The sequence below is a fragment of the Campylobacter concisus genome (genome assembly GCF_002913765.1).
In the GTDB taxonomy this organism is placed as follows: domain Bacteria; phylum Campylobacterota; class Campylobacteria; order Campylobacterales; family Campylobacteraceae; genus Campylobacter_A; species Campylobacter_A concisus_BB.
Genome location: NZ_PPCH01000007.1, coordinates 1 through 57671, shown reverse-complemented (window position 1 = coordinate 57671; position 57671 = coordinate 1). Strand labels below are relative to the sequence as shown.

At 39.6% G+C, this 57671-nt stretch carries 58 protein-coding genes, 1 tRNA gene and 1 pseudogene (1 of these 60 running past the window's edge); 37 read left to right on the top strand and 23 right to left on the bottom strand.

Features of this window, described 5'->3' with window-relative positions:
* From CYO89_RS00930 to aspS, 9 genes are all read right to left on the bottom strand, one after another.
* Positions 1-662, bottom strand: the 5' portion of a protein-coding gene (locus tag CYO89_RS00930; protein ID WP_103594650.1) for a type IV secretion system protein. It extends 133 nt beyond the left edge of the window; 662 of the gene's 795 nt are visible here — the first part of the coding sequence; it begins with the start codon at positions 660-662; the stop codon falls past the left edge of the window.
* Between the two features lie 11 nt (positions 663-673).
* Complete coding sequence (locus tag CYO89_RS00925) at positions 674-3463, bottom strand: VirB3 family type IV secretion system protein (protein ID WP_103596804.1); 2790 nt, start codon at positions 3461-3463, stop codon at positions 674-676.
* 12 nt (positions 3464-3475) lie between these two features.
* Positions 3476-3754 (bottom strand): TrbC/VirB2 family protein, encoded by a 279-nt coding sequence (locus CYO89_RS00920; RefSeq protein WP_103596803.1) that lies wholly within the window; start codon positions 3752-3754, stop codon positions 3476-3478.
* Between the two features lie 745 nt (positions 3755-4499).
* Complete coding sequence (locus tag CYO89_RS00915; RefSeq protein WP_103596802.1) at positions 4500-5753, bottom strand: tyrosine-type recombinase/integrase; 1254 nt, start codon at positions 5751-5753, stop codon at positions 4500-4502.
* 193 nt (positions 5754-5946) lie between these two features.
* Positions 5947-6023, bottom strand: a tRNA-Ile gene (locus tag CYO89_RS00910).
* Positions 6024-6147: 124 nt separating this feature from the next.
* Positions 6148-6666, bottom strand: coding sequence for an inorganic diphosphatase (gene ppa / locus CYO89_RS00905; RefSeq protein ID WP_103596801.1), 519 nt, complete (start codon positions 6664-6666; stop codon positions 6148-6150).
* Between the two features lie 68 nt (positions 6667-6734).
* Positions 6735-7049: a NirD/YgiW/YdeI family stress tolerance protein gene (locus tag CYO89_RS00900; protein WP_275052070.1), complete on the bottom strand. Its 315-nt coding sequence runs from the start codon at positions 7047-7049 to the stop codon at positions 6735-6737.
* 127 nt (positions 7050-7176) lie between these two features.
* Positions 7177-7746 (bottom strand): adenylate kinase, encoded by a 570-nt coding sequence (locus tag CYO89_RS00895; RefSeq protein WP_004317610.1) that lies wholly within the window; start codon positions 7744-7746, stop codon positions 7177-7179.
* Between the two features lie 254 nt (positions 7747-8000).
* Positions 8001-9758 (bottom strand): aspartate--tRNA ligase, encoded by a 1758-nt coding sequence (aspS, locus tag CYO89_RS00890; protein ID WP_103596799.1) that lies wholly within the window; start codon positions 9756-9758, stop codon positions 8001-8003.
* 92 nt (positions 9759-9850) lie between these two features.
* Here aspS and CYO89_RS00885 point away from each other — a divergent pair, with 92 nt between their 5' ends.
* The 13 genes from CYO89_RS00885 (at position 9851) to mrdA (ending at position 21454) form a co-directional block, all read left to right on the top strand.
* On the top strand, positions 9851-10726 hold the full coding sequence (locus CYO89_RS00885) for an NAD(+) kinase (protein ID WP_103596992.1): 876 nt from the start codon (positions 9851-9853) through the stop codon (positions 10724-10726).
* A complete protein-coding gene (locus tag CYO89_RS00880) occupies positions 10719-12239 on the top strand; it encodes an AAA family ATPase (RefSeq protein WP_181001863.1) in 1521 nt (506 codons plus the stop codon). Before CYO89_RS00885 ends, CYO89_RS00880 begins: the two co-directional genes overlap by 8 nt.
* Positions 12240-12327: 88 nt before the next feature.
* Entirely contained in the window at positions 12328-13584 is a 1257-nt protein-coding gene (locus tag CYO89_RS00875; RefSeq protein ID WP_103568011.1) for a diguanylate cyclase, read from the top strand.
* The gene (locus CYO89_RS00870) at positions 13581-14366 is read left to right on the top strand and encodes a TatD family hydrolase (protein WP_103596798.1); all 786 of its coding nucleotides are present in this window, start codon (positions 13581-13583) and stop codon (positions 14364-14366) included. The genes CYO89_RS00875 and CYO89_RS00870 overlap by 4 nt, the downstream gene beginning before the upstream one ends.
* A gap of 65 nt (positions 14367-14431) precedes the next feature.
* Positions 14432-15643, top strand: a complete 1212-nt coding sequence (locus CYO89_RS00865) for a lytic transglycosylase domain-containing protein (protein ID WP_012140081.1) — start codon at positions 14432-14434, stop codon at positions 15641-15643.
* On the top strand, positions 15630-16490 hold the full coding sequence (locus tag CYO89_RS00860) for a septal ring lytic transglycosylase RlpA family protein (protein WP_103596797.1): 861 nt from the start codon (positions 15630-15632) through the stop codon (positions 16488-16490). Before CYO89_RS00865 ends, CYO89_RS00860 begins: the two co-directional genes overlap by 14 nt.
* Positions 16491-16505: 15 nt before the next feature.
* Entirely contained in the window at positions 16506-17081 is a 576-nt protein-coding gene (gene hisB, locus CYO89_RS00855) for an imidazoleglycerol-phosphate dehydratase HisB (RefSeq protein ID WP_035142991.1), read from the top strand.
* Positions 17078-17566 (top strand): KdsC family phosphatase, encoded by a 489-nt coding sequence (locus tag CYO89_RS00850; RefSeq protein ID WP_004317467.1) that lies wholly within the window; start codon positions 17078-17080, stop codon positions 17564-17566. Before hisB ends, CYO89_RS00850 begins: the two co-directional genes overlap by 4 nt.
* The gene (gene lptC, locus CYO89_RS00845; protein WP_021086384.1) at positions 17557-18084 is read left to right on the top strand and encodes an LPS export ABC transporter periplasmic protein LptC; all 528 of its coding nucleotides are present in this window, start codon (positions 17557-17559) and stop codon (positions 18082-18084) included. Before CYO89_RS00850 ends, lptC begins: the two co-directional genes overlap by 10 nt.
* Entirely contained in the window at positions 18057-18533 is a 477-nt protein-coding gene (gene lptA, locus CYO89_RS00840; protein ID WP_021086410.1) for a lipopolysaccharide transport periplasmic protein LptA, read from the top strand. The genes lptC and lptA overlap by 28 nt, the downstream gene beginning before the upstream one ends.
* Positions 18530-19141: a ribosome biogenesis GTP-binding protein YihA/YsxC gene (gene yihA, locus CYO89_RS00835; RefSeq protein WP_021086403.1), complete on the top strand. Its 612-nt coding sequence runs from the start codon at positions 18530-18532 to the stop codon at positions 19139-19141. Before lptA ends, yihA begins: the two co-directional genes overlap by 4 nt.
* A gap of 1 nt (position 19142) precedes the next feature.
* Positions 19143-19634 (top strand): hypothetical protein, encoded by a 492-nt coding sequence (locus CYO89_RS00830; RefSeq protein ID WP_009294180.1) that lies wholly within the window; start codon positions 19143-19145, stop codon positions 19632-19634.
* On the top strand, positions 19631-21454 hold the full coding sequence (gene mrdA, locus CYO89_RS00825) for a penicillin-binding protein 2 (protein WP_087580959.1): 1824 nt from the start codon (positions 19631-19633) through the stop codon (positions 21452-21454). The genes CYO89_RS00830 and mrdA overlap by 4 nt, the downstream gene beginning before the upstream one ends.
* 224 nt (positions 21455-21678) lie before the next feature.
* Here mrdA and rpsR read toward each other — a convergent pair whose 3' ends face one another.
* The 6 genes from rpsR to CYO89_RS00795 form a co-directional block, all read right to left on the bottom strand.
* The gene (gene rpsR / locus CYO89_RS00820) at positions 21679-21939 is read right to left on the bottom strand and encodes a 30S ribosomal protein S18 (RefSeq protein WP_087582546.1); all 261 of its coding nucleotides are present in this window, start codon (positions 21937-21939) and stop codon (positions 21679-21681) included.
* 16 nt (positions 21940-21955) lie between these two features.
* On the bottom strand, positions 21956-22483 hold the full coding sequence (locus CYO89_RS00815) for a single-stranded DNA-binding protein (RefSeq protein WP_012140073.1): 528 nt from the start codon (positions 22481-22483) through the stop codon (positions 21956-21958).
* A gap of 13 nt (positions 22484-22496) precedes the next feature.
* Positions 22497-22916, bottom strand: a complete 420-nt coding sequence (rpsF, locus tag CYO89_RS00810; protein WP_004317779.1) for a 30S ribosomal protein S6 — start codon at positions 22914-22916, stop codon at positions 22497-22499.
* 77 nt (positions 22917-22993) lie between these two features.
* The gene (gene holA, locus CYO89_RS00805) at positions 22994-23992 is read right to left on the bottom strand and encodes a DNA polymerase III subunit delta (RefSeq protein WP_103596796.1); all 999 of its coding nucleotides are present in this window, start codon (positions 23990-23992) and stop codon (positions 22994-22996) included.
* Positions 23985-25904, bottom strand: coding sequence for an RNB domain-containing ribonuclease (locus CYO89_RS00800; protein ID WP_103596795.1), 1920 nt, complete (start codon positions 25902-25904; stop codon positions 23985-23987). Before CYO89_RS00800 ends, holA begins: the two co-directional genes overlap by 8 nt.
* Positions 25901-26719 (bottom strand): HDOD domain-containing protein, encoded by an 819-nt coding sequence (locus tag CYO89_RS00795; protein ID WP_012140069.1) that lies wholly within the window; start codon positions 26717-26719, stop codon positions 25901-25903. The genes CYO89_RS00800 and CYO89_RS00795 overlap by 4 nt, the downstream gene beginning before the upstream one ends.
* Positions 26720-26866: 147 nt before the next feature.
* On the opposite strand from CYO89_RS00795, the gene ilvC reads away from it, so the two are divergent.
* From ilvC to ruvX, 4 genes are read left to right on the top strand one after another with little or no spacing between them, the layout of a single operon-like run.
* Positions 26867-27889, top strand: coding sequence for a ketol-acid reductoisomerase (ilvC, locus tag CYO89_RS00790; RefSeq protein ID WP_103596794.1), 1023 nt, complete (start codon positions 26867-26869; stop codon positions 27887-27889).
* 3 nt (positions 27890-27892) lie between these two features.
* Positions 27893-29329, top strand: a complete 1437-nt coding sequence (locus tag CYO89_RS00785) for a divergent polysaccharide deacetylase family protein (protein ID WP_103596793.1) — start codon at positions 27893-27895, stop codon at positions 29327-29329.
* A complete protein-coding gene (gene dprA / locus CYO89_RS00780) occupies positions 29326-30096 on the top strand; it encodes a DNA-processing protein DprA (protein WP_103596792.1) in 771 nt (256 codons plus the stop codon). The genes CYO89_RS00785 and dprA overlap by 4 nt, the downstream gene beginning before the upstream one ends.
* Positions 30093-30476 (top strand): Holliday junction resolvase RuvX, encoded by a 384-nt coding sequence (gene ruvX / locus CYO89_RS00775; RefSeq protein WP_103596791.1) that lies wholly within the window; start codon positions 30093-30095, stop codon positions 30474-30476. Before dprA ends, ruvX begins: the two co-directional genes overlap by 4 nt.
* Here ruvX and CYO89_RS00770 read toward each other — a convergent pair.
* The 6 genes from CYO89_RS00770 to CYO89_RS00740 all read right to left on the bottom strand — a co-directional run bounded on the left by CYO89_RS00770 (position 30471) and on the right by CYO89_RS00740 (position 35487).
* Positions 30471-31265, bottom strand: coding sequence for a hypothetical protein (locus tag CYO89_RS00770; RefSeq protein WP_103596790.1), 795 nt, complete (start codon positions 31263-31265; stop codon positions 30471-30473). The genes ruvX and CYO89_RS00770 overlap by 6 nt on opposite strands.
* Positions 31262-32284, bottom strand: a complete 1023-nt coding sequence (queA, locus tag CYO89_RS00765; RefSeq protein WP_103596990.1) for a tRNA preQ1(34) S-adenosylmethionine ribosyltransferase-isomerase QueA — start codon at positions 32282-32284, stop codon at positions 31262-31264. The genes CYO89_RS00770 and queA overlap by 4 nt, the downstream gene beginning before the upstream one ends.
* Positions 32277-33035 (bottom strand): twin-arginine translocase subunit TatC, encoded by a 759-nt coding sequence (gene tatC / locus CYO89_RS00760; protein ID WP_103596789.1) that lies wholly within the window; start codon positions 33033-33035, stop codon positions 32277-32279. Before tatC ends, queA begins: the two co-directional genes overlap by 8 nt.
* Positions 33035-33433, bottom strand: coding sequence for a Sec-independent protein translocase protein TatB (gene tatB, locus CYO89_RS00755; protein ID WP_103596788.1), 399 nt, complete (start codon positions 33431-33433; stop codon positions 33035-33037). The genes tatC and tatB overlap by 1 nt, the downstream gene beginning before the upstream one ends.
* Before the next feature lie 67 nt (positions 33434-33500).
* Positions 33501-34547, bottom strand: coding sequence for a radical SAM family heme chaperone HemW (gene hemW / locus CYO89_RS00745; protein ID WP_103596787.1), 1047 nt, complete (start codon positions 34545-34547; stop codon positions 33501-33503).
* Between the two features lie 55 nt (positions 34548-34602).
* A complete protein-coding gene (locus CYO89_RS00740) occupies positions 34603-35487 on the bottom strand; it encodes a helix-turn-helix domain-containing protein (protein ID WP_103596786.1) in 885 nt (294 codons plus the stop codon).
* A 107-nt stretch (positions 35488-35594) separates the two neighbouring features.
* Between CYO89_RS00740 and CYO89_RS00735 the strand changes: the two genes are divergently transcribed.
* From CYO89_RS00735 to cmoA, 13 genes and pseudogenes are all read left to right on the top strand, one after another.
* On the top strand, positions 35595-37379 hold the full coding sequence (locus CYO89_RS00735; protein WP_258032483.1) for a TonB-dependent receptor domain-containing protein: 1785 nt from the start codon (positions 35595-35597) through the stop codon (positions 37377-37379).
* Positions 37376-37540, top strand: coding sequence for a TonB-dependent receptor (locus tag CYO89_RS10495; RefSeq protein WP_258032482.1), 165 nt, complete (start codon positions 37376-37378; stop codon positions 37538-37540). Before CYO89_RS00735 ends, CYO89_RS10495 begins: the two co-directional genes overlap by 4 nt.
* Position 37541: 1 nt before the next feature.
* Positions 37542-38632: pseudogene (locus CYO89_RS10685) on the top strand (PepSY-associated TM helix domain-containing protein).
* Between the two features lie 64 nt (positions 38633-38696).
* Positions 38697-39161: an RNA pyrophosphohydrolase gene (locus tag CYO89_RS00725; protein ID WP_009294160.1), complete on the top strand. Its 465-nt coding sequence runs from the start codon at positions 38697-38699 to the stop codon at positions 39159-39161.
* Positions 39161-40360 (top strand): aspartate kinase, encoded by a 1200-nt coding sequence (locus tag CYO89_RS00720; protein WP_103596785.1) that lies wholly within the window; start codon positions 39161-39163, stop codon positions 40358-40360. Before CYO89_RS00725 ends, CYO89_RS00720 begins: the two co-directional genes overlap by 1 nt.
* A complete protein-coding gene (locus tag CYO89_RS00715) occupies positions 40360-40899 on the top strand; it encodes a HobA family DNA replication regulator (RefSeq protein ID WP_009294158.1) in 540 nt (179 codons plus the stop codon). Before CYO89_RS00720 ends, CYO89_RS00715 begins: the two co-directional genes overlap by 1 nt.
* Positions 40900-41520, top strand: coding sequence for a DNA polymerase III subunit delta' (locus CYO89_RS00710; RefSeq protein WP_021092289.1), 621 nt, complete (start codon positions 40900-40902; stop codon positions 41518-41520).
* On the top strand, positions 41517-42656 hold the full coding sequence (gene folP / locus CYO89_RS00705) for a dihydropteroate synthase (RefSeq protein WP_103596784.1): 1140 nt from the start codon (positions 41517-41519) through the stop codon (positions 42654-42656). The genes CYO89_RS00710 and folP overlap by 4 nt, the downstream gene beginning before the upstream one ends.
* 24 nt (positions 42657-42680) lie before the next feature.
* Positions 42681-43541 (top strand): NADAR family protein, encoded by an 861-nt coding sequence (locus CYO89_RS00700; RefSeq protein ID WP_103596783.1) that lies wholly within the window; start codon positions 42681-42683, stop codon positions 43539-43541.
* Between the two features lie 41 nt (positions 43542-43582).
* Positions 43583-45526: an NAD-dependent DNA ligase LigA gene (ligA, locus tag CYO89_RS00695; protein ID WP_103596782.1), complete on the top strand. Its 1944-nt coding sequence runs from the start codon at positions 43583-43585 to the stop codon at positions 45524-45526.
* Positions 45516-46229, top strand: a complete 714-nt coding sequence (tlyA, locus tag CYO89_RS00690; RefSeq protein ID WP_103596781.1) for a 23S rRNA (cytidine-2'-O)-methyltransferase TlyA — start codon at positions 45516-45518, stop codon at positions 46227-46229. Before ligA ends, tlyA begins: the two co-directional genes overlap by 11 nt.
* On the top strand, positions 46195-47088 hold the full coding sequence (locus tag CYO89_RS00685; protein WP_002939474.1) for a bifunctional riboflavin kinase/FAD synthetase: 894 nt from the start codon (positions 46195-46197) through the stop codon (positions 47086-47088). Before tlyA ends, CYO89_RS00685 begins: the two co-directional genes overlap by 35 nt.
* Positions 47085-47789 carry a carboxy-S-adenosyl-L-methionine synthase CmoA gene (cmoA, locus tag CYO89_RS00680; protein ID WP_103596780.1) on the top strand — a complete coding sequence of 235 codons (705 nt, stop codon included), beginning with the start codon at positions 47085-47087 and terminating at the stop codon, positions 47787-47789. The genes CYO89_RS00685 and cmoA overlap by 4 nt, the downstream gene beginning before the upstream one ends.
* Before the next feature lie 145 nt (positions 47790-47934).
* On the opposite strand, the gene fdhF is transcribed toward cmoA, so the two are convergent.
* Positions 47935-50211: a formate dehydrogenase subunit alpha gene (gene fdhF, locus CYO89_RS10650; RefSeq protein WP_080655749.1), complete on the bottom strand. Its 2277-nt coding sequence runs from the start codon at positions 50209-50211 to the stop codon at positions 47935-47937.
* Between the two features lie 357 nt (positions 50212-50568).
* Positions 50569-50841, bottom strand: coding sequence for a 30S ribosomal protein S15 (gene rpsO, locus CYO89_RS00665; protein ID WP_004317763.1), 273 nt, complete (start codon positions 50839-50841; stop codon positions 50569-50571).
* 146 nt (positions 50842-50987) lie between these two features.
* On the opposite strand from rpsO, the gene CYO89_RS00660 reads away from it, so the two are divergent.
* Genes CYO89_RS00660 through CYO89_RS00630 form a run of 7 tightly spaced genes read left to right on the top strand, consistent with a single transcriptional unit; the run spans position 50988 to position 57496 of the window.
* Positions 50988-51392: an Rrf2 family transcriptional regulator gene (locus tag CYO89_RS00660; protein WP_004317794.1), complete on the top strand. Its 405-nt coding sequence runs from the start codon at positions 50988-50990 to the stop codon at positions 51390-51392.
* Between the two features lie 2 nt (positions 51393-51394).
* Positions 51395-53590, top strand: coding sequence for a flagellar biosynthesis protein FlhA (flhA, locus tag CYO89_RS00655; protein ID WP_103596779.1), 2196 nt, complete (start codon positions 51395-51397; stop codon positions 53588-53590).
* Positions 53591-53599: 9 nt separating this feature from the next.
* Complete coding sequence (locus tag CYO89_RS00650; RefSeq protein ID WP_103596778.1) at positions 53600-54625, top strand: DHH family phosphoesterase; 1026 nt, start codon at positions 53600-53602, stop codon at positions 54623-54625.
* On the top strand, positions 54622-54849 hold the full coding sequence (locus CYO89_RS00645) for a hypothetical protein (RefSeq protein WP_002942640.1): 228 nt from the start codon (positions 54622-54624) through the stop codon (positions 54847-54849). The genes CYO89_RS00650 and CYO89_RS00645 overlap by 4 nt, the downstream gene beginning before the upstream one ends.
* 9 nt (positions 54850-54858) lie before the next feature.
* Positions 54859-55269: a tetratricopeptide repeat protein gene (locus CYO89_RS00640; protein WP_002942627.1), complete on the top strand. Its 411-nt coding sequence runs from the start codon at positions 54859-54861 to the stop codon at positions 55267-55269.
* Between the two features lie 17 nt (positions 55270-55286).
* Positions 55287-56216 (top strand): aspartate carbamoyltransferase catalytic subunit, encoded by a 930-nt coding sequence (locus CYO89_RS00635; protein ID WP_002942659.1) that lies wholly within the window; start codon positions 55287-55289, stop codon positions 56214-56216.
* 2 nt (positions 56217-56218) lie between these two features.
* Positions 56219-57496 (top strand): dihydroorotase, encoded by a 1278-nt coding sequence (locus tag CYO89_RS00630; protein ID WP_103596777.1) that lies wholly within the window; start codon positions 56219-56221, stop codon positions 57494-57496.
* Positions 57497-57671 lie beyond the last annotated feature (175 nt).

The window sequence follows — 57671 nt, the reverse complement described above, 5'->3', positions numbered from 1 at the left end:
CTGGCACGCAATAGGGCTATTTGATTTGAAGTATCTATAGAACCTTTTAGATCCTCTTGTTTACCTTTATTTCTAGCTACTTCTTTACTTATTTTGTCAAGATCGTTAATTTCGTGCTTAAGACGATCAAATTGTCTATTTACAACTTCAAATTCTTTAAAAGCACTTGTGGTATTCTTTTTGCAGATATTTCTATGCGTAATATCACTTATTGATGAACACTGGTCTGTTCCACCAAATTTTAAAAACAAATCCCATGCCCTTTCATCAAAGCTATCGAGACTAAAACCTGTTGCTTGTGTATATATTGAATAACCAGTATCGTAGACTTCATTATAAAGTTCGTTCATTTCTTTTGTAAAATTGACAATATCTCTAATGCCTGTTTTGGTATATAGGTCATTTGCCCATTGCACTCTTTCATCAGCCCATTTTTTAACTTCTTGGACTCTATGCGAAGCTTCTTCGCCCCATACTTTGACTTTTTCAGCGTAGTCCTTCAGCGTTTGCATCCATTCCATCGTAAATGTTGCTTGATTTTGGGCTATAGCAGCACCATCAACTACTGGAATACCAGAGGCTAATAGATTAGATGATAGAATTACTACAGAAGTAGCTATAACCGAAGCTTTCTTTGCTCTATAAACGAGACTATTTTTCATATGTCTTCTCCTTAAAATTTATATAATTTTTTGATGAGTTGGTATTTTTCTTCACGACTGATATCCAAGGCATTAATATTTGTTAATTCATCAACATAGACTTTGGCTGTTGATAAAACTTTAATCATGTTTCCTAGATGTGATAGATTGATCTTGGCAATCGCCCTATAATCAACGCCTTTTCGAACTAAAAATTCATATTTCTCTGGATCTGTTGTTTTAACGAATTGGTATTCTGCTTCACTCATGCCCAAGGAACCGCAAAAATCAGTTTCTTTTGCTTTTGGGTTACTTAGCAGCAATACTGTTTCGCTTTGTTCCATGATTGCTGTGCCAATGCTAGATTTTGCGATATCTTCGACACTTTGAGTGCCAAGAAACAAAAAGCCGTTTTCTTTTCTAATGGTCTTTTCCTTGTTGAAGACCTCTTTTGACACTACTGGATTTTTGAGCCAATCCCATGCTTCATCGACAAATAAGCCAAACCTGCGTCCATCAACCATATCGATAATTCGCCAAAGAATATAATATGCAACATATGGAGAAATTTCATCGTCTTTTAAGATCGTTGTGCCGTCTATACCATATACAAGAATACTCTCGTCGCTAAAATCTAAAGTATCCATTTCATTGTCGAATACCCATCCAAATTCATTACCGATAGTCCAAGCCATCAATCTAGATTTTAATGAATTTGACTCATTTTCGCCTTCTTGAAGCAATTGCCAAACCCTACTGATGCCATGAGTTCTTTCGCTTTTTTCCAGTCTCATGACGCTATCTACTGCTAGATTGAGTTGCTCTTCTTCTCTAGTTGTTAGCATTAAATTATTTTGATTGCCTTTGGTGGCTAACATTTTTAAGAGAACCTTCAAGCGACGTATATTTTCAGGTGTTGCATCACAACTAAAAGGATTAAATCCGGTCGGTTCTCCACTTGTAATGGTTAAATACTTTCCGCCAATGGCAATTATATTGCCGATAGCTCCTTTATCCTTGTCTAAATAGAAATAGGTAGCCTTACGTTTTTCTTTTGGAGTGTTTTCTGCAAAAGTATCTGGCTCATTAAATTTGCAGAGCATATTTAGCGTGAAATTCATTAAAACAGTTTTGCCTCCACCGCTTTGACCTAAAACGAAGGTATTTGCTAAAACATCGTTTTTACCAAATTCGTCTTTGTCAAAAATTGTTTGGTGTATGTTAAAAAAATATGGCTGCGCATTTGGCGTTTGCAATATTGCAATGGCATCTCCCCATGGATTGCCATATTGTTTTCCTCGTGGAAAGTTGTGAAGTGCTACAAAACTAGCAAAATTTTTACTTGAAATGGTGTGAAGCCTAGGGCGTAGCGTGAAATTTGCTGGAAGCTGCGCAAAATATGTAGCTTCTAGAGCTATATTGGCTTGTGTTGCTAAAAATCCTAGATCTTGCAATACGACCGCAATTTGGTTTGCAATGTGCTCGCACTCGTTTTGTGTATCAGCGTATATGACGATAGAAAAGTGATACTCGCCAAAGATTATGTCATTTTGTAGTTCATCTAAAGCGGTGCCAAGTTCTGCAATTTGACTCAATGCATCATCTTCTGCTGCTACTAATCTTTTTTGTTGCTTTGTAAGCTCATCTCTCGCCTCTTTTTTTGAAAGTGGCGTAAAGCTTTGAGTTATGGTATATTCGACATTAGCATACATTAGACTATCAAATATTCCACTAAAACTTACATTTGGATAGTCTTTTAATTCAATTGCTTTTACGAATTTCTTAGTTCCATCATTATAATTTAGCTGTAAAGTATGCTGTGAAGGAAAAATTTCATTTAAGTTACCATTAAGGTAAAAGTCTAGGGGTGCATTTGGAACACGAACTTTTGTAAATTTACCACCTATCAAATAGTTGTAAAATTCTAGTTGAGAGCTAAAAATTACACCATCTTGCTCATATATGCCAAGTCTATGTGGCTTAAAATGGTTTAAATTTTGTTCAATAGTTATGCATTTTTGGTGAAAACTTTTCAAATGAGCTTTGATCTGTTTCTTTTTCGTATCTATGTTTTGATTTCTAAAGTGTAGTTTCTCAGCCTTACTAAATGGTGAATATATCGCAGTTAGATAAAGTCTGTTTTCTTTTAAATTTTTAGAGCTAAAAATCTCATAATACTTTTTTGAGAAACTTTTTAAAAATTCATTTGAAAAATAATCGTTCAAGCCAACTTGTGTATTAATTCTAGCATTGTGAAAATAAAAACTAATATTTTCACCAGCGAATTGCCTAACAAGCATATTAAGCTTGTTTTTCGCAAGATCTATTAATTCGTCATCTTCTACTTCAAAAGCTATACCATCAACTCGCCATGTGGCTAAATAATCTCTATCTTTTGTGATGACAACATTATTTATATATGTTTGATACGGAATTAAATTCTCTAAATTTGCAAATTCACTTAGTCCAACAACGCTAAGTCTTGGATAAAAATTGTGCATAGATTGCTTGGTATATGTCGAATTCGCCATATAGCTTTTCCGACCATTATAAAATTTATTAATGGCAGGGGATCTAAAAAATCTAAGTTTCAACCCCCAAAGCCTAAACGCCATATCGTCTTTTTTAACTATAAATTGAAAAACAAAGGTAGTAGGAATAATCATAACTGCTAAAAGCAAATATTCGTTTCCAAATAGCACTTTAGCAAAAATTGCAAATAAAGCCCAACTAAGTGCCATAGCCATAAATGGCACCATAGGAACACCAAATACCATAGGAGGACGGGTCAAGGCTTTAAAGATAGGCTCAGGAGTTAACATTGGGAGTATCTTTTAAAGAAGCATGCCAGCGATCATCGCGGCGCCACCAATAAGAATACCACCAAGAATTATAGGTGTAACTTCTCTAATTGCTTGACCACCGAACATTACTTTGTATCCTGCAACCATGATTGCGCCAGTCATGATCAAAACACCAGCAGCAGCTAACCAACCATTCACAGTTGAAAAAAAGTTGTCGACTTTGGTCAGACCAGTCCCACCAGCAGCAAATAGAAAATTTGGGAAAAAAAATAAAAACAGAAAAGCAGAAAACTGCTTGAAATATGAGATTGAAGTAGAGCTAGATTTTAGAAAGCGATTTTTATTCTCTCTCTCTCTCTCTCGACGATTAGAGCGGAAATGTTGTTTGTCATTTTATGTCTCCTTTTAAATATTGACACGCAAGTGTAACATATTTTTGAATAAAATGATATAAAAATATGAAAACTCTAATCAATTTTTTATCAGTAACCTACAATTCATCATCCTAGAGCATAGCTAATTTTTTGAAATTTTGATTTTATGATTTGCAAAGCATTAAAAAACCGATAAAAAACCCATCAAGACGATATTTCAAAGTATTTTTTATCTTTTAGTAATATATTTTTTGCTTAAATGCTCTCTAAGCACCTAAAAATAGACTTTTTTAAATTAAAAAACCAGTAAAAAACCGAAAGAAATTTTTATATTCTTAAGAGAATTTAGATAAAAATACCTCTTTTTAAACAAAAAATGGTCTTAAAATAGGTTTTTTACCTTAAATAAAAATATGAATTTTTACTTTTTTAATGCTTTAAAATATCGTTATTACCGAGCTTATAAACGATTTAAGTTTTCTCATACACGCGCTGAAAAAGTTAAAAAACCGAAAAAAATTGCTATACAAATGGCGATTTAAAGGGCTTTATCGGTTTTTTAAGCTGTATTAAAAAACCAGTAAAAAACCGATGAAATAGCATTAAAAAAACGATATAAATTTTTAAAAAACCGAACCTTTTACTGATGTTTTATATCGTATGACTTTAAGATATTAACTTTAAATAAATTGAACTAGATTGTTTAGGTAATCTGCATACCATTGCATTAAAATTCTATTTTGATCAATAGTTGCTGTCTGTCTTTCGTAGGCATATTTAACTGCATTGCTTTCTGTGTGCGCTAGAGCATTTTCTATTGTTTTTTCGCTTATGCCCAATTGTGCCAGATCCGTAAGATGTAAAGAGCAAATTGTTTTAAACGTGGCTCTAAAACCATGAGCAGAAGCTTTAGAATTATATTTTTCTCTGCCGCCTATATTTCTTATGGCATTACTAATGCTGTCTCTGTTAATATGACCTGTTTTTGTAAGAGACGGAAATACAAAATTACTTTCTAATGGTGTATATTGTTTTTGTTCTAGTAAAACTGATAAAGCTTGCTTTGAGAGTGTTATTTGGTGTGCATGCCTCATTTTCATTTGGATAGGCGGAATAGTCCAAATTCCTTTTTTAAGATCTATATCTTTCCATTCAGCACTTACGGTGTTAATGGGACGATTAACGCATAAAATTTGGAGCATTACGGCTCTTTTGACTTGTAGATCTAATTTGCTGTCATTTCGTAAATCAGTCAAAAACTCTTTTAACTCATTTTCATCTGTAATAGCTGGGTATCTTGTGTCGATGCCATTTCTAAGGCTAAAGCTGTTGGAAGTTGGAAATTCATCGTGTAAAGCCTTGCAAGGGTTATAATCTATATATCTATCTTTAATGGCATTTTCATATAGCGAATTTAGCGTATTTATAATTCTGTGTATAGTCTCAAGTCTTGATTTCTTTGGATTATATGGATTAAATAATGGTGTTAATATGGTTTTTAGATCATTAAATTTTATATCTTTAATATCAACATTACCAAATTTAGGCAAGATATATTTTTTTATCCTAGATTTAATTTTGTCTATATAAACCTTATCTAGCTGGTCTATTTTCTCTTTTTTATCAATATATCTATCAAATAGCTCTGAAATTCGATATTTATCTTTGGATCTTACAAAACCACTTTCAAATTTTCTTATAATTTCTATCGCATCTCTTCTTGCTTCAGCAACTGAGTAAATCCCCTCCCTAAATTCTTTCAACTTAAAATGTGTAGTGTTTTTATATTGTATAAAAAATGTTTTCATACCACTTGGATACACTTTTATATAAAGTTCTTTTGGATTGCCCACAGCTTTTTTATATACTTTATTGGCTGGCAACATTGCCCTTATATCTTTATCAAACAAATTTGCGGTAGAAACTCTTGGCATCTTTTACTCCTTTTTTAAAAGTTACCTTTATGTAGTAAGAATTACCTTATATGTAACTAGAATTATCTGGAAGTAATTGTATATAAAAAAGAAGTAAAAAGAATTAGATAGCTACTTTTAGCCCATGAAATCGGAATTATAAAGAATTAAAAAGAATTAAAAAGAAGTATAAGGAATTATAAAAAACATAAAATGGTGGGTTCACCAGGACTCGAACCTGGGACCATCCGGTTATGAGCCGGATGCTCTAACCAACTGAGCTATGAACCCACAGTTGAAAGAAAATCGTATTATACAAGAAAAAGCTTATCTAAATATAAAAATAGCCTTTTTAATATGGCGTATAAAAACGAACAAATTTAAAAAGAAAAAGCCCTAAAATAGGGCTTATAAATTATTTATAATTTTTTATCGCAGCGTCTAAAATCTCTTTTGCAGCGTTTGCGTCTTTAAATTCTTTCACTTTAACCCATTTGTTTGGCTCAAGAATTTTATAAGTTTCAAAGAAATTTTTGATCTTATTTAGTGTCGCAGTTGGCAAGTCTTCGTAGCTTTTTATCGCCTCATATCTTGGATCGATCTTTGTAACTGGTACAGCCAAAAGCTTCTCATCCATACCTGCTTCATCCTCCATCACTAAAACGCCTATCAAACGGCAAGGGATGACGCTACCAGCTTGGAGTGGATACTCGTTTAGCACCAAAATATCAGCTGGATCGCCGTCGGCTGCAAGTGTGTTTGGCACAAAGCCGTAGTTTGCTGGGTAGAACATCGCTGAGTAAAGCACGCGATCAACTACGACTGCACCGCTATCTTTGTCGATCTCATATTTGATATTTGAGCCATAAGGTATTTCGATTACGGCATTGACTTTGTCTGGGTTTGAGCCAAATTTGATCTTTGAAACGTCCATATATTTGTCCTTTTATTAGAAATTTTCGTGATTTTAGTATTTTTTGCATTAAATACTCGTAAATTTAACTACCTTACAACCTCTACGCTATCTACGTCGATCTTTGTTTTTGTAAGGTCTTTATCCACCTCGCCTCTTATCCTTAAAGGTGTATCTTCGTTGGCTGTTATGCTGCCCCATTTTTTGTCGCCTATCTCAACAACGATGACATCGCCATTTTTATCGGCAAATTCATACTTATCTGATTTGATGTGTGACTTTATCTTGCCCTCAAGCACGACTTTTGCGTCATCATTTAGTTTTAAAGCCTCTTTTACGCTTATAGCATTTTCGCTTTTGTGATTTGAGACAAAGCCTCCAGCCATTGCGATGCTAGCAGCCAGTGAAGCGATGAAGATTTTTTCATTTTATCCTTTTTGGTTGATTGTTAAATTTAAAGGGTATTACATTTTTGGTGTTAATAAATGGTAAGTTTTAAAACCTTGCACCTTTTGATGCAAGGTCTGTGAATTATATAAGTTTAGCTAGTAAATTTTTGATGTCAGCTACGATCTCGTCGATGCCACGCTCGCCATTTACCACGTGAAGTAGCTCTTTTTCGCTGTAAAATTTGCGGATAGGTTTGATCGGATCAAGATAGACTTTCATGCGGTTGTTAAAGACTTCGTTATTGTCGTCAGCACCTCTTGCACGGCCAAGTACTCTAGCCCTTGCCACGTCCTCACTAACATCCACTTCGATGACACCTTTTAGAGAAATTTCATCTTGCTCGCTTAAGACTTTGTCAAGCTCGGTCATTTGCTCAACGCTTCTTGGGTAGCCGTCGATTATGATGTTTGATTTATTCGAGCTTTTGATGGCTGAGACGATCGCATTTACGACAACGTCAAGTGGGACCAAATTTCCTTTTGAGATAAAGCCGTCTATTAGTTTGCCAAGCTCGCTACCGCTAGCTACTTCAGCTCTTAAAAGATCGCCAGTTGAAAAGTGTGCAAATTTCTCATCATGCTGTGCGATGATAGATGCGTCTGTTGTTTTGCCGCTGCCTGGAGCGCCTATGATTAAAAATAAATTCTTCATTTTTTCCCTTTTATTGCCTTTGTTTTTTGAGCGCTTTTTGCGGAGCTAGTAAAATTTAGCTTGATGAACTAAGTGTTCTATCTGCGCAAAATTTTACGTCGCAACCACAAAAATCATCTCAAACTACTTAGGCAAGTTTTGATTTAATTAGCCGCCAAGTTGGAGGCATCTTTTTATAACTTTAAATTTAGGATGGAATTTTGTCTAAGAAAAATATCTAAAGACAAAATTCCATCTCTTTTTAAAGGCAAATTTTAAGCCTTTTGCTCTTTTTCTCTTATCCTTAGTCCTAGCTCCCTAAGCTGTTCGTTGCTGGCGTAGCTTGGTGCCTTTGTAAGTGGGCACTGAGCGCGCTGCGTTTTAGGGAAGGCTATGACATCACGGATCGAGCTTGCTTTATTTACAAGCATATTTAGTCTGTCAAAGCCGATCGCGATACCACCGTGTGGAGGCGCACCAAATGTCAAGGCATCAAGCAAGAAGCCAAATTTCTCACGCTGCTCGGCTTCATCTATGCCAAGAAGCTTAAAGACTTTTTGTTGGATGTCGTTTTTGTGAATTCTTATGCTTCCACCTCCAAGCTCAAAGCCGTTTAGGACGACGTCGTGAGCGATAGAGAGGATATCTTCAAGATCAGGCTCGTCTATATTTTTTGGCATTGTAAATGGGTGGTGCATCGCAGAGTAGCTGCCATCGTCATTTTGCTCAAACATTGGGAAGTCAAGCACCCATAAAAACTCAAGTCTATCTTGATCGATGATGCCCATTTGCTCTGCTAGGAAAATTCTAAATCGTCCCATATAATCAAGCACGATTTTTTTCTTGCCAGCACCAAAAAATACGACGTCGCCAACCTTTAGCTCACATCTTGAGACGATCTCGTCAAGATCGCTTTGCTCGAAAAATTTGCAAAGCGGGCCTTTTAAGCCATCTTCTTTCATCTGGAAGTAGCCAAGACCTTGTGCGCCAAATTTACGTACAAACTCCTCAAATCTATTCATCTCGCGCTTACTAAAGATGTTGTCACCATTTGGCACTTTTAGCGCTTTTATGCGGTTTTTCTTCTTATCTTTTGCGATAGAGCTAAAAATTTCATTGTTTGATCGCTCGAAAATATCAATCACATCGATCATTTTTAGATCATATCTAAGATCAGGCTTATCTGAGCCGTAAGTCTCAGTCGCCTCTTTGTAGCTCATACGTCTAAATGGCGTTTTGATGTCGTGCCCGCAGGCTTTAAAGATATCTTTTAGCATCGTCTCAGCCATATTTATGATATCTTCTTGCTCGACAAAGCTCATTTCGATATCTATTTGAGTAAATTCTGGTTGGCGATCAGCCCTTAAGTCCTCGTCGCGGAAGCATTTTGCTATCTGAAAATACTTATCAAAGCCAGAACACATCAAAAGTTGTTTAAATAGCTGCGGGCTTTGTGGGAGCGCGTAAAATTGGCCTGGATACACGCGGCTTGGCACTAGGTAGTCTCTCGCACCTTCTGGAGTTGCACGTGTTAAAACTGGAGTTTCAAACTCGATAAAGCCCATTTTATCTAGGCTGTTTCTAGCTGCGATTGCTGCGCGAGAACGCATTTTAAAGATATTTTGCAAGCGTTCGCTTCTAAGGTCTAAAAAGCGATATTTTAGCCTGATGTCCTCATTTACGCTCTCATCGCCTATCATAAATGGTAGTGGCTCGCTTGGATTTTCGATGATGAGCTCGCTTACTATCACCTCTATCTCGCCAGTTTTTAGCTTTGGATTGGTTAGTCCTTCGCCCCTAGCTCTTACTTTTCCTTTTGCTTTTAAGACATATTCATCTCTTACTTTTGCAGCCACGTCGTGTGCTTCTTTGCTGTCAGCAGGGTCACAAACTAGTTGTATAAGCCCGCTAACGTCTCTTAAGTCGATGAAAACGACGCCGCCGTGGTCTCTATATGTGTTTGCCCAGCCACAAAGTATTACTTCTTTGCCGATATCAGCTTTGCTAAGATCGGTGCAATAATGACTTCGCATAAAATGCTCCTTTGCAATGTTTTTTAGGCAATTATAATCGCTTTTTTCTTTTGAAAAGCTTTGTTAAAATAAAATATGTTACAATCATTTCTATGAAAAATGAACAAAAATTTAATACCACAAACGCCAAAAAAGTGGGACTTATCGCGAAAGATTATCCATTATTTAAGCAGGATTTAGCAAAGCTAGAAAAAATTTTAAAAAAGTATAACGCAGAAATTTTGCTTGAAAAAAGCTGTGCAAAGCAGGTAGAAAAAAGTGGCTTTGAGCTGATAAAACTAGCCAAAGAGTGCGAATTTCTTATCACGCTTGGCGGCGATGGCACGATCATCTCAACTTGCAGAAAGCTAGCTCACATCTCGCCACTAATCCTAGGCATACACGCTGGCAGGCTCGGCTTTTTGACAGATATCACAATAAATGAGAGTGAGAAGTTTTTTAAAGACTTTTTTGATGATAAATTTGAGGTAGAAACGCCTTTTATGCTTGATGTGACACTTCACAGAAATGATGGCAAAACTGAGAAAAAGATAGCATTTAACGACGCGGTCATCGTTAGTAAAAATGGCGGTTCGATGACGCATATCGAGGCACTTTTAAACGAAAAGTATTTTAACTCATATTTTGGAGACGGCGTCATAGTGGCGACACCTGCTGGCACAACGGCATATAATATGAGCGCAAATGGCCCTATCATCTATCCGCTAAGCGAGGTCTTTGCGCTAACTCCCATTTGCTCGCACTCGCTCACGCAGCGTCCAGTCGTGCTTACGAAAAACCACACGGTTAAATTTAGAACAAATAGCGACGCTATTTTGGTTATAGACGGACAAGACCGCTTTGATATGAGTAAAATTTCAGCCGTCAGCATGAGTCTGAGCGAGAAAAAAGCGAGGCTGATACGCCATATTGGCAGGGATTATTTTCAAATTTTAAAAGAGAAACTTCACTGGGGTTATAATGATTGATCGAATTTTGATTAAGGATTATCTAAATTTTAAAAATGTCGAGCTAAATTTCAAAGATGGTCTTAGCGTATTTACCGGTGTTAGCGGCGCTGGTAAGTCGGTGCTGATGAGCGCGATAATGGCTGTTTTTGGGCTAAAAGATAGCGAAGCAAGGCTGATAGAAGCTGACGTGGAGCATAAATTTGAGCTTGATGAGTTTGGCATAGAAAACGAAGAGGTCAATATTTTTAAGCTTTTAAAAGATAAGAGCACGAGGTATTTTATAAACCAACAAGCCATCTCAAAGAAAAATTTAGCCCAAGTGGCGCGCGAGCACATCAAATATCTCTCGGCAAAAGAGGCAAATGAATTTGAAAATGAGAAATTTCTAAATTTGCTTGACAGGCTTGAAATTTCAAAAAATGAGAAATTTAAAGAGATAAAGCAGGAATTTGAAGAGGCATTTTTGGAATTTTCTAAAATTTCAAAAGAGCTAGCCACTATAAAAGAGGAAGAGAAAAAGGTCGAGGAGCTAAAGGAGCTTGCTAGCTTCGAGATCGAGAAGATAAGAAGTGTCGGGCCTAAAAAAGGCGAGTTTGAAGAGCTTATGGAGACTAAAAAAAGGCTTAGTAAAAAAGATAAGATAAATGAGGCGTGGGCTAGAGCTGAGCGGATATTTGAGCTAGAGCACAGCGTAAATGAGGCGCTAAGTATCAGCGACCTTGACAACGGCTTTTTTGAAGATGCGATGAACGAGCTAAGGGTCGCAAGAGATAGCCTAAATATGGAGGAGCTTGACGATATCGACGTGGAGAGCGTGCTTGATAGGATAGAGGCTCTTAATGCCATCATCAGGCGCTACGGCAGCGAAGAAGAGGCGTTGGAAGCGCTTGATAAAAAGGAAAAAGAGCTTGCTAGATATGAAAATTTAAGCTTTGAAAAGAGCGAGCTAGAGAAGAAATTTGAAATTTTAAGCAAAAAGGCAAATGAGCTAGCTAGCACTTTAAGCAAGGCAAGGGGCGTAAATTTAAAAGAGCTTGAGTCGATGATAAATTTATACCTAAAAGAGCTTTATATGCCAGATATCACGCTGAGTATTGAGGCTAAAAAGCTTGATATCTTGGGTGTTGATGAAATTTGTCTAAATTTAAACGAGACCTCGCTTAAAAATTTAAGCTCAGGCGAGCTAAACCGCCTAAGGCTAGCTTTTATAGCTGCCTCTAGTGAGATCACAAAAACGGGCGGTGATGTCATAATTTTAGATGAAATAGATGCAAATTTAAGCGGAAAAGAGGCGATGAGTATCGCAAATGTCTTGCTTAAGCTTGCAAATTTTTATCAAATTTTTGCCATTTCGCACCAGCCGCAGCTTAGCTCAAAGGCAAATTCGCACTTTTTAGTAGAGCGTCACGGCGAGAGCTCAGTCGTAAGAGAGCTTGACAAAGAGGAGCGTGTAAATGAGCTTGCGCGTATGATAAGTGGCGAGCATATCAGCGAAGAGGCGATAAATTTCGCAAAAGGACTTTTAAAATAGCTTGAAATTTAAGTTTTAAATTTAAGCTTTGTGATTAGGTTTATTTGTTAAAATCCGAGCTAGTTTAATAAAAAATCGCAGGAATAATATGGAAAGAATTCTAGTAGTTGATGATAATAAGGCACTTGCTAAGCTAATCGTCATGCAGATGGAAAAGAGCATTGAGGATATGGCGATCGACGTTGCGTACGATTTTGCCGAAGCCCAGATGCTTATTAGCGAGCACGGCAAAGATTATTTTATGACTATCTTGGATCTAAATTTACCTGACGCACCAAATGGCGAGATCGTTGATTATGTCCTTGCTCAAGGGCTCTGTGCTATCGTTTTAACTGGTAGCATCGATGATAAGACGAAAGAATTTTTTATAAACAAAGACATAGTTGATTACGTCTATAAGGGCAACATGGATGATATCAACTACATCTTTCAAATGATAAACAGACTAAGCAAAAATAGACAATACAAAGTCCTAGTCGTTGAGGACTCACTACCTTTTAGAAATATGATAAAAAAAATCTTAACTAGCCTTCAGTTTAAGGTCCTAGCAGCGGCTCACGGCGAAGAGGCGATGAGCTATTTTGCAGATAATCCTGATATAAATTTAATCATAACTGACTATAGAATGCCTGTTAAAGATGGTTTAGAGGTCTTAAAAGAGGTTAGAAAAGAGAAAGATAAAAACCACCTTGGCGTGATCGTGATGACCTCGCCTAGCGAAAAGACTGATGCTTCGATATTTTTAAAAAATGGAGCTAGCGACTTTATAGCAAAGCCATTTTCAAAAGAAGAGCTCATTTGCCGTGTAAATAACACCATTGAGGCGATGGAAAATATAAACAAGATAGCAAATTTTGCCAACCGTGACTTTTTAACTGGCGCTTACAATAGAAGATTCTTTTACCAAGATATAGAAGAGTATGTCCAAGCAGCTGAAGAGCTTGATGAGCCTTATGCGTTTGCTATGCTTGATATCGATCACTTTAAAAAGATAAATGACACATACGGACATGATGGTGGCGACAAGATACTAAAATCACTCGCAAAGATACTAACTGACAACACAAAAGGAAGAGATGTGGTCGCTAGGTTTGGTGGCGAGGAATTTTGTGTCGTTCTTAAAAAGATAGCAAAAGAAGAGGCGATTAAATTTTTTGTAAATTTAAGAGCAAAAGTGGCTGAAAATGAGGTAATTATAAAAGATAAGATCGTAAGAGTGACCGTCTCTATCGGCATATCTTTTGGAAAAGGTCACTGCGAGATAGATGATATGCTTGAAGCTTGCGACTCAGCACTTTATGTCGCAAAAGAAAATGGTAGAAATAGGGTAGAAATAGCTTTATGATTATAGATACGCATTGTCATTTGGATAGCAAAGTTTATGATTTTGACCTAGGGCAAATTTTATCTGAAGCCAGAAATTTAGGGCTAAAAGGCTTTATTATCCCTGGAGCTGATATTAATGATTTACCAAAAGCGGCTAAAATAGCGCACGAAAAAAATGATATTTTCTTTGCCGTTGGAGTTCATCCATACGATAAAGAGAATTTTGATATTGAAACTTTGAGAGAATTTGCCAAAGATAAAAAGTGCGTGGCTATCGGCGAATGTGGGCTTGACTACTGCCGCTTGCCAAAAGATGAAGATGAAAAGCTAAGAGAAAAAGAAGATCAAAAACGTGTTTTTCTAGCTCAACTTGATTTGGCAGTTGAGTTAAAAAAACCCGTTATCCTCCATATTAGAGAGGCTAATGAGGACTCTTTTAACATCTTAAAAGAGTATGCGCCAAAGCTTGAATCTGGGGCAGTTTTGCATTGTTATAATGCTTCGCCACTTCTTTTGGAGCTTTGCAAATTTGGGAATTTTTACTTTGGCATAGGTGGCGTTTTGACATTTAAAAACGCTAAGAATTTAGTTGAAATTCTGCCAAAAATTCCTTTTGATAGGGTATTGATAGAGACTGACGCCCCTTATCTCACGCCAGAACCAAATCGTGGCAAGAGAAATGAGCCGGCGTTTACGACATTTGTTGCTAAAAAGATAGCTGAAATTTTAAACCTTGAATTTGAAGTAGTTTGTAAAACGACTTCAGATAATGCCAAAAGGTTATTTAAGTGCTTTGCCTAAATTTTGGGCATTGTGCTTGCTTAAGATGCTAGCATCATTAAGCTTTGACACGAAAAAGGATAGAAATGAAAGCAATGCTTAAGATATTTTTATTATTTGCATGTAGCACCTTGCTACTAGCAAACGCCCCTGAGAAGAGCTCTTATGACACTCAGGTTAAAATTTTAAAGGAGCTAGACATCGATGCTAGCTTTATGAAAACTTCTCACTATGCAAAGATGAGACAAGGCATACAAAACTCACAGGTAAGAACATTTACAGATGCCTTGAAAAATGGCTATATGTATATACCAATGATAAAAGAGCAGATCAAAAAATCAGGCGTGCCTGAGTCGTTTTTCTATCTAGCGATGATAGAGTCAGGCTTTTCAAATCACACTGTTTCAAACGCAAAAGCTACTGGTATGTGGCAGTTTATGGAGCAAACAGCAAAAATTCATGGCCTAAAAGTAGGGCAATACACCGATGAGAGAAAAGATCCGGTTGAATCAACTGTCGCAGCTACAAACTATCTAAGATCACTTAAAAATCAATTTGGCAAATGGTACTTGGCAGCAATGGCATATAACTGCGGCGACGGTGCGCTAAAAAAAGCTATACAAAAAGCCGGTACAGACGATCTTGTAACACTTCTTGATGCTGAGAAAAAATACCTCCCAGCTGAGACTAGAAATTTCATCATTAAAATTTTAAGAGCGGCATATATAGCAAAAGATGCGGACTTTTTGATATCTAAAGAGTCGTCTTTGCTAAACATAAATGGCGGATTAAGACTTACGAAAGTAAAAGTACCAGGCGGTACAAATTTAGCTCAGATAGGCGATAGCATCGGCCTTAGCACAAAAAAGATGAAAAGTAATAACCCGCATTTAAAATTTGTATTTACTCCTCCAACTTTAAAAGATTATTACGTTTATATCCCTGAAAATAAAAAGCAACTTTTCTCAGATAATTTCAAACCATTTAATGGCAAAAATAACTTCTACGCATACACTGTAAAAAAAGGTGAGACTTTGCTTTCTATCTCTAAAAAAACAGGCGTTAGCCACAGAGCGATCAAGGACTACAACGAGCTTAGCACAAACGCAGTAAGCTATAATCAAAAACTAATAATCCCTTTTTCTACTCAAAATAAATCTCACAACTACGTAGTTCAAACAGGCGATACGATCGCATCTTTATCAAAGAAATTTAATGTAAGCGAAAAAGATATAAAAGATGCAAATTCTTTGGCTAGTTCAAATTTAAATGTCGGAGCAAATATTGTCATACCGTAATAGCCTAAATTTCTACTTAGGACTAAGTTTTACACTTCTAATCACTGGTTGTTCTTGGAGCGGGGCTCCATTTACTCCAAGTGGCCCAACTAATGTAAGAGGCAACAACTCCGCCTCAGTTCAAAAAGCAACAATGAGACCATACACGATAAACGGCAAAACCTACTATCCAACCGTCGTAAGTGTCGGCGATAAAGCCAGCGGAACGGCAAGCTGGTATGGTCCAAATTTTCACGGTAAAACGACCTCAAATGGCGAAGTTTATAATATGTACAATATGACTGCGGCGCATAAGACTTTGCCGATGAATACAATACTTAAAGTAACAAATTTAAGAAATCAAAAAAGTGTTATCGTGCGCGTAAATGACAGAGGACCTTTTGTGGCTGACAGGGTGCTTGACCTTTCAAAAGCAGCGGCGATGAAGCTTGATGTCATAGGCACTGGCACAGCTCCAGTTAGTATGGAGGTTATCGGCTTTAATGAAGACATTAACGCTGTTACAACAGCTAGCGCACAACCAACAAAACCAACAAGCACTGGTATAAAAGTGCCAAATCCAGTCTCTCCAACGGCTCCAGTTGGTGGCATCGTGATCTCATCAGAGCAACGCGTTGTGGGTGGAGATTTTATGGTGCAAATTGGCTCGTTTAAAAACCTTGAAGGCGCAAACAGATACCAAAGAGAGCATAAAAGTATAGATGGTTATAGATCAGTCGTTAAGACATTTACGATAGATGGCTCAACCATTTATAGGGTATTTTTAAATGGCTTTAGAAGCGAGGACGAGGCTAGGGATTACGCAAGAAGCGGCAAATTCCAAGGTGCATTTATAGTAAGAGGTTAGGGCGTGAGAGAGGAAATTTTAGAACTAACTAGAAATACAAAAGAGACGCAAATCTCAATGAAGCTCAAAATTTACGGCTCTGGGGTTGCAAAGATAAGCACAGGCATTGGCTTTTTTGACCATATGCTTGAGGCATTTACAAAGCACTCTTTACTTGATCTTGAAATTTCATGTAAGGGCGATACGCATGTGGATTTTCATCACAGCGTCGAGGATGTAGGCATAGTTTTGGGACAGCTTTTAAAAGAGGCTTTATATCCATTAAGCGGTGTTGAGAGGTTTGGCGAGGCGAGTGTTGTTATGGATGAGGCGGCTGTTTTTTGCGCGCTAGATCTTAGCAACAGAGCTTATCTTGTGTATGAAAATTTTAATGAAAATGCCAAAGTTGGTGAGTTTGACACTGAGCTTGTGGAGGAGTTTTTTAGAGCAGTTGCTATAAATTCAGCCATAACTCTTCATCTAAATCAAATTCGTGGCAAAAATACTCATCACATCATCGAAGCAACGTTTAAATCATTTGCCGTAGCACTCCGCAGAGCGCTTGCCAAAAACGCAAGGATCGGCACTCCAAGTACAAAAGGCGTTTTATGATAGAAATTATATTTTTAGACGTTGATGGGTGTCTTACTGATGGCAAGATCATCTACAATGCAAACGGCGAAGAGCTTAAATTTTTTGATGTAAAAGATGGCTACGCGATAGAGAGCTGGCTAAAGCTTGGCAAAAAGGTGGCTATCATCACTGGCAGAAAGTCAGCTATCGTTGAGCGAAGGGCGGAGGATCTAAAGATAAATCACGTCTATCAAGGCGTTGGCGATAAATTTGAAGTAGCAAGCGAGATACTAAAATTTGAAGGGCTTAGCTTTAAAAACGCAGCGGCCATTGGCGATGACTATAATGACTATAAAATTTTAGACGCAGTTGCTTGGAGCTTTAAGCCAAAAGATGCCATTAAAGAGCTTGATGTAAAGACAAAGCTAAAGCACAAAGGTGGCAATGGCGCTGTTAGAGAGATGATCGAGATGATCATAAAATCAGAAAATTTATACGACGAGTGGTCTAAGCGTTGGTTGTAAAAATTTTCTACTTCGTCGTGGCTATTTTTAGTGCTGTGATGATATTTTTAGCGGCTCAAGACCCATACCTAGCAAACGTTCTAAAAGTTGATACCAAGATATCAAATATGCAGGTAAATGACGTGGTTGATTACGAGATAAACTCGACCAAGATAAGCGGAGTTTATGAAAGTGACGAGCTAAACAGATATAGTGACAGGGATGAATTTTTAGACTTTAAAGCGAGAATTTTAAGGGGAAATTTAAGACATTTTCTAAGCTCAGACAAGGCTATCTCGCAAAACGATGAGATAATCTTTCAAAAAAATGCAAACTATGAAAACAACGATAGTTTGAAATTTAAAAGCGATGAAGTTATATATAACACAAAGACAAAAATAGTAAGATCAGAGGCAAATTTCACCATCACTAGAAATGGCGACAAAGCACTGGGTGATAGTGGAAGCTACGATCTTGGTAAAAAACAAACGCAGATAAAAGGGTTAAGGGCATGGGTAGAAGAAAAGCAGCGATTTTAGCGATGATTTTAGGCTTTACATTTTTAAATGCAGAGCAAGTTGAGATCACTTCAAATGATTTTTTCGCAGATGAAAATAAGCAAATCAGCGAATTTGTAGGCAATGTAAATATCAAAAAAGGCTCATACGACGAGCTAAAAGCAAACAAAGTCGTTGTGCATTTTGATAAAAAACGCCAGCCAGTAAAATATGTAGCAACAGGCAATGCTAGAGCTAAAATTTTTATGAAAGATAAGCACTATGACGGCAAGGGCGACACACTCACATACGAGCCTGCAAAGCAGACATACACAGTAACTGGCAATGGCTACTTGCACGAGGTAGAGACTGATAAAAATGTCTATGGCGAAAAGATCGTGGTCAATCAAAAAGATGGCACATATAGCGTAAATAGCGATGAGAAAAAGCCGGTTAAATTTATCTTTCAGATCGAGGATAAAACCAAGTGATAAGAGCTTTGAGCGCTAAATTTATCACTTCAAGCCCAAGCATAAAGGAGGCTCCAAGCTTTGTGACAAGCGAAGTGGTCTTTTTGGGCAGGTCAAATGTGGGTAAAAGTAGCCTCATAAACGCACTTGTAAATCAAAAAAATTTAGCCAAAAGCTCATCAACTCCTGGCAAAACGCAGCTTATAAATTTCTTTGAGGCTGAGTTTTGTGAGGAAAAGGAAGAGAGTGAAAAAGAGAAATTTAAGCTCATCTTGGTCGATCTACCAGGCTTTGGCTACGCAAAAGTTGCAAAGTCAAAACATGACGAGTGGCGCAAAAATTTAGATGAGTTTTTGAAATTTAGAAGCGACATCAGACTTTTTATACATCTAATCGACGCTAGACATTTTGACTTAGACATCGACGTAAACGTGGATTCTTACCTAAAAAGCTTTTTAAGAGCTGATCAGAAAATCTTAAATTTATACACAAAAAGCGACAAGCTAAATCAAAGCCAAAAGAGTGCGATAATAAAATTTGACCCAAGTGGCATTTTGGTCTCGACACTCAGCAAAAGCGGCATAGACAAGGCACGGGAAGCTATCATAAACCACGCTCTTGGTAGGTAAAATGCAAACCATAAGCAGCTTAGATATTAAAATTTTTAAAGGCTTTTGGTGGGCCATTTTTTTACTCTCTTACGAGATCGCAACTACACAGTTTGGCTTCTTGCCGCCACTTATTGGCATCTTTTTTACATATATGATTTTGGAGTATTCAAGAAAGCAAAAGCAGTATGATGAGTTTAAGCCCTCATGGTATTTTTCACTCGTTTTCTTGGTCTTTGCCGAGCAAATTCATGGCTTTTATCTCTTCTCAACGATCATTGCATTTTTGCTATTTTACAACTTCGTGCTAGACTGGCTCTATACGACGATGAAGTGGCGAAACTGCCTGCTCATCATCTTTGTCGCCTCTGGCTATGTGCTAACTTTTCTTGTAAATAACCTTTTTGCCTACGTCTTAAACGAGCCAAATTTGACTTTTAGTGCAGAGTATCTCTTTTTTATAGCGCTTGAAAGTGTGCTTGCTATCGTGCTTTTTAGGGACAAAGTGCTATGAGGATGCGTATCGTTTTTGGCGTGATCGCTCTTTTTTGGATCATGCTTTTGGGTCGGATTTACCACCTAAGTGTCAATTCAAACACCTACTACAACGAGATCGCCGAGCAAAATGCGATAAAAACTATCTACATCCCGCCAGTTAGAGGCATCATCTTTGATGCACATGACAAGCCTATGGCGGTCAATCGCCTTGGCTTTTCTATCTATGTAAAGCCACACCTTAGCGCAAACAAAAAGGTAAAAATTTTAGACGATGAGCTAGCCTATATTGGCTCGCTATTTGGCGATCTAAATGTCACCAAGCTTAAAAATGAATATATAAAAAACGACTCAGCCTATAACCAAGACTTCATAAACGTGGTCGAATTTGTTGATTATGATAAATTTTTGCCATTTTTTGCGCCTCTTTCTCTGCGTGAAAATTTAGAGATAAGACCCGCATCAAAACGCCACTATCCATACAACGACCTAGCTTCTCACATCATCGGCTACGTCGGCAGGGCAAACCAAAAAGATATGGAAAACGACCCTTTGACAAAGCTTACAAACTATATCGGTAGAAGCGGTGTTGAGCGCTTTTATAACCCTATCTTGCAAGGAATTCAAGGTTTTAAAAAGATCAAGGTAAATGCGCTAAATGAGGAGATCGAGCAGGTGAGCTATCAAGCGCCACAAAGTCAAAACATAAAGCTTGCCGTCGATCTTGAGCTTCAGCAGTTTGTCGCTGACGTCTTTGGTAAGGATGCAGGAAGCGTCATAGTTATGAGCTTAAAAGATGGCGCCATCATCGCAGCAGGAAGCTTTCCTGAGTATGATCTAAATCCTTTTGTGCTTGGAATTTCTCAGGCTGAGTGGGAAGAACTTGTAAAAAACGTCGATCACCCATTTACAAATAAGCTGATAAACGGCCTCTATCCGCCAGGATCTGTCGTAAAAATGGGTATGGCGCTTGCTTTTTTGGACAATGGCATGAGCAAATATGATAGCTTTTTTTGCAGTGGCTCGTATGAGCTTGGAGGGCGTAAATTTCGCTGCTGGAACTCGCATGGTCATGGCACAGTTAATATGAACACGGCCATTAGAGAGAGTTGCGATGACTATTTTTACAAGGGTAGTCAAAAGATCGGCATAGACGCCATTGTGCCGATACTTGAGCGCATGGGCTTTGGTAGAAAAACAGAGGTTGATTTGCCAAATGAATTTGTGGGGACGCTGCCAAGCAGGGAGTGGAAGATGAGGAAGTATGGCAAGGCGTGGTTTCAAGGCGAAACGCTCATCACCTCTATCGGACAGGGAAATTTTCTAGTCACGCCTATGCAGGTGGCTAAATACACAGCAGGCCTTGCAACTGGGCTAAATGTGACGCCACATTTTTTAAAGAGCATCGATGGTAAGGATGTTGATTTTACGCCAACAGATGATGCTTTTACGCCGTTTGAGAAGTCACAGCTACCTGCCATAAGGCATGCGATGTATGAGGTGGCAAATCACCCAAGAGGCACGGCAAATAGGCACTTTGTGGGAAGCCTCGTAAAGGTTGCGGCAAAGACTGGAACAGCTCAGGTCGTTGGCATCTCGCAAACTGAAAAGAAACGTATGAAAGAGGAGGATATGGCGTATCTGCAAAGATCTCACGCGTGGATGACGACCTATGCGCCTTTTGAGGACCCACAATATGTCATAACGATGGTTGTCGAGCACGGCGGTCACGGCGGTAGCGCTGCTGGACCAAAAATCTCTCAAATTTATAACAAGCTAGTTGAAATGGGATATATAAAGCTAGATAAAGTCCAGACTGAGAAAGATAAAAAACAATAAATTCTATCACTAAAAAAATACTAAATATGTCTGTATGTATTTGTTTGCTCGCAAAACGTGAAATAGTTCTTGAAAGATAAAAAATATAATTAATGATTAGCTATCTTATGGGTGACATGTATTCTTAATTTTGATATTAATTAAAATGAATATTTAAATTTGTAATGAAGTAATTAAAAGCAGTTTTAGAAATTTTAGCCCAAAATAGGGCTAAAATTTATGGATTATAGACCTTCAAAAGGATTTGAAGCTACGTCTTTGCGATCAACTATGTAAGGTATGATAGCTGCGTGGCGAGCTCTCTTGATCGCTTTTTCTACCATCTCTTGGTATCTTTTTGATGTGCCAGTTAGGCGTCTTGGCATGATTTTAAATCTCTCTGACAAGCAATACTTCAAAAGTGAAGTATCTTTGTAGTCTATAAAATCAATCTTTGCTTCTGTAAATTTGCAATATTTGCGTGAATATTTTCTTTTTTCTGCCATTTTTTATCCTTTAAAATTAAAACGGTATTTCTTCATTGTTGAAGCTATCAGCATCAACGTCTATATCAGGAACTTCTGAATAACTCTCTTGCTTTCTTTGCGGTGCAGCTTGTGGTCTAGTTTCTTGTTGGCGGTTATATTGGTTATTTTGATATCCGCCTTGTTGTCCGTAACCACCGCTATTTTGGCTATTCATAGAGTATCCGCCTTGTTGCGTTTGGTTATTTGAGCCAAGCATCTCCATGCTCTCAACGGCGATAGAGTGTTTTGAGCGATTTTGTCCGTTATTGTCGGTCCACTGATCAAATTTGAGTCTTCCTTCGATAAGCAGCTTCGATCCCTTGTTGAGATATTGGTTTGCTATCTCTGCACTCTTGCCAAAAAATGATATATCAATAAAGCAAGTCTCATCTCTTCTTTCCCCATTTGAGGTGATTTTGCGTGTCACAGCTATACTAGAATTTCCTATGGCAACGCCGCTAGTAGTATATCTAAGCTCTATATCTCTGGTTAAATTTCCAACTAATACTACTTTATTGAACATTTTTTATCCTTGATTATTCTTCTGTAAATGTTTGCTCGTCTACTTTTTCAGCTCTTGGCTCGCGTGGTGCTCTTGGCTCGCGAGGTTCTTTTTTTATAGTTTGCTTGATACCTTTGCAAAGTCTTTCCCAAGCTGCGATTTCGCGTTTGTTTTCATATTTAACGCTTAAAAATCTTATGATATCTTCTGTGATCCTTACGTTTCTTGTAAGCTCTGCAAGAAGTGCTGGTGGAGCTTTGTAGTAGATAACAAAATATGTTCCACGCTCATATTTTTTGATGGTATAAGCTAGCTTTCTAGTGCCCATCTCAACGACAGTAGCGATCTCGCCGCCGTTTTTTGTTATGACTTCTTTTACGAAATCAACCTTAGCTTTAACTTCCTCTTCCGTCAATGTCGGCTTAAGAATAAATAAAAGCTCGTAATGTTTCATTTTTTCTCCTTATGGATATTTAGCTCACTTTGTGAGCAAGGATTTTGCATTAAGCAAGGGTGGATTTTAGCTTAAATTTACTTAATATTTGCTGTTGATATTAGGTGCTGCAGATTTAAAATGGTTGATAAAACGAAAATTTCTTTATCCATTTTTGTATTTGTTTTTAGCTCTAGCTCGGCTAAATTTAGCGTTTTAAAGATCTCTAAATAGGCATTTAAACTTAGCTTTAAGCTATTTGCTTTTAGTAAATTTGCCACATTTACAGGCGGCTGATAGCCGATCGCTTCATCTAAATTTAAGCGGCCATTTATCTTGATATAAGAGTAAATTTTAAACAGCCTAAAAAATGCCTTATAAAGTGAGTTTAGAAGTAAAATTTCATTAAAATTTGGATCTTCTAAGTAGGTAAAAAAGTCGTTTTTTATATCTTTTAGAGCCATAAATTTATTGAAAAAGTCATCAAAATTTATCCCGCCAAGTCCAAAAACAAGCCTTTTTACATCATCTTGTTCGATGTGAGTGTTTAGGCTCTTTAGTTTTGTTAGCTCGCTTGCTGCAAGGTATAAATTTTCATTATGCGTAAAGTAAAGCTCATAAAGTGCGTTTTTGGTTATGTTTAGGCCTATCTTAGCTGAGCTTTTGGCTAGTAAATTTATAGCTTCATCTGGGTTTGAGGGCTTAAAAAATCTAGCAAAATTTGTCCCAAATGCCTTTTGCGTATCAAAAACTAGCTTCATATCGGCCTCATAAAGCTCAAATAAAAAGTAGTTGTCCTGGCTCTTTGAACAAAGTGAGATGAGCTCTTTTAGCTCTTTTGCTGGGATCTTTTTGTCGCTTTTTATATAGAGGATATTTTTGCCGCCAAAAAGCGACTGCTCGCTTAGGTGAGAGCTAGCTTGCGCGTAGTTGTATTCGTCAAAATAAAGGCTTAATAAATTTGCATCTTCGCTTGCATAAAAGCTCAAAATTTCCTTGCCAAAAAGCTCGATCTGAAACTCGTCCGCGCCAAAAAGCAAGAAGTAGTTGCTTAAATTTGCATTTGCTAAATTTAGCTCCAAATCCTTTCTATACATCGATCTTTCTTGCCACTTTTGCAAAAATTTTAGCGCTCGCGATGTCAGCCTCTGTGATCTTTACGACAAGCTTTTGAAGTAAATTTGCGCTGTATCCAGTGATGAAAATCCTAGCTCCAACAAAGTAATCATCAAGCTTAGCGACCAAAACATTTTGGTTTTCGCTCACGTAGCAGCGCACATCTTTGCCGATATTTGCGGCTGCCCAGCGTGCAAATTTCCTATCCATAAAGTCGTAGGCCACCTTGTCGGCCTCTCTTTCAAGCTCGCTTAAGGTTGCACATGTGCTTTGGATGTTTAAAAGTAAGAAATTATAAAGCTTATCATCTTTTGAAATTTTAGCCTTTAAAAGTCTGTGTAAAATAAGATCAGAATAGCGTCTAATAGGGCTTGTAAAGTGCGTGTATCTATCAAATCCAAGCCCAAAGTGGCCCAAATTTTCGCTTGAGTATTCAGCCTTTTTTTGAGACTTGATGATGAGCTTGTCTATCTCCTCACGGTTGCCCATTTCATCGGCCTTTGCTTGGATCTTTCTTATCAAATTTGCAAGGTCACTCTCGTAGGTAAAGTCAAGCCCCAAAAGCTGCAAGTCCTCAAGCAAGGTATCTATCTTTTTAAAATCAGGCGATGCGTGGTTTCTAAAAACGCCCTTTGTGATGAGCTTTGCAGCAGCTTTGTTTGCTAAAAGCATGCAGTCCTCAACAAGTCTGTGCGAGTCGGAGTCGCTTTCAAACCTAGTTTGTGAAATTTGACCCTCTTCATCAAGGCTCATTCTAAGCTCTTTTGTCCTAAAGTCAAATGCGTGCAAAAGCCTTTTTTTGCGAAGCTTTGTGGTGAGTTTAAAAAGTGGCTTGATCCATGAAATTTCACACTCTCTTTTGCCTTCTAAAATTTCATCGATCTCATCGTAGTTAAAGCGCCTTTTTGAAAGGATGATAGCTTCAAAAAGCTCCTCTTTTTTTACCTCGTTGTTTGCATTGAGTGAAATTTTAAAACAAAATGCAAGGCGCGGTACGTCTGGCTTTAGTGAGCAGATATTTTCACTAAGCGCTCGTGGCAACATCGGCACTGAAATGTGCGGGAAGTAGATAGAAAAGCCTCTTTTTTTAGCCTCGCTATCAATGGCGCTATACGCGGTCACATACTCGCTTACATCGGCGATTGCAACATAAATTTCACGCTTTTTTTCATCAAAATATATGGCATCGTCAAAGTCTTTGGCATCGACTGGATCGATCGTGCAAAACTCTAAATTTCTTAGATCAACCCTGTTTGGATACATGCTAGCATCGACTTCATCGCCAAATGCCTTTGCTTCAAGCTCGCAAGCCTCGCTAAATTTATCATTTTTATTATAAATAGCAAGCGAAATTTTCTCATCGCTTAGCGGATCTTCTAAATTTCCTAAAACCTCGACTATTTCGTTGTTTAGGTTGTTTATCTTTAGTAGCGTCCCAAGCGGGAGCATCTTTAGGCTTTTTTGAGTTGCCTTTAGGGTTGTGCTTAGCCCTGTTTTTAAATTTACCCCTAAAATTGCCGCCCCAAAGCGTTTTGTATAGACCACGCTTGTCTCATTTGCAAGCTTTAGACTCATCACTATCTTAGCGCTTTGGCGTTTTTTCTTAAGCGGCAAAAGCTTTGCTAACACGATATCGCCAAGGTGAGAGTTGTTTAAATTTTTATTTTCGACGATGATATCTTGTTTGAAGCGCTTGTCAAATGGCATGATAAAGCCAGTCGCGTTTTGGCTGATGTCTAGCTTGCCGCAGACATAGCCGTTGTTTAGGTAAAATTTATCTTTATGTAAGCTTACGGCACCAAGGTTTAGGAGATTACGTAAGATCTCTTTATCTTCGTTTGATATCTCTTTTTCTTTGATGCCAACGAGAAGTGATGTTAAAAATTCTTTCACAAATTGTCTTTGACTTTGCTAACAGCCATTAAAAATGTATCTCTCTCAAAGCCATATTCGTTTATAAGAAGTGTTGCGTTATTTACGCTCACATCATCAAGCTGGTTAAAGATATTAACCGCTGTTTTTACTACTTTTAGTGCTCTTGCGTACTCTTTTATATGATCAGGTGCTTCTTCTGGAGTGTTTGAGTAGAGGATAGAATTTCCAAGCTCGATCTCTAAATTCCACTGCTCAAAAATTTTAGCTGTAACCTCTTCGTTTGTGATGTCTAAAATTTCAGACTCTAAAAGCGCAAGATCATAGGTAGATGAAATTTGTTTTAACTTTGTTTTAAACTCGGCAACTTGGTTATTTTCTGTGAGCTCATGTGCTAAAACTATCTTGCCAACTTCAAGCATAAATGAAGCAGGAGAGAGAATTTCTAGATTTTTAGGTTTTATCTTTGAGTACCAGTGGTACATCAAAGCATTTTGCATGATTGAGATATTTAAAAAATCTTGTGCGGTAATGTCATACGGCTCTAAATTTATAGAAAAGGTCTTTTTAATAGCACTTGATAGCGCAAAACCGCGGATAGTAGCCATGCCAAAAAGTGAAATGGCTCTTGCGATAGTTGTGATCTCTTGAGAAAAACCGTAAAGTGGTGAGTTTGCTGAACGTAAGATATTTGCTGTTAGCATAGGGTCTTTTTCGACCACTTTTGTGAGATCATTTATCGAGCTATTTTCGTCAGCATGTAGGCGCTGGATCTGTATGACAGTGTCGTCTAGTGGCGGAAGCGCTTTGATTTTTTTAAAAATTGATTCATTCATGTAAAGTGACTCTTTTGGTTAAAAATTTTGTCACATTATAGCAAAAAGCTGCAGCATAAAACTTAAAGATACTTTTTTGCTCTTTTTCAGCAACGTTTTTGTTGCTAAAATGTATAATTTCGCCAAATTTTAACAATAGGAGAAACAATGGCTATAAATGTTTATTATGATAAAGACTGTGATTTAAGCCTTATTCAGAGTAAAAAAGTAGCGATTATTGGCTTTGGCTCACAAGGTCACGCACACGCTGAAAATTTAAGAGACAATGGTGTAAGCGTCGTAATCGGTCTTGCAAAAGGCGGCAAAAGCTGGGCAAAAGCTGAGGCTAAAGGCTTTGAAGTAAAAACAGTTAGCGAAGCTACAAAAGGCGCTGATGTGATCATGATCCTAACACCAGATGAGCTTCAAGCTGAAATTTATAAAAACGAGATCGAGCCAAATTTAAAAGATCACGCTGCTATCGCATTTGGACATGGTTTTAATGTTCATTTTGGACAGATCAAAGCTCCAGCAAACATAGACGTCATTATGATCGCTCCAAAAGCCCCAGGACACACAGTTAGAAGCGAATTTGTAAGAGGTGGCGGCATACCTGATCTTATCGCTGTTGAGCAAAATGCAAGTGGAAAGGCAAAAGAGATCGCTCTAAGCTATGCTTGCGGTATAGGCGGCGGTAGAACTGGCATCATTGAGACAACATTTAAAGATGAAACTGAAACAGATTTATTTGGCGAGCAAGCTGTGCTTTGCGGTGGTCTTTGCGCACTTGTAAATGCTGGATTTGATACGCTTGTAGAGGCTGGATATGAGCCTGAGATGGCGTATTTTGAGTGCTTGCACGAGCTAAAACTGATCGTTGATCTAATGTATCAAGGCGGCATGGCTGATATGCGCTACTCTATCTCAAACACAGCTGAATACGGCGACTACGTAAGTGGCATAAGGGTAGTTGGCGAAGAGAGTAGAAAGGCTATGAAAGAAGTTTTAAGAGAAATTCAAAATGGTAAATTTGCAAAAGACTTCATCCTAGAGAGAAAAGCAGGATATGTTAGAATGAACGCTGAGCGCGGTATAGCTGAGAGAAGCTTGCTAAATAAAACTGGCAAAAAACTTCGCGCAATGATGCCTTGGATAACTAACGGCAAACTTATAGATCAAAGCAAAAACTAAGCCTTGAGCGAAAAAAAGACTACAAAGAAGCGTCCTGCAAAAAAGAGTGCAGGTCGCTCTCATAATAAAATTTTCTTTGGTATCGGCGTCATCGCTGCTATTTTGATAGTAGCACTCATCGCAGCTCTTAGCATCAAAAACAAAGATGTTGAGCAGATAAGCAAAGTAAATGAGCCAAAAAGCGAGAAGCAAATTTCAAAAAAAGCTGAGCAAAAAGTCGCTAGCAAAGATAAAAAACAAGAGTATGAGAAGAGAAAATATCCTCTAAAATTTGATGAAGATGAAAATTTAAGTAAAATTTTTACCGACCCTAAACATAAAAGCGAACTTGCTCTAAAGCCAAAAACTGAGCCAAAAGAGCAAAAAAAGATAACTCCTGAGATAAAAACTGAAGTAAAAGTAGAAACTAAAAAAGAAGAGCCAAAAAAAGAGCAAAACGATACGAAAAATCTACTTGCAAATTTATATAAAAATATGCAAAGTAGCGTAGATGCAAGCTCTGAAACAAAGAGTGAAGAAAAGCCAGAATTAAAGGTTGAGCAAGTAATAGAGCCATTTTATGCAGGCAAAACAGAGACAAAAACAGAGCAAAACAAAAGCGCTGAAGCAAATTTAAGCGTAAAAGAAAATTTAAAGCATAGTGAAATTTTAAAACCAGAGCCTACTAAAAAAAGTGAGGTTGAGCCTAGCAAAAAAGATAAGAAGCAAATTTATAGCGAAAAACCGCAAAAAGAGAGCGCGAAAAAAGATGACTTTGCAGTTGTGCCATTTACTCCAAATAGCAGTGTAAAAGGGCGTGCTAAGCTAGTGCTAATAATCGATGATGTGGCGACATTTGAGCACGCTAGCATGGTAAAATCAATCGGTCTAAAGATAACGCCGTCCATTTTCCCAGCGACAAAAACCCATCCAGATACGCCAAACATCGCTAGGTCGTTTGAGTTTTATATGATACATCTGCCGATGCAAGCAAAGCACTTTGATAGTCCAGAGATAGGCACGCTCACAGTAAATGAGAGCTTTGAGAGTATGCTTGAGAAGATAAAAAAGATACGCAAAGACTTCCCGCGTGCAAAATATACAAACAATCACACTGGATCACGATTTACCAGTGATTATGACGCGATGGACAAGGCTTATAAAGCACTGATAGAGCAGGGTTTTATCTTCGTTGATAGCAAAACTATCGCTCAAACTGCGGTGGCAAGGGCTGCGAAAAAGTATAATCAGCCTTACATTTCAAGAGATATATTTTTAGATGATGATCCATCGGCTAGTGCGGTTAGGCGAGAGCTTGTAGCTGCTGTAAATTTAGCCAAAAAAAGAGGTTACGCGATCGCCATCGGACATCCAAAGAAAAATACGATCGCAGTGATAAAAGCTAGTAAAAACAACATCTTAAAAGATGTAGAAGTTGTTTATCTAAAAGATATTTTATGAAGCTTGAAATCATCCCAGAGGCGCTAAATAGGCTAAAAAATCCCCCAAAAAAGCTAAATTTCATAGGCGACACTTCGCTTCTTAGCATGCCAAAAGTTGCAGTTGTTGGCTCAAGAAAGGCAAGCGTTTATACAAAAGAGTGTGTCACGGCACTTTGCGCAGCACTAAAAAGCGCAAATGTCTGCGTGGTAAGTGGTGGGGCTATCGGCGTGGATATCACGGCGCACAAGGCTGCCATGCCACGAACTATCGGCGTTTTTGCAAATGGACTTGACATCATCTATCCAGCGCAAAATAAAGCAGCGATAAGAGAAATTTATGAAAAAGGCTTGGCTCTAAGTGAGTATGACGAGGGCGAGCCACCGATCGCTTATAGATTTTTAGAGAGAAACCGCATAGTTGTGGGGCTTGCGCAAGCTCTTGTGGTCGCACAAGCTGATCTAAGAAGTGGCTCGATGCAAAGTGCGAGGCTTGCAAATGAGCTTAAAATCCCTCTCTTTGTCCTGCCTCAGCGCATAAATGAGAGTAGTGGGACAAATGCCTTACTGGCTAGCAAAAAGGCCGAGCTTATCGATGATTACGTTAAATTTGCCTCACTTTTTGGCGAGGTAAAAGTGCAAGAAAAAGTTGATGATGAGATCTTGAAATTTTGTAAAAATGGCGTTAGCCTTGATGAAGCATTGGCTAAATTTGGCGAGATCATCTATGAGTATGAGCTTGACGGGCTAGTTGAAATTTCAAATTTAAGAGTAATAAGCGCGCTATGAGAGAGAAATTTATGGCGATCGATGTTGGACTAAAGCGCATAGGGCTTGCTTTTGGCTTTGGAGAGGTCGTGACGCCTCTTGAGCCAGTTCTCAGAAAAAACAGAAACCAAGCCGCAAGAGATGTGAGCCAAAAAGTAAATGAATACGCTCCAAACACGCTAGTGGTGGGCATGCCGATCGGTGGTAGTAGCGAGGATGAGATGAGAAGGCGCATAGAGCACTTTGTCTCGCTTCTTGACGTGCAGGCTAATATCGTCTATCAAGACGAGGCCTTTAGTAGCAGCGAGGCAAGTGAAATTTACACAAACACAAAGCGAGATGGCAGGCTCGATAGCGTCTCAGCCACTATCATCTTAAAGAGATATCTAAAAATTTTATAAATTTCTAGCCACTATCCCCAAAGTCTCGTGCAAGCTATCGCTAGTAAATGGCTGCCTAAGCGTAGTCATCTTCTCGCTTTTAATGCTTTTGGCTTCATCCTTGCTGATGATGACGATGTAGAAATTCTTAAGCTTTTGATAAGTTAGCATCTCATCAAGCCTTGCTTTGTCGCTTAGATACTCCTTTTGCACGAAGATGATGTCTGGCTTAAAAATGGCATCTTTTATGTGTAAATTTAAACTCTCAAAGCTCTTTTGTTTGCTGAGCTTTAGCCCCGTAAAGCTTAGCTCATGACTGAGCGTTAAAAATAAATTTTCATCATCGCAAGCTATTATCGCATTTTTGCCTAGAAGGCTTGCTATCTCGACGCTTTGCCTTTTAAATGTCCCACTTTTTGGTAGTGGTACGCTTATGCTTATATTAAAGCCGTCCTCTGCTTTGCTCATCTTGGCATTTAGCTCTTTTAATAGCTCGCCAGCTTCTTTTACTAGCTTCTCATTTGGCTTTTGCGGGCATGAAGTACATCTTATATGTATGTCAAAATGCACCAAACTTAGGCTATAGCTTACTAGAGTAAAGGATATGAGTAATTTTGAGTTGCTAACGCTATTTAGGTAAAATTTGCTTAAATTTTTGATCGCGCCTATTAGCTTGTGTGCTTCAAAGCTTAGATAGCGTGGATAGTTTGGGTTGTAGTTAAAGACGATGGCGTTCTTTCCAGCCGCTGCGTCCTTAAAAAGTGCCTCTAAAAAAAGCTCCATTTGCGCGACAAAATCGACATTTTTCATATCACAAGCATCCCATCGCCATAAGAGTAAAATCTATACTTTTCACTAACCGCCGTTTCGTAAATCCTCATCGTCTCTTTAAGCCCTATGAAGCTAGTAACTAGCATGATCAGCGTTGATTTTGGTAGGTGAAAATTTGTTAAAAGGTAGTTTTGTCTGATAGGTCTATTGTTTAGATTTAAAAATAGCTTGCAAAAGCCGCTTGGCTGCTTGCTTCTAGCAAACTCTTCAACGCATCTAGTAACCGTCGTGCCAACGCCAAGGATGGGCTTATCTGAGTTTATGATCTCTTGAGCTTTTTTGCTTAGCTCATAAAACTCAGAGTGCATTTTATGGTCATTTATGTTTTGGCACTCCACGCCCTTAAATGTCCCAGCGCCCACGTGAAGCGTGATGTAGGCGACCTCGTGCTTTGCCTTTATCTGCTCTAGCATCTGCTCGCTAAAGTGCAGGCTAGCTGTCGGAGCCGCAACTGCGCCGCTATTTTTGGCAAATATGCTCTGATACCAGCTCTCATCGTCCTTTGTATCAGCCCTTTTGATATATGGAGGGAGTGGGACGTGACCGATCTTTTCTAGCTCGCTAAAAAGTCGCGCCGTATCTAAAATAACGCCATCTTTGGTGAAATTTACCACCCTTGAGCCATCATCATTTAGATCAAGCACATTTACCTTTATGCTATCAGCGAAATTTAAAACGCTACCAACACTTACTCTGCCTCTTATATAGACGCTAAATTTATTATCATTAAGCGGTTGATTTAGCATCACTTCGCATGCGCCGCCACTTTGTTTGTGCCCTAAAATGCGGGCTTTAACCACCTTTGTATTGTTAAAAATGACCGCCGCGTCCTCTGGGATGAGGCTGGCTAGATCTTTAAATTTATAGTGCTTTATCTCTTTTGTTTTTTTAAGATAAACAAGCAGTCTCGCCTCTTCTTTGGGCAAAACCGGCTCTTTTGCGATGAGCTCGTTAGGTAAAAAGTAGTCGTAGCTTGAGATATCGTTTATATCACTCATCGCCTGCGTCGCTGTTAGTGTCGCTATCTTCTTCATCATCATCGTCGCTTTTGCCAGCTCTTTTGGCTACGATGATAGAAATTCCATAAAGTCCGATGAGTGGCAGTGCCATTAAAATTTGACTTATAACATCTGGCGGTGTGACGATGGCTGCGAAGATGAAGATGACGACTACCGCGTATCTGAAGTAGTCTTTTAGCATCTTGTCATCGACAAGGCCGATCTTTGCTAAGAAAAATGTAATGACTGGCAGCTCAAATGAAATTCCAAAGCCGATTAGTAGCTTTGTAAAAAAGCCCACGTACTCGCCGATACTTGGCAGTGCCGTAAAGAGCTGACCGCCAAAATTTACCAAAAATGTAAAGCCAAGCGGGATGACCACGTAGTAGCAAAACGCCGCCCCACACGCAAACATAAATGAAGCAGAGAGGACAAATGGGATCACATATTTTTTTTCATTATCGTAAAGTCCAGGTGCGACAAATAGCCAAAACTGCCAAAAAATGATAGGCAAAGCAAGCACCAAACCAGCAAAAAAGGCGACCTTCATCGCTGTGAAAAATGGCTCTTGGATCTGTGTGAAGATGATATTTGAGCCAGCTGGCAAGACCTGCTTTAGCGGCTCGCTCATCCATGCAAGCAGTGGATTCCAAAATGTAAAACAGATGCCAAAACAGACAAAAACGCTTACTATGCTTATAAAAAGCCTCTTTCTAAGTTCGATCAAATGGGGTCTTAGCTCTTCAAACATCACGCCTCTTTTTTATCGTTTAAGATCGCATCTTTAACTAAATTTGTTGGATTTTGTATATTTTCTACCGTTTTTTTCGTGTCGCTTACGACGTTTTGTATGCTCTCAGTGACGTCGTTTGCGCTTTTTTTGATCTCGTCAAGCTCTTCAAAAGTGAGCTTTTTTCGCACGCTTTGAGCGCTTTGGGTTATGCTCTCTTTGTACTTTTGAGCGTCCTCTTTTAGCTCTGCTATCTTCATCTCTTGATCAAAAGTTGATTTTGCGTCGTTTATGCCTTTTTTAAACATCTTTAGAAATTTGGCGATCTGCACCATAGCGCTTGGCAGCTTGTCAGGGCCCAAAACTAGCACGGCGATCACGGCTATGACCAAGATCTCAGAAAAACTCATTCCAAACATTTTTGCCTCTGTTAAATTTTATTTAAGCTTTGTATTTTATCTTGACTTTGCTCAAATTTTTATAAATTTAGCCCTCGATAAAGAGTGCGATCTCGTCGCTTAATAAGAAATTTGGGTTGTAAAATTTGCCATTTTTAAAGAGTAGTTTTTCATTTTCTACAAGTAAATTTGCTCTTTTTTTCTGTGTCTCATTTAAGCGCCCAGCATCCACGCCAACGATGCTTCTAAGCCCTAAAAATATATGCTCTCTTGCTAGTTCGCTTTGGCTTAAAATTTCTCTTTCTCTATGCGTTGGCTGCGTGATATAGGCGTCTATGCTACTTTTTGCGTAGTATCTAGTGCCATTTACAAAGCCCACGCTAAAAGCCCCCACGCCAAGGTAGTTTTTGCCCTGCCAGTAGCCAAGATTATGCTTGCAAATTTCTCCGAAATTTGAAATTTCATACTGCCTAAAGCCAGCTCGCTGGGTCTGCTCTATCATAAATTTAGCCAAAGTGTCGCTATCCTTTTTATAGCTTTTTTTGCCAGCAAATGGGGTGTTTTCTTCAAGTGTGAGCGAGTAGGCACTTAGATGCGTGATAGCAAGATTTTTTAGATTTTCAACCTCAGCCAAAAGGCGCTTTTTGGTATCAAATTTAGTGTCATAGATGAGGTCTAAATTTATGCTCTTAAAGCCAGCTACATGGGCATTTTCAACCGCTTTAAAAATTTGCTCACTGCTGTGGATGCGTCCTAGAAATTTAAGCTTATCTTCAAAAAAGCTTTGCGCACCAAAGCTGATGCGGTTTGCGCCTAAATTTTTTACATGCTTTAGCCAGGCTAAATTTGCGGAATTTGGATTTGCCTCAAAGGTGATCTCGGTTTTGGGCGTGCAAAGTGGAGCTAAAATGCTAAAAATTTCATCATAAAATTTGGCATTTACCGCGCTTGGTGTGCCGCCACCAAAAAAGATAGTAGAAATTTCTTTTACATTTTGGCTTTTTAGCTGGAAATTTAGATCAAGGCAAAGCGCTTTAAAATAGTCGCTAACCTTCTTAAATTCGTCATCGCTTGAGCCAAAGGCACAGTATGGACACTTGCTTTCACAAAATGGCACGTGGATATAAACTTGCAAATTTCTCTCTTTTTTAAATTTTGGCGATTATAAGAAATTTGGCATTTAGAGCAGTTTAAAAGTAGCTTTTTTGCCTTATCAGCTCGCTTGGTAAAAAGCCAAAAGCGCCTTTAAAAATTTTTGCAAAGTGCGCTGCATTTGTGTAGCCAACGATACTAGCAGCCTCTTTTATGCTGATATCATTTTGCTTTAAAAGAGCAAATGCAAGCTTTAGCCGCTCTTTTGCTAAAAGCTGATAGATCGTATCTTTGAAAAAGAGTTTAAAATTTTTCTTAAGCCAAAAGTCATTAGTGCCGCAAAGATGCGCTAGCTCCTTGATACTTGGGGGATTTTGCATGCGAGTAAGTAAGATTTTCTTAGCCTTTAAAAGCACTTTTTCTTCGTCACTGCTAAAGCAAATTTTCTCATCTTTTAAAGCTTTACTCTTGTAGATAAGCTCTAAAATTTTTGACTCTATAAAGATCTCTCTCATCATACCATCATATAAATTTGTCGTCTCAAGCTCGTTTAAAACGCAAATTTGAGCCTTATCTTTTTTGTATTTTATAAGATCAAATTTCTCTTCAAATTTTAGCTCACTAAAAATTTCAAGCTTATTTGCATAGTGCTCTTCAAAAAGCAAGGTTTTAGTTTTATAAAATTTATTTTGATATTCAAAAACGCCTTTTAAGCTATCATTTACTAGCCCTATGCAAAACTCATCCCTGCTTAAAAGATACTCTTTTTTATCAAGCTTAAAGCAAAGATTATCTTTTGCTTCGTTAAACATCAAAAATAGATATTTTTTATCTCCCTGGCTCTCTCTTTTTATGATTTCATTGCATAAAATCTCGCTTTTTAGGTAGCTGATGCCATTATTTTGTTTGAAAAATTCTACATTTATCCGCTTGTTGTTTTGTGAGATTTTACTTATGCCATATCTTTTATCTAAATTTATCATTTTATCCCTTGAGCGTTAAATTTTATCCTTCTAGCGTTATGTCTGATATTGATAACGATTATTTAATTTTAGTAAAATGTGATTTAAATTTTAATAAGGAGTTTTTTGTGAGAAGTCTATTAAAAATTTCTATTTGTGCGGCAGTTTTTATAAATTTACCGCTTTTTGCAAATGAAGATAAGCTCTTGCCAGAGGTTAAAGTAGTGAGCGCAACTGGCTTTGAGCAAAACATAAAAGACGCACCTGCAACGCTTAGCGTCATCACTCAAGATGCGCTAGAAAAGAGAAATCACAAGGACGTTGAGAGCATGGTAAAAGACGTGCCAAGCCTTTTTGGAGCGACTCCCGAAGCGGCAAATAGACGAGGAATTTCTATACGCGGATTCTCTACAAGATTTACTAAAATTTTAGTAAATGGCATGCCAGTGCCAGGAGATAATGCTTATAAGGGGCTAAGAAGTGTTGGAGGCTCATATAGTTTCATCCCGCCAGCAAGTGCGATAAGCCGTATCGAAGTGATACGAGGTCCTATGAGCTCGCTTTATGGCAGTGACGCACTGGGCGGTGTGATAAACATCATAACAGATGAGTTTAGTAATGAATTTAGTGCAAATCTTGGCTCAAGCTATAAATTTGCTAGAAATAAAAATATAAGCGGTGAGTTTTACAACAGCCTCTATCTGCACTCTGGGCTAATAGACGATCTTTTAAGCATCTCAGTTTATGGCAAAAATTTAAACAAATCAGAGGATAAAATCTCATACGCAAACAGAGAGCAAAAAGATATAAATTTTGGCACGAAGCTCTTTTTTAGGCCAAATGAAAACAATGACATCACGCTTGAGCTTGCAAGAAGCGATGTGAAGTATAAAAGAACTAAAGGCAAAACACTATCGACTGGCACTAACTCAGTTGCTAGTGAGAGAATAAAAGGCGATGTGATAAATTTAAGCCACGAAGCAAGGCTTGATAATATCTTGCTTCAAAGCTACCTCTCTTACGGCAAAATAAAAGAGATCGCACAACAAAATTTGACGCTAAAAACACTAAATTTTGATACAAAAGGTTCATATTTTACTGATAACAACGCCTTTACTTTAGGACTAAACGCCAAAAAAGAGAAGCTTGATGAAAAGGCAACCACCGCAGATGCTGCAAATGTAAAAAGATATGACATTTCGCTTTACGGCGAGGATGATTATCACCTTACAAAAGACTTTATCTTAAGCACTGGCATTCGCTATAACTACGACGAGAACTACGGTTCGCACGTTTCACCAAGAGTTTATGGCATCTATAGCTTCAATGACTTTTTTGCCCTAAAAGGCGGAGTTAGCACAGGATACGCGACGCCTGACATCAAACAACGCACGCAAGATCTTGCATTGCCATTTGCTGGAGGACGTGGAGCACAGCTTGGCAGAAGCAGCCTTAAGCCAGAGACAAGCGTGAGCTATGAATTTGGCGGCGTTTATAATAACAATGAAGGCTTTGAAGCATCGCTAACTGGCTTTTACACAAGTTTTAAAGATATGTTAAGCTATAGCCCTATCTGCTCAAGAGGCAGTGTTTGCAGACATAAAGGCAAAATTTATCCAAATGGTATTTGGGAGAGTGTAAATATCGGCAAAGCTGAAATTTACGGAGTTGAATTAACAAATGAGTGGCAGGTAACAAACGCTCTTAGGCTAAATCAAAGCTATGTTTATACAAGATCAAAACAAAAAGATGGAGCAGAGATCGGCAAAAGCTTAAACAACTATCCGCTTCATACATTTAAATTTGGAGCGAACTACGAGCTAAACAGATGGCTAAATTTCTGGTCTCAGATAAATTATTATGGTAGGACTAAAAACTCATTTAGCTATGCTGATGACACAGACCTTACGTGATCGCCGATCTTGGCATAAACTACAACGTAACTAAAAATTTCAGCCTAAATTTGAGCGTTTATAACCTCTTTAATGAGTACTTTACGACAAGATCTGGCAGATACGACATCTTGATAGCTGACGGACAAAAGATCGAGCTTGGCTTTAATCTAAAGTTTTAAAATGATAAAAATTTTGAAAAAATTTCATCTCATCTTGGCTTTCATCTTTGCCTTGCCGCTTCTTGTTCTTAGCATTAGTGGAGCGATCATCTCGTATCACGATGAGATAATTGATATCTTTAGCAAAGATGAGGTTGTAGCTGGCAAAAAGCCTTTAGAGATAGATGAAATTTTAAAAATTTTTAGCAAAAGCGAGCCAAATTTTAATCTTAGCTACCTAAAGATGAGAGCAGAGGCAAACAAAGCTTACGTCATAAGCGGAACCAGTGAAAATGGCGAGTTTGAGTCGTTTTTTGTTGATCCTTATACCGGAGAAATTTCTGGCAAAAACAGCGCAGAGAAATTTATAGGGCTGGTTTTAAATTTGCATAAAAACTTAGCCCTTTCGCTTTTTAAAAATGAAAATTTGAGTAAATTTGCAAGCGAGCTTGTGGCACTCTCTACGCTTGCGTTGCTTTTTATCTTGATAAGTGGGGCGGCGATATATTTTTGGAGGTTTAGAAGCAGGGTGGGGGAGGCTTTTAAGCTAAATTTAAAAGCAAAGAAATTTGCATTTTTGTATTCGCTACACGGCTTTTTGGCATCTATCTTGGTGCCGTTTTAAGCGTGATTTGCATTAGTGGGCTTTACTTTTCTTATGAGAGCTTTGCTAAGGTTATAAATCAAATTTGTGGCGAAGAAAAGGTCTTTAAAAAGCCAAATTTTACAAACAAAAATGGCTTTAGCTTAAGCGATGAGCAAAAGGTGGCAAACCTTAAAAAAGCTTATGAAATTTTCATTTCTAAATTTGGGGACGAGTTTGATGCTTTAAATTTTATAGCAAATAGCGGTGGCATCAAATTTATGCTCTTTTACTTGCCAAAGGGGGCTAATGAGAGAGATGGTGTTAGGCTTTTAGTAGATACTAAAAGCGAGCAAATTTCAAAAAATGCCATGCCAAAGTCATTTGAAATTTATAAATTTATGCTTGATTTGCACGCTGGATATATCTTTGGTGAGCTTGGTAAATTTATATTTTGTCTAGCATCGTGCAGTGTGGTTTTGCTACTTTTTAGTGGAGGTGTGATTTATTACAAACGGCGTAAAAGCTAACTCTTATTTATCTATCTCTTAACTCTTTTTCGTTATCATCTCAAATAAATTTTTTGGAAAAGACATGCAAAAAAAATATAGACCAAATGTAGCAGCTGTCATTTTGTCTAGCTCTTACCCTTTTAAATGCGAAATTTTAGTCGCAAAAAGGGTTGATATGGACGATATCTGGCAGTTTCCTCAAGGTGGCATAGACGAAGGCGAAAGTCCAAAGCAGGCACTAAAAAGGGAGCTCAAAGAGGAGATCGGAACTGATAAATTTGACTTCTTAGAAGAGTATCCTGAGTGGCTTAGCTACGACTTTCCAGCAAATGCGTCAAAGAGATTTTACCCATTTGATGGGCAGACGCAAAAGTACTTTTTGGTTAGGCTAAAAAATGGTGCGAGCATAAATTTAAAGACCGAGCATCCAGAGTTTAGCGAGTATAAATTTGTAGATATTAACAAGGCTTTAGAGGGGATAAATCACTTCAAAAAGCCTATTTATGACAAAGTTTTGAGTTATTTTAAAGAGAAAGGATATTTTTGATGTTAATCGTTCAAAAATTTGGCGGAACTAGCGTAGGCACGCTTGAGCGCATCGAAGCTGTGGCAAACAGGGTCATAGAGACTAAAAACAGCGGCGCTGACGTTGTGGTCGTAGTTTCTGCGATGAGTGGAGTTACAAATCAATTAGTTGAATATAGTGAGTATTTCTCAAAGCACCCAGACGGCGTTGCTACTGATATGCTTTTAAGCTCTGGGGAGCAAGTAACCACCGCACTTTTGACGATTGCACTAAATGCAAAAGGTTATGCGTGCGTAGGACTAACTGGCGCAATGGCTGGGATAATGACTGATGATGTGCATACAAAAGCTAGGATAGAAACGATAGAGACAACAAGGCTAAAAGCTGAGCTAAAAGCTGGCAGGATTGTCGTCGTAGCAGGCTTTCAAGGCATAGACGACAAAGGCGATATCACCACTCTTGGCAGAGGTGGAAGTGACCTTAGCGCGGTTGCATTAGCTGGTGCGCTTGAAGCTGATCTGTGTGAAATTTTTACCGACGTTGATGGCGTTTATACGACTGATCCAAGGATAGAAAAAAAGGCAAAAAAACTAGAAAAGATAAGCTATGACGAGATGCTTGAGCTTGCTTCTGCTGGGGCAAAAGTGCTTCAAAATCGCTCAGTCGAGCTAGCAAAAAAACTAAATGTCAAACTAATCACAAGAAGCAGTTTTAACCACAACGAAGGTACATTAATAGCAAAGGAAGATAATATGGAAGCGGTTTTAGTAAGCGGTATAGCACTAGATAAAAATCAAGCAAGAGTAACTTTAAGAGGCGTAGTCGATAAGCCTGGCATCGCAGCTGAAATTTTCACAGCTCTAGCTCATAAAAATATAAATGTAGATATGATCATCCAAAACGTAGGACACGACGGCACGACAAATTTAGGCTTTACAGTGCCACAAAACGAGCTTGAGCTAGCAAAAGAGACTATGCAAAAGCTCTCAGCTGCAAAACATGTCGAGTATGACGATGCGATCGTGAAAGTCTCAGTTATCGGCGTAGGTATGAAGAGCCACAGCGGCGTAGCATGTCTAGCATTTGAGACGCTTGCAAAAGAGGGGATAAATATCCAAATGATCTCAACAAGTGAGATAAAAATTTCAATGATCGTCGATCAAAAATATGGCGAGCTCGCAGTTCGCGTGCTTCACGATGCGTATAAGTTAGATAAATAATGCAAGATTTTATCCAATGGACGCTTGAGACTATAAGAAGCGAAAGATATATGAGCTGGATGGAGGAGAAGCGCGTCGAATGGACGCCTTTGCTTGCATCTAGGCTTAAATTTTTGCTTGATAGCAAGGCTTTTATAGTCATCTGCGACGATGAGCGAGAGTGGTTTGAAAACTATCTTTTAAGAAATATTAACCGCACAAAAAGCGAGCGTCCATTTTTGCCATTTTTTAGCCTAAGATCGCTCTATCCAGCCTTTGATAGCATCGAGACAAACGAGCAAAAGCAGCTTTTAAAAGATATGCTAAGCCTTGCCTTTCCAAATGGCTACATCTTTTTTTACATCGGCAAGAGCATAGATAAGCGCGCAAATTTAGCCAAGACTGATGAAAACAGCTATATGTGGCTCTTTGACGAGCAGGCGCAAAACAGCTTCACGCTAAGCTCGAGCGATGAAAACTTAGACATCAAACTTCTAAATTTATATAAACTTTTTGACAAGAGCATAGATGCCGTGCTTTTTGCAAAGGTGATGCTCTAAATGCTTAATAAAATCGTCATAACAAGCGATTTTGAAAATTTAAAAGCCAAGCTTGAAGCCGAGTTTGGCGTAAATAATCTAAGATTTTTTATAAGCGATGATTTTTTACTAGAAAATGCAAAAGAGGTCATCGCCGAAGCCTACATCGCCGAAAAAGATGAGAAAATTTTAGTTATCGAAGCGAAGTCTTTTCGCACCGAGGCTCAAAACGCACTTTTAAAGATTATCGAAGAGCCCCCAAGAAACATCAAATTTATAATAGTAACGCAGAGTAAAAATTTACTTCTACCAACGATAAGATCGAGGATGCTCATAGAAAATAAGCTTACCAAAAAGCCAAAAATGAGTGTGGAGCTAAATTTAAAATCGCTCAGCCTAAAAGAGCTAACAAGCTTTATCGACCAAAAGATAGCAGAGGAGCAGGCGCAAAAATTTGGCAAAAACGAGCTAAAAGAGCTTGTCGGAGCCATCGTGACAAAGGCGGTTGATAGTGGGTATAAATTTAGCGGCGATGAGATGGAGTATTTTTTCTCACTCATCAAGCTTGCCGATCTAAACGCGAAGTCTCACGCCATTTTAACGCCACTTTTGCTTACTATCTTTGAGAAAGGACGACGTTGAAATTTTATAAGATAAATAACAAAAGCGACTTTGATCAAATTTGCAAGGCCGTCTCACCAAGTCCGGCTGGCGCGAAGCTCATGCACGAAAAGAGCGAGATAAATTTTATCTTTATCGATGAGATAAAGACCCCAGCGGCAAATATCCTAAAGCAAGACGCCCTAAGTGTCGGCGCCGAGCTGGTGACGCATAATGATACGATCTTAGGCAAAGAGAGTCTAAACAAAGCCTTGCTAATGGCGACAAACGCGCAGCTTAAACAGCTAGCTAAAAAAGAGAAGCTGCAAGACTTTGGGCTTAAAAAGCTTGCAGGTTTTTTAGAGACTAAATTTATAAAGCCTACTAAGCCACTTATAATGGGCGTGGCAAATATAAATAAAGATAGTTTTAACGAGCAAAGCCGCATAAATACGCAAAATGGCATAGCTAAAATAGAAGCGATGATCGAAGCAGGCGCGGACTACATCGATCTTGGTGGCGTTAGCTCAAGGCCAGGGAGCGAGTACTGCGGCCGCGAGGAGGAGTTTAGGCGCATAAAAGATATCATTGAAGAAATTTATAGGCTAAATTTACATGAAAAGGCGAAATTTAGCCTTGATAGCTTTGATGAGTATTGCTTAGAATTTGCGCTAAACCACGGCTTTAAGATGATAAATGACATCACGGCAAACGCAAATTTAGCCCCACTTGCTGCAAGATACGATGCGCAGTTTTGCATGATGCACATGCAAGGCGATCCTGCCACCATGCAGATTGCGCCAAAATACAACGACTTAATTGGCGAAATTTCAGACTTTTTTGAGCAAAGGATTGTCCTTGCAATGGAGCTTGGCGCTAAAAAGATAGTGCTTGATGTTGGCATCGGCTTTGGTAAGACGGCTGAGCAAAATTTACTGCTTATTAAGCATTTGGAGCATTTTTTGAAATTTGGCTGCCCATTGCTAGTTGGCGCTAGCCGCAAATCAGTCATAAATCACTACTATAAAAGCGAGGTTAAGGAGCGCTTGCCAGGCTCGCTTTATCTGCACTTAAAAGCCTTTGAAAACGGTGCACAGATCATAAGAACGCACGATGTGGCCGAGCACAAGCAGCTTTTTAATATGCACGAGGCGATGAGCCAAGCCACGCTTTGGTAGGGCGCTTGGCTAAAAAGAGGCTAGATGAAAAATTTACTTCCACCGCCTTGGATCAAATTTCCTCAGATTAGCCCCTTTTCTATCGGCTGGAGGATGGGCTGCGGCGAGGATTATAAGTTTAAATTTAATGAGTGGCTAAAAACGCTAAGTCAAGATGAGCGTATCGAGTATCAGCAGCTCTTTGCTGAGCCTGCGACGTGGCGTGGATACTGGGACGAGAGACTTGGCGATGATGAAAGCACGCTTTTTATCAAAGATGAATTTGTCACCGACCTTTGGGAACGTGAGCCTAGATATGAGTTAAAGTGGCTTAAGAAGCGCTATAACGCAGGTAAGGCGGATAAATTTCTATTTTTTTGGGGCCATCAAAAGAGTGCGGGCATAAGCGCAAGCTGTCTAAGCCAGTGGTATAGCTCTAGCTTTTGGCAAGACGAGGTTCATTACATTTGCGCCGAGCAATATATGATGGCTAAAAAGGCTGAGTGTTTTGGTGATGACGAGGCCTTAGAGCAAATTTTATCCGCCAAAGATCCAGCGCAGATGAAGGCGCTTGGCAGGCAGGTGCGAGGCTTTGACGCTAAGGTCTGGGATGAGGTTAAATTTGGCGTCGTGCTAAATGCGAGCTATTTAAAATTTAGCCAAAATGCCAAGCTGCGAGAGTTTTTGCTCTCGACAAAGGATAAAATTTTGGTTGAGGCAAGCCCTGTTGATAAAATTTGGGGCATAGGCATGAGTGCTGATGATGAAAATGCGCACAATCCTATGAAGTGGCGTGGGCAAAATTTGCTTGGCTTTGCGCTGATGAGGGCGAGAGATGAGATAGCAAAGGTCTATAAAAATGTCCATTTATGTGACGCCAGAGAGCTAAATTTGGATCATTTATAAAGTATGTTTAAGATAAAATGCGGTGTAAATTTGGAGCAAAAATGACAAAACAAGAGTATGAAAGAGCGGTAGATACGCTAAATGCGTGGGCAAAGGCCTACTACGACGAGGACGAGCCACTTGCAAGCGACGAGGAGTATGACGCGCTATATCACGCGGTGCTTGAATATGAGAGGGTAAATCCAAGTGAAATTTCGCTATTTTCGCCGACTAAGCGAGTGGGTGGGGGCGTAAAAGAGGGCTTTAGCAAGGCAAGTCACATAAAGCGCATGTGGAGCATGGAGGATATCTTTAGTCTTGACGAGCTTGATGCGTGGCTAAAGCGCGGCGATAAAGAGAATTTGACCTTTGTTGCTGAGCCAAAATTTGACGGAGCGAGCCTAAATTTACTATATGAAAATGGTGTTTTAGTTAGGGCGATAACCAGAGGAGATGGCGTTACAGGCGAGGACGTGACGCAAAATGCAAGGACCATTAGCTCGGTGCCAAAGAGCATTAGCTACAAAGGGCTCATTGAAATTCGTGGCGAAGTCGTCATAAGAAAAGATGACTTTGAGCTACTAAATATAGAGCGCGCAAAAAATGGCGAGGCGCCACTTTCAAACCCTAGAAACGCAGCCGCAGGAAGCCTTAGACAGCTTGATAGCGCAGTCACTGCTAAAAGAAAACTACTTTTCATACCTTGGGGCGTGGGCGAGCAGAGCCTTGGGCTAAAAGATCACAGCGAGGTGATGAAATTTGTGCGAGATCTTGGCTTTGAGAGAGATGATTTTTTCAAAATTTTAAAAAAAGATGAGCTTGAGGCCGCATATAACGAGCTCTTGGCAAATCGTGAGGCAAAAAGCGTGATGATGGATGGCATGGTGATACGCGTAAATGACCTTGCGCGCTGTGAGCAGCTAGGCTACACGGTCAAATTTCCAAAATTTATGGTGGCATTTAAATTTCCAGCCATTGAGAAGGTGACAAAGCTAAGAGACGTAGCACTTCAGGTTGGCAGAAGCGGCGTGGTGACGCCTGTTGGTGTGCTTGATGAGGTAAATATCGACGGAGCCAATGTAAAATCAGCCACCCTTCATAACTTCGACGAGATCAAGCGCCTTGGCGTTATGAAAAATGACTACATCGGCATCATCCGCTCAGGAGATGTGATACCAAAGATCACAAAGGTCTTTAAAGATAGGCGAGACGGCAGCGAGCAAGCGATTGAAAGGCCTAAATTTTGCCCAGTTTGTGGCTCGCACCTGCTTGATGAGGGTGTTTTTGTGAAGTGTCAAAATTTAAGCTGCAGGGCAAGAGTAGTGGGCTCGATAATCCACTACGCATCGAAAAAATGCCTAAATATAGACGGCCTTGGCGATGCGATCGTAAATTTGCTATTTGACAAGGGGCTAATTGCTTGCATAAAGGATATCTACGGCCTTAAATTTGATGATCTCATCACGCTTGAGGGCTTTAAAGAGAAAAAGGTAAATAACCTTTTAAATGCGATCGAAGCTAGCAAAGGTGCGGAGCTATCGCGTTTTATCACGGGTCTTGGCTGCGAGCACATCGGCGAAGTGGCAGCTAAAAAGCTTGCAAGTAGTTTTGGGCTGGGCTGGCTTGATGCTAGCTTTGAGGAGCTTGTCTCGCTTGAGGGCTTTGGCGCGGAGATGGCAAATAGTTTAACCGACTTTGCCGAGGTAAATAGAGCAGAAATTTTAGCTCTTAGTCAGATCGTGCAGCCAAGCGTGACGCAGACGCAAAGCATCTCAAATGCGCTAAGTGGCAAGACGGTCGTTATAACTGGCACGCTAAGTCGCCCAAGGGACGAGATAAAGGCGGAGCTTGAGAGTTTTGGCGCTAAAGTATCTGGCTCAGTCTCTAAAAAAACGGACTTCGTCTTAGCTGGCGAGGAGGCTGGCAGCAAGCTAGAAAAAGCAAATGAGCTAGGCGTGCTGGTGATCGATGAGAGCGAATATGAGAGGCTAAAACTTGAGGCTTGATAACTACGTCGCGAGCGTTTTAAATATAAGTAGAAACAAGGCGAGCGAGCTGATAAAGGGCGGCAAGGTGCTAGCAAACGGCGAAATTTGCACCAAGGTTTCAAGCGAGGTTAGCGAGGCTAAAATTTCACTGCTTGATGAAATTTACGTTGGGCGAGGCGCTTTGAAGCTAAAGAGCTTTTTGGAAGCGATGAAATTTGACCTAGCTGGCAAAAACGCACTTGATATCGGCAGCTCAACTGGCGGCTTTATGCAAATTTTACTTGAGCGTGGCGTAAAGAGCGTGACTGGCGTCGATGTGGGTACTGATCAGCTAGATGCTAGTCTAAGAAACGATGAGCGAGTGAAAATTTATGAAAAAACTGACGTCAGAGAGTTTGCAAAATCGCATCAAAATAAATTTGATCTCATAACTTGTGACGTGAGCTTTATCTCTTTGGCTGAAATTTTGCCTGCCATTTGCGAGCTAGCAAGCGCAAATTCGCTCATCATCATGCTTTTTAAGCCACAGTTTGAAGTTGGTCTTGGCGTAAAACGCAACAAAAAAGGCGTTGTCACCGACGCTAAGGCTGTAAATTTAGCGATGAAGCGCTTTGAAGTGCTAGCAAGTAGCTTGAAATTTGAACTGATAGCTTGCAAAGAGTGCGAGGTCAAGGGAAAGGAAGGAAATGCCGAATTTTTCTACGCTTTTAACAAAAGATAACATCACTGCCGTTGCGATCGGGCACTTTGACGGCGTGCACAGGGGGCACAAGCAGCTTTTAAAACAGCTTGGCGAGTTTGGCGGACTTGTCGTCATCGATAAAAATAAGGCAAACATCACGCCAAAGCTAAAGCGAGCTGAGTACTCAAACTATCCTTGCTTTTTGTATGATTTTGAGAGTATAAAAGGGCTTAGCGGCGAGGAATTTATCGCACTTTTAAAGCGGGATTTTAAAAATTTAAAAAAGATCGTTGTTGGATTTGATTTTAGATTTGGCAGAAATAGAGCGTGGGACAAGCACGATCTGAAAAGAATTTTTGATGGTGAGGTGGTAGTCGTTGATGAGGTTTGTTATGACGGCATGGGCGTACATAGCTCATCCATCAGAGAGCTGATACGTCAAGGTAACATCGATGAGGCAAATAGGCTAATAGGCAGGGAGTACTCGATCGAGGGCAACGTGATAAAAGGGCAGGGCATCGGCGCAAAAGAGCTGGTTGCCACGCTAAATTTAGATATAAAAAGCTATCTTTTGCCGCGCGAAGGCGTCTACGCGACAAGAACGAGGATGGGCTCATACACCTATGGCTCGGTCACTTTTATAGGCAACAGGCTTAGCACGGATGGAAATTTTAGCGTTGAGACGCACATCTTAGATGAGGTCGCGCCAAAAGTGACAAAGCATGTTGCTGTTTGCTTCATAAAACGTTTGCGCGATAATAAGAAATTTAATAATCTAAGCGAGCTAAAAGAGCAGATAAAACGCGATATAAACGAGGCTAGACAGTGCGTTGGCGTGTGCGATCTCTTTTTTGGAGAGACGATGAGATACTTTGACGGATATGGAGCTGGTATATGAGAGATGAAATTTTTAAAGAGCCTATAAGCAAGCAGTTTGAATTTGATGACTTTGTGGCGAGCGTTTTTGATGATATGATCTCGCGCTCGGTGCCGTTTTACGACGTTAGCTCAAATTTAAACGCAAAGTTGCTGGCTAAAATTTTGCCAAAAGAGGCAAGCGTATGCGACCTTGGCTGCTCTACGGCAAATAGCCTACTTTTGCTAAACAACCTAAGAAACGACCTCGTGCTAAGCGGTGTGGATAACTCTGAGGCGATGCTTGCAAACGCTAAAAACAAGGCAAAAGCTTATGGGGTTGATATAGAGTTTATCTTAGATGACATTTTAGAGTGCGAGCTAGAGGGCTTTGACGCAGTTTTGGCAAACTACACATTGCAGTTTATCAGACCGCCAAAAAGGGCTGATCTGGTGCAAAAAATTTATAACGGACTAAATGAAAATGGCGTCTTTTTGTTTAGCGAAAAGATCATCTTTGAAGATAAAAAGCTCACTAAAAGCGTCATAGAAATTTACGAGGACTACAAGCAGGCGCAAGGCTACTCACGCTACGAGATCGCCCAAAAAAGAGAGGCGCTTGAAAATGTGCTGGTGCCATACACTGAAGAAGAAAATAGAAACTTAGCCCTAAATGCTGGCTTTAAGCGTGTCGAGAGCACATTTAAATGGGGAAATTTCATGAGCTTTTTGGCGTTTAAGTAAATTTAAAAACATCTGCTTTTGTATTTAAATATAAAATTTAATCATAAACATTGAATTTAAAATTTAGATTTTGCTTTGCAATGTCAGCATTTTTGAATAATGAAATTTAATAGTAAAGAAATTTAGCGGGAGTTACCCGCTAAATTTACTCATTTATCGCTGCGTTTCCGTGGTGGTGGAAGTCATCGTAGATGATCTTTGAAGTTTGGAATTTCTCGCGTTTTAGCTCGCGAACTCGTAAAAATTCCTCTTCATCGATCTTTTTGATCTGGATAGCTGCTTTAAATGTCGGAGTCTTGCTGATGTAGTCCCAACCGCTGCTTGTTAGCTCGTTGCAAGAGCTCTCCCAGTAGTGGAAAGTCATCTGTATGATGCCATCAGGCACGATGTCAGTTACTTCAGCTTTTACGACGATGTAGCCGTATCTACTCCAAGCTTTGATAAAGTCGCCTTGTTTTAGTCCGTATCTTTCTGCAAGCGCTGGACTCATCTCGGCGATAGGTCCGATGCTATCTCCGCCCTCTTCGATGGCACGTGAGCGTCTTGTCATGGTGCCAACTGTGTATTGATAAACTTTTCTTGTAGTTAAAAGCTGTATCGGATACTCAGCGTCAGTCTTCTCATCGACTGAACCAGCCATGATAGGATACTCAGGCGACATATTCATCTTCTTAGCAAACTCAAGTTTTGCGCTCTCGATCTCATCAGCCTTATCCACAAATAGACAAGGCACGAAGCGGCCTTTGCCATCAGGTGTAAAGAATTTCTTATCTAGATATAAGCTCTGACCGCCCATATCATCTTCAGTTGGGCATGGCCAGTGAAGTCCGTGATATTTTTTAAGCCTATAGTAGCTCATACCGCCGTAGCGTCTAGGGTCGCATTTTCTAACTTCTTCCCAAATTTCTTCTGGTGAGTTAAAATTAAAACCCTCTGTTGCACCCAAACGACGTGCGATCTCGCAAACTATCCACCAGTCTTGTCTAGCATCACCTGGAGGTGTGATGACAGCTTCGTTGTGCTGGACACGGCGCTCCGCGTTTGTGTAAAGACCCTCTTTTTCGCTACTTGCAACGCCAGGGAGAACGACGTCAGCTTTTAGTGAAGTCTCAGTTAAAAATAGATCTTGAACCACGTAGAAATCGACATTTGCAATGCCTTTTAAGAAGTGGTTTGTATTTGGCTCAGAGATGACTGGGTTTTCACCGATAGTCCAAAAGAAATGCACTCTGCCATCAAGGATCGCATCAGGTACTTCAGTTTTATGGATGCCTATCTTTGAGTTTAAAAATCCAGGTTCTAGGTGCCACATTTTCTCAAACCAAGCTCTTTGCTCTGGGTCAGTTACTGAGCCAAGATTTGGGAAGATGTTTGGTAAAACGCCCATGTCGCAGCAGCCTTGAACGTTCTCTTGACCTCTAAGAGGCAAGTCGCCTGTGCCAAGCTCGCAGATATTGCCAGTGATCAAGAATAAATTTGATACGTCGCAAACTCCGCCAACGCCGTGGTTGAAGTGAGTTACGCCCATGCCGTGAGTGATGACGGCTGGTTTTGTGGTGGCATACATTCTAGCAGCTGCTCTTATATCCTCTGGATTTAGCCTTGTGTATTTTGCTACAACCTCTGGGGCATAGTCTTTTACAGCTTCTTTAACGTACTCGATGCCTATTGTGTGGTCTCTTACAAATTCCTCATTTACAAGGCCTTCTTCGATGATAGTGTAAAGAAGTGCGTTAATAACAGGGATGTTGTGCTCAGGCTCTAGCTGCAAGTGGATGTCTGCTCTACTTGCAAACTCAGTCTTAATAGGGTCGATAACGATCAGTTTTGCACCGCGGTTTAGCGCTCTTTGGATGTGCATAGCTGCGATTGGGTGGCCATTTTCTGGGTTTGAGCCTATCATTAATATACAGTTACTATAAGTGCCAATCTCTGTAAAGCTATTTGTGGCAGCTCCGTTTCCGATTGTTTTAGCAAGTCCTGCTACTGTCGGAGCGTGTCAAATTCTAGCGCAGTGATCGACGTTATTTGTGCCAATTACAGCGCGCATTAGCTTTTGAGCGACGTAGTTGTCCTCAAGCGTACAGCGTGCTGAGAAGTTTCCTGCTAGTGAGTCAGGGCCGTATTTCTCTTTTGCCTCTTTCATCTTTTCTACGACAAGATCAAGCGCCTCGTCCCAGCTGGCCTCTTCAAATTCACCGTCCTTTGAAAAGACCCCATTTTTCTTTCTAATAAGCGGCTTTGTAAGTCTGTCTGGACTTGCAACGTAGTCCCAGCCATAAAAGCCCTTTAAACATAAATTTCCTTGATTGACTGGATTGTCTTCGACGCCAGTAGCGGCACGAACGACGTTGTTTTCCACGTGCAAGGTTACTTGACAGCCTGTCCCGCAATAAGGACAGATGACTTTGCCTTCTTTCATCACTTTCTCCTTCTAAATTATGCATTTTCTGCATATTTATTTTGAGTAATATTACTAGCGCGAAACTTAATCTTTTATGAAAAATTCTTTATTTAAAAAATAAATTTTAATTTTAAGTTATATTTTATATAAAATTTAAAAAGCCGAATATATAGGAATTTAAAAAATATGCTAAATTTGCATGAATTTCTAAAATTTATCAAATAAGAAATAAATTGTGTAAATTTGACACAGAAGCTGAAAGATGAAAAATTAAATTTAAATTTAGTTTGTAGCAAGATATTTAAACTACAAAAAAAGAGAAATTTTAAGATAAAAAGTGAAATTTAAAAGGAGAGCAGGTCGCTCTCCGTGGGATTATTTATCTCTTAAGCCAAGCTCAGAGATTAGTTTTGAATATGTAGTGTAGTCTTTGTTTTTAAGATACTTTAAAAGTCTTTTTCTTTGACCAACTAGTTTCAAAAGACCTAAACGTGATGAAAAGTCTTTTTTGAAAATTTTAAGGTGTTCTGTAAGTTCAGTTATTCTAGCTGTTAAAAGAGCTATTTGAACTTCTGGAGAGCCTGTATCTCCCTCTTTTCTAGCGAATTTCGCAACTATTTGAGCTTTTTTAGCCGAATCCAAAGCCATGATGACCTCCTGATTGGTGAATTTTGGAAGAGCGATTATAGCATTTAAAACATAAAGTTAGATAAAATTACGCTTTTTAAAAATTAATGAAAAATGCAGTAAAAATTTAATAAAATTAGGGCTATTTAAAGAGTTAAGGAAGATAAATGCTTTTTACAAAGGCAAGCGAATACGCTCTACTTTCGCTTATTTTAATATCTCAAAAATCATCGCCAGTTGATGTTGATACGATCTCAAATGAGCTTAAAATTTCAAAAAGTTTTCTGGCAAAAATTTTACAAAATTTAGCAAAAGATGGAGTTTTAAAGTCATTTAAAGGAGCAAATGGCGGTTTTGCACTAAACGGCGAACCTGAAAATTTAAGCATAAAAAAGATAATCGAATGCGCCGAAAAGCGCGAACTAAGCGTCTTTGAGTGCTCATCTTCAGCGCTTGGCTGCCCGTCAAACAAAGCCTCAAGCTGTCAAATTTGGTCGATGTTTAGCGGCCTTCAAGGCAAGATCGACGAGATGCTTGACGCGATAAAACTAAGTGACATCGTTAAGAAGTAAAGTTGGCAAAGCAAAAAAATAATATCTTGACTCTTGTCGCACCGTTTCTTGCGCCGATTGTCAAATTTAAAAGTCTTAGCATCGTTGGCATCATCGTTGCCATCCTTGCTATCATCATCGTGCCGCTTCCAAGTGCGGTGCTTGACTTTTTCTTGGCGCTTTCGATCTCGATTTCAGTGCTTATTATTTTGATCTCTATTTACGTGCCAAAACCGACTGACCTTAGCACGTTTCCGACGCTCATTCTTATCATCACGCTTTTTCGCCTCTCGCTAAACATCGCAACTACGCGTATGATCTTAAGTGAAGGTCACAACGGCCCAGAAGCGGTCAGCGAGATCATCTCAAGCTTTGGAAATTTTGTCGTTGGTGGCAACTTTGTCATCGGCACCATCGTCTTTTGTATCTTAGTACTCATAAATTTCATGGTCGTAACAAAGGGTTCAACCCGCGTGAGTGAGGTGCAAGCGCGTTTTACACTTGATGCGATGCCTGGTAAGCAAATGGCGATAGATGCGGATCTAAACGCAGGTTTGATTGATGAAAAAACGGCGCGCGAAAGACGTCAAGCCATCATCGGCGAGGCAAATTTCTACGGCGCGATGGATGGTTCTTCTAAATTTATAAAAGGTGACGCTGTCGCTGGCATCATCATCACTATAATTAACATCATCGGCGGCTTTGCTATCGGCTCGTTTCAGCACGGCCTTGATATGGCGACATCGGCTCAGTATTATACGATCTTAACTATCGGTGATGGCCTAGTTAGCCAGATCCCAGGACTTATCACTTCAACAGCGACTGCCATCATTATCACAAGAGCTAGCAAAGACGATGAGGACTTTGCAGAGGGCACGCTAAATCAGCTCTTAGGCGACTATAAAACCTTGCTGATAGTGGGCTTCATACTATTTATGTTTGCCCTTGTGCCAGGTCTGCCAACCCTATCTCTTGGCTTTATAGCGCTGCTATTTTTAGGGCTTGGCTACATCATCAAGCAGACAAAAGATGGCGGGCTAAATTTAAGCCTTGCACCAAAAGAAAAAACTGCTTCTAAAAAGGCTGGCGGCGCTGCGCCAAGTGGGGCAGGGGCGGCAGCTGCAAGCGGCGGGGCTGCTAAGGCACCAAAGAAGAGCGACGAAGAGATCGCAAGAGAAGAAGAGACAAAGATAAATGACATCTTAAAGCTTGAAATTTTAGAGCTTGACCTAGGGTATGGCCTACTAAAGCTAGCTGACGTGGATCTAATCGAGAGAATTCGCGCTATGAGGCGAAATATCGCTTCAAGCCTTGGCTTTTTGATGCCAAAGATAAGGATCCGCGACAACCTCCAGCTACCGCCAAACGAGTACCGCTTTAAACTAAAGGGCATCGTGATCGGTCAGGGTGAAATTTATGCGGATAAATTTTTAGCGATGGATAGCGGACTAGTGAGCGAAGATATCGAGGGGATTCCGACAAAGGAGCCAGCTTTTGGGCTAGACGCTCTTTGGATCGATGCTAGCGTCAAAGAGGACGCTATACTTAGCGGCTACACGATAGTTGACCCTGCAAGCGTCATCTCAACGCACATGAGCGAGCTTATCAAGCAAAACGCAGCCGAGCTTTTAACTCGCCAAGAGACACAAAATTTACTAGACAAACTAAAGATCGACTACCCAGTCGTGGTCGAGGATACGCTAAGGATCGCACCTATAAATTTGATCCAAAAGGTCTTAAAAACGCTGCTTAAAGACAATATCCCGATCAAAGACCTACTTAGCATACTTGAAGCCATCAGCGATATCGCCGAGGTTAGTAAAAATTTAGATATGATCATCGAGCACGTACGTGCAGCACTTTCACGCGTCATCACCTCGCTTTATGTAGATGAAAAGGGTCAGCTAAATTTCTATATCCTAGACACCGCCGCGCAGCAAAAACTCATGGACGCGGTGCAGTATAAAGACGGAGCATATCACTTGATGATAAATGTGGCGCAGACATCATCTATCGTGCAAGCACTTAGGCGTGAAAAAGAGAAGCGACCGATGAGTCAACACGGAGAGATGGTGCTTTGCGTGGAGCCAAGCTTGCGCAAATTTATAGCAAATATCTGCGCAAATTTTGCCATCGACATAGTGGTGCTAAGCTTTGCTGAGATCTCGGCAAATACGCCATTTGAAACAGTTGGCGTCATAGAAATAGAAAATTTATAAAGGAAAAAGATGAAAATTTATCACCTCTCGCACACCGATCTTGACGGATACGGCGCGCAATACATAACAAATTTTTACTTCAAAGATGTGAAATTTCTAAACTCAAACTACGGCAGAGAGATAGATGATAAATTTGCTCAAATTTTATCTGAGATAGATGTCTCTAACGATGATAAAAACGTCATTTTAATCACTGATCTAAATTTAAGTTTAGCTCAGTGTGAGAGCTTTGAGGAGATGATAGAGGGTAAAAATATAAAGCTATTTTTGCTAGATCATCACCAAAGCGGTGCCGAGTGCGCGAGCGCTTACTCATGGTATTTTTTGGATAGTTCAAGGTGCGCTACAAAGATCACTTACGACTTTTTTGCGGGCATTTTTGGCCAAAACAAAGAGCTTGAAATTTTTAGTGACGTCGTAAATGCCGTGGATATCTGGCTAAAAGATGATAAAAATTTCGAGATGGGCAAGGTCTGCTTGGGGCTTGTGGCAAATGCTAAAGAGATAAATAAGGTGATGTTTGAAGCTGAAAACAACCTTTATATGGATCATATCTTAAAAGAAGCTAGCAAATTTTTTAACGAGAAAAACGACTATATAGGCCTTGATATGCAGGTGCATGCCATTAAAAAGTCATTTTTCAAAGAGGATAAAGACGATACACTAAGCAATCTAATATCAAACTACGTCGTAAAAAAACTTAGTGAAAATAAAGAGAAATTTAGCATAAGCTATAAAGATCATAAAGGAATTTTAACCTACAATATCGGCAACGTTTCGGTTATCGGCAACGACTTTTTGGTGGCAAATCCTGAATTTGACTTCTTTATCGACGTGACAAATAAAAAAACGCTAAGCTTTCGCGCAAATGGCAAGTTAGACGTTAGCGCCATGGCAAAACACCTAGTTGGTGGCGGCGGGCACGTCAATGCTAGTGGTGGCTTGTTTGCAAATTTCAAAGATGGCTTTAGCTATGAGCCGATCAAGGCGCAGATAGTTGATCTAATAACTAAAAAAACACAGGAGGAGATATGAAAGAAGAAGAGGTAAGCGTAGAGGAGCTTAGCTACGAGCTTAGCATGGTGCTTGAAGCGATGTTTTACTATGCTGGCGTGAAAAAAGACAAGCTTGAAGAGGCGGCAAATCTCTATGTTGAGTGCATCGACGATGCGTTAGAAAACTCTGACGCTAGCGGTAGCGACGAGGTCATAGAGATAGTTGAATATATGAAAAAACACCATCCAAAGTTATTTAAATAAGGAGAAAATATGAAGAAAATTTTAGTTTTAGCGGCGGCACTTTTTGCGTTAAATGCTATGGCAAATGAAAATTTAGACAAGGCAAATGAGCTTTATGCAAAGAAAAATTTTAACGAGGCCTATCTTGCTTTTAATAAAGCTTGCGGCGAGGGCGAGAAAAAGGCTTGCACGATGAATGCGATCATGCTATTTAACGGCGATGGCGTGGCGAAAGATAAAGCTCAGGCTGAGAAAATTTTTACAAAAATGTGCGACGAAAATGAGGGCATGGCCTGCGAAAAACTAGGCGAAATGACAGCTTATGGCCTTATAAAAGACAAAGATGATAATGAAGCAAAAAGCGAAGAGAAGGCAAAAGCTTTGTTTAAAAAAGCTTGCGACAACGGCTACAAACCAGCTTGCGACTTTGTAACAAAATAGATCAAAAAGGGCTTAAAATGGGCTACAAACATAAAGATTTGATAGGAACTAGAGAGCTTAGCAAGGAAGAAATTTTATATTTTCTAGAGGCGGCGAAAGAGTTTAAGGAGCTAAATTTAAGCCAAGTGAAAAAAAATGACTACCTTCGTGGAAAGACCACGATCAACGCATTTTATGAAAACTCGACAAGAACTAGGACATCCTTTGAGATCGCAGCAAAGAGGCTTGGAGCTGATACGATAAATTTCAGCTCGTCAAGCTCTAGCGTGACAAAGGGCGAGAGCCTAAATGACACGATGAATAATATGGCTGCTATGAGAACTGACATCATCGTGCTTCGTCACCCAAGCTCTGGAGCGGCGAAATTTGCAGCTGACAGGACAGAAGCTAGCGTCGTAAATGCAGGGGACGGCACAAATGAACACCCAAGCCAAGCTTTGCTTGATCTTTTCACGCTAAGAGAGCATGGCAAAATTTTGGATAAAAACCTAAACGTGGCGATCATCGGCGACATCGCTAGAAGCCGCGTGGCAAGGTCTGACATCTGGGCGATGAAGAAATTTGGCATAAATTTAAAACTCTTTGCGCCAAGGATGATGATGCCAAAAGATGCTGAGGTATTTGAGTCTCAAATTTGCAAAAATATGGAGGAGGCCTGCGAGGGCAGCGACGTCATCATCATGCTTCGCATCCAACTAGAGCGTGGCGGTGCGGACGTGGCATTTCCAAGCTCGAGAGAGTACTCGAAATTTTTTGGACTAAATAAAAATAGGATAAAGCTAGCAAAGCCTGATGCGATCGTGTTGCACCCAGGGCCAATAAATAGGGGCGTGGAGCTAAACTCAGACGTGGCTGATGGCACGCACTCAGTCATACTAAATCAAGTTGAAAACGGCGTTGCTATAAGAATGGCGATACTAAATACGCTTGCAAAAAATAGGGGCTAACGATGAAAATAGCAATAATTAACGGCACTATCGTAAATAGCGACGAGAAATTTAAGGCAAATATCCTAATAGAAAACGGCAAAATAGCCAAAATCGGAAGTGAGAAATTTGAGGCTGATAAGGTCATAGACGCTACAAATAAGCTTGTCATGCCAGGACTTATCGACATGCACGTGCATTTTCGCGATCCTGGTCAAGAGTATAAAGACGACATCATCTCAGGCTCGCAGGCGGCTGTGGCTGGAGGAGTGACCACCTGCCTTTGCATGGCTAACACAAACCCAGTAAATGACAACGCTTCGATCACAAGAGCGATGATAGAAAAGGCTAAAAACTGCGGACTGATCGACCTTTTACCAATCGCGGCCATTAGTAAAGGGCTTGGCGGCAACGAGATCGTCGAAATGGGCGATCTTATAGAAGCTGGCGCAGTTGCATTTAGCGATGATGGCCTACCAGTGACTAGCTCAAGCGTGATGAGAGCGGCACTTGAGTACTCAAGCATGTTTAATAGCTTTTGTATAAGCCACTCAGAGGACTGCTCGCTTTGCAGGCAGGGCGTCATGCATGAGGGCAAGGTCTCAGCCATACTTGGACTTCGCGGCATGGCGAGAGAGAAAGAGGAGATCGCAGTGAGCCGTGATATGCTGCTTGCAAAGCTCACTAAAGCGCACATCCACATCGCTCACGTAAGCTCGGAATACTCGCTAAAGATCATCGAAATGGGCAAAAAAGAGGGCATAAACATCACTTGCGAAGCTACACCTCACCACTTTAGCTTTAGTGACGATGAAATTTTGAAAAATGCCTACGATACAAATTTCAAAATGTCGCCGCCACTTCGTGAGATAAGCGACGTAAAAGCGGTAAGAGATGCGCTAAAAAGCGGCCTTATAGACGTTATCGCCACCGATCATGCCCCACACCACACGGACGAAAAGATAGTGGAATTTGACAAGGCGCCATTTGGTATCATCGGACTTCAAACCCTTGTGCCACTCACTCTTAAGCTCGTAAATGAGGGCGTTATAAGCTTAGAGCGCATGGTGGAGCTAACATCTACAAATGCGGCTAAGATGCTAAATTTAAAAGATAAGGGCAGACTTGCTGAGGGCATGTTAGCTGACATCGCTGTGATAGACCCTGAGATCGAGTATGTTTATGATGAGAAGATAAACCGATCAAAATCGGTAAATTCTCCACTATTTGGCAAAAAGCTAAAAGGCGCAGCGACCACCACGATAAAAAGTGGCAAGATCGTTTATGAGTTTGGGAAATAATAAATTTGCTCGCACTTGCGGGCAAATTTGCTTTAGATGCTTTGAGATATAAAATTTGCTAGAAATTTCTAGCAAATTTTACTTTTTATGAGTTATATTTTTTAACGATACCGCGAACTACTTTTTCGATAAAAAGCGCAGAAGCTACTTCGCAGTGCTCTCTTGTAGAGTGAGG

Excerpts from the sequence above, each read along its gene's own strand:
- tatC (WP_103596789.1), bottom strand. The coding sequence starts at position 33,035 with ATGTTTGAAGAGCTAAGACCCCATTTGATCGAACTTAGAAAGAGGCTT.
- CYO89_RS00685 (WP_002939474.1), top strand. The coding sequence starts at position 46,195 with ATGCCGAATTTTTCTACGCTTTTAACAAAAGATAACATCACTGCCGTT.
- CYO89_RS00660 (WP_004317794.1), top strand. The coding sequence starts at position 50,988 with ATGCTTTTTACAAAGGCAAGCGAATACGCTCTACTTTCGCTTATTTTA.
- ruvX (WP_103596791.1), top strand. The coding sequence starts at position 30,093 with ATGAGAGAGAAATTTATGGCGATCGATGTTGGACTAAAGCGCATAGGG.
- mrdA (WP_087580959.1), top strand. The coding sequence starts at position 19,631 with ATGAGGATGCGTATCGTTTTTGGCGTGATCGCTCTTTTTTGGATCATG.
- CYO89_RS00725 (WP_009294160.1), top strand. The coding sequence starts at position 38,697 with ATGCAAAAAAAATATAGACCAAATGTAGCAGCTGTCATTTTGTCTAGC.
- CYO89_RS00830 (WP_009294180.1), top strand. The coding sequence starts at position 19,143 with ATGCAAACCATAAGCAGCTTAGATATTAAAATTTTTAAAGGCTTTTGG.
- CYO89_RS00895 (WP_004317610.1), bottom strand. The coding sequence starts at position 7,746 with ATGAAGAATTTATTTTTAATCATAGGCGCTCCAGGCAGCGGCAAAACA.
- rpsO (WP_004317763.1), bottom strand. The coding sequence starts at position 50,841 with ATGGCTTTGGATTCGGCTAAAAAAGCTCAAATAGTTGCGAAATTCGCT.
- rpsF (WP_004317779.1), bottom strand. The coding sequence starts at position 22,916 with ATGAAACATTACGAGCTTTTATTTATTCTTAAGCCGACATTGACGGAA.
- CYO89_RS00875 (WP_103568011.1), top strand. The coding sequence starts at position 12,328 with ATGGAAAGAATTCTAGTAGTTGATGATAATAAGGCACTTGCTAAGCTA.
- rpsR (WP_087582546.1), bottom strand. The coding sequence starts at position 21,939 with ATGGCAGAAAAAAGAAAATATTCACGCAAATATTGCAAATTTACAGAA.
- CYO89_RS00795 (WP_012140069.1), bottom strand. The coding sequence starts at position 26,719 with ATGAATGAATCAATTTTTAAAAAAATCAAAGCGCTTCCGCCACTAGAC.
- cmoA (WP_103596780.1), top strand. The coding sequence starts at position 47,085 with ATGAGAGATGAAATTTTTAAAGAGCCTATAAGCAAGCAGTTTGAATTT.
- CYO89_RS00880 (WP_181001863.1), top strand. The coding sequence starts at position 10,719 with ATGATTGATCGAATTTTGATTAAGGATTATCTAAATTTTAAAAATGTC.
- CYO89_RS00885 (WP_103596992.1), top strand. The coding sequence starts at position 9,851 with ATGAAAAATGAACAAAAATTTAATACCACAAACGCCAAAAAAGTGGGA.
- CYO89_RS00865 (WP_012140081.1), top strand. The coding sequence starts at position 14,432 with ATGAAAGCAATGCTTAAGATATTTTTATTATTTGCATGTAGCACCTTG.
- CYO89_RS00640 (WP_002942627.1), top strand. The coding sequence starts at position 54,859 with ATGAAGAAAATTTTAGTTTTAGCGGCGGCACTTTTTGCGTTAAATGCT.
- ligA (WP_103596782.1), top strand. The coding sequence starts at position 43,583 with ATGACAAAACAAGAGTATGAAAGAGCGGTAGATACGCTAAATGCGTGG.
- lptA (WP_021086410.1), top strand. The coding sequence starts at position 18,057 with ATGGGTAGAAGAAAAGCAGCGATTTTAGCGATGATTTTAGGCTTTACA.
- CYO89_RS00770 (WP_103596790.1), bottom strand. The coding sequence starts at position 31,265 with ATGAAAAATGTCGATTTTGTCGCGCAAATGGAGCTTTTTTTAGAGGCA.
- CYO89_RS00645 (WP_002942640.1), top strand. The coding sequence starts at position 54,622 with ATGAAAGAAGAAGAGGTAAGCGTAGAGGAGCTTAGCTACGAGCTTAGC.
- CYO89_RS00710 (WP_021092289.1), top strand. The coding sequence starts at position 40,900 with ATGCTTAATAAAATCGTCATAACAAGCGATTTTGAAAATTTAAAAGCC.
- CYO89_RS00815 (WP_012140073.1), bottom strand. The coding sequence starts at position 22,483 with ATGTTCAATAAAGTAGTATTAGTTGGAAATTTAACCAGAGATATAGAG.
- CYO89_RS00635 (WP_002942659.1), top strand. The coding sequence starts at position 55,287 with ATGGGCTACAAACATAAAGATTTGATAGGAACTAGAGAGCTTAGCAAG.
- CYO89_RS00720 (WP_103596785.1), top strand. The coding sequence starts at position 39,161 with ATGTTAATCGTTCAAAAATTTGGCGGAACTAGCGTAGGCACGCTTGAG.
- CYO89_RS00870 (WP_103596798.1), top strand. The coding sequence starts at position 13,581 with ATGATTATAGATACGCATTGTCATTTGGATAGCAAAGTTTATGATTTT.
- CYO89_RS00915 (WP_103596802.1), bottom strand. The coding sequence starts at position 5,753 with ATGCCAAGAGTTTCTACCGCAAATTTGTTTGATAAAGATATAAGGGCA.
- CYO89_RS00925 (WP_103596804.1), bottom strand. The coding sequence starts at position 3,463 with ATGTTAACTCCTGAGCCTATCTTTAAAGCCTTGACCCGTCCTCCTATG.
- CYO89_RS00850 (WP_004317467.1), top strand. The coding sequence starts at position 17,078 with ATGATAGAAATTATATTTTTAGACGTTGATGGGTGTCTTACTGATGGC.
- CYO89_RS00650 (WP_103596778.1), top strand. The coding sequence starts at position 53,600 with ATGAAAATTTATCACCTCTCGCACACCGATCTTGACGGATACGGCGCG.
- holA (WP_103596796.1), bottom strand. The coding sequence starts at position 23,992 with ATGTATAGAAAGGATTTGGAGCTAAATTTAGCAAATGCAAATTTAAGC.
- CYO89_RS00715 (WP_009294158.1), top strand. The coding sequence starts at position 40,360 with ATGCAAGATTTTATCCAATGGACGCTTGAGACTATAAGAAGCGAAAGA.
- ppa (WP_103596801.1), bottom strand. The coding sequence starts at position 6,666 with ATGGACGTTTCAAAGATCAAATTTGGCTCAAACCCAGACAAAGTCAAT.
- CYO89_RS00700 (WP_103596783.1), top strand. The coding sequence starts at position 42,681 with ATGAAAAATTTACTTCCACCGCCTTGGATCAAATTTCCTCAGATTAGC.
- aspS (WP_103596799.1), bottom strand. The coding sequence starts at position 9,758 with ATGCGAAGTCATTATTGCACCGATCTTAGCAAAGCTGATATCGGCAAA.
- dprA (WP_103596792.1), top strand. The coding sequence starts at position 29,326 with ATGAAGCTTGAAATCATCCCAGAGGCGCTAAATAGGCTAAAAAATCCC.
- queA (WP_103596990.1), bottom strand. The coding sequence starts at position 32,284 with ATGAGTGATATAAACGATATCTCAAGCTACGACTACTTTTTACCTAAC.
- CYO89_RS00740 (WP_103596786.1), bottom strand. The coding sequence starts at position 35,487 with ATGATAAATTTAGATAAAAGATATGGCATAAGTAAAATCTCACAAAAC.
- tatB (WP_103596788.1), bottom strand. The coding sequence starts at position 33,433 with ATGTTTGGAATGAGTTTTTCTGAGATCTTGGTCATAGCCGTGATCGCC.
- ilvC (WP_103596794.1), top strand. The coding sequence starts at position 26,867 with ATGGCTATAAATGTTTATTATGATAAAGACTGTGATTTAAGCCTTATT.
- CYO89_RS00630 (WP_103596777.1), top strand. The coding sequence starts at position 56,219 with ATGAAAATAGCAATAATTAACGGCACTATCGTAAATAGCGACGAGAAA.